The 49,665-nt window shown below is 71.7% G+C and carries 48 protein-coding genes and 1 pseudogene; 21 read left to right on the top strand and 28 right to left on the bottom strand.

The annotated features are described in order from the left end of the window. The 4 genes from F8271_RS06125 to F8271_RS06110 all read right to left on the bottom strand — a co-directional run. The coding region (locus tag F8271_RS06125; protein WP_192580163.1) for an alpha/beta fold hydrolase at positions 1 to 992 on the bottom strand (992 nt) is incomplete at its 3' end. Between the two features lie 76 nt (positions 993 to 1,068). After that, positions 1,069 to 1,965, bottom strand: coding sequence for an acetyltransferase (locus tag F8271_RS06120; RefSeq protein WP_151488671.1), 897 nt, complete (start codon positions 1,963 to 1,965; stop codon positions 1,069 to 1,071). Between the two features lie 159 nt (positions 1,966 to 2,124). Next, a complete protein-coding gene (locus F8271_RS06115) occupies positions 2,125 to 3,315 on the bottom strand; it encodes a low temperature requirement protein A (protein WP_151488670.1) in 1,191 nt (396 codons plus the stop codon). An 89-nt stretch (positions 3,316 to 3,404) separates the two neighbouring features. Next, on the bottom strand, positions 3,405 to 3,812 hold the full coding sequence (locus F8271_RS06110) for a VOC family protein (protein WP_151488669.1): 408 nt from the start codon (positions 3,810 to 3,812) through the stop codon (positions 3,405 to 3,407). Between the two features lie 214 nt (positions 3,813 to 4,026). On the opposite strand from F8271_RS06110, the gene F8271_RS06105 reads away from it, so the two are divergent. Next, entirely contained in the window at positions 4,027 to 5,130 is a 1,104-nt protein-coding gene (locus F8271_RS06105; protein WP_151488668.1) for a glycoside hydrolase family protein, read from the top strand. Between the two features lie 8 nt (positions 5,131 to 5,138). Here F8271_RS06105 and F8271_RS06100 read toward each other — a convergent pair whose 3' ends face one another. From F8271_RS06100 to F8271_RS06090, 3 genes are all read right to left on the bottom strand, one after another. Next, positions 5,139 to 6,032 (bottom strand): NAD(P)-dependent oxidoreductase, encoded by an 894-nt coding sequence (locus F8271_RS06100; protein WP_151488667.1) that lies wholly within the window; start codon positions 6,030 to 6,032, stop codon positions 5,139 to 5,141. Positions 6,033 to 6,099: 67 nt separating this feature from the next. Then, a complete protein-coding gene (locus F8271_RS06095) occupies positions 6,100 to 8,949 on the bottom strand; it encodes a M48 family metalloprotease (protein ID WP_151488666.1) in 2,850 nt (949 codons plus the stop codon). Between the two features lie 7 nt (positions 8,950 to 8,956). Further along, complete coding sequence (locus tag F8271_RS06090; protein WP_151488665.1) at positions 8,957 to 9,493, bottom strand: hypothetical protein; 537 nt, start codon at positions 9,491 to 9,493, stop codon at positions 8,957 to 8,959. Between the two features lie 291 nt (positions 9,494 to 9,784). Here F8271_RS06090 and F8271_RS06085 point away from each other — a divergent pair, with 291 nt between their 5' ends. Both F8271_RS06085 and F8271_RS06080 read left to right on the top strand, forming a co-directional pair. Continuing rightward, positions 9,785 to 10,204: a PPOX class F420-dependent oxidoreductase gene (locus F8271_RS06085; RefSeq protein WP_151488664.1), complete on the top strand. Its 420-nt coding sequence runs from the start codon at positions 9,785 to 9,787 to the stop codon at positions 10,202 to 10,204. Positions 10,205 to 10,371: 167 nt separating this feature from the next. Further along, positions 10,372 to 11,697: a glycoside hydrolase family 18 protein gene (locus tag F8271_RS06080; RefSeq protein WP_151488663.1), complete on the top strand. Its 1,326-nt coding sequence runs from the start codon at positions 10,372 to 10,374 to the stop codon at positions 11,695 to 11,697. Between the two features lie 295 nt (positions 11,698 to 11,992). Here F8271_RS06080 and F8271_RS06075 read toward each other — a convergent pair whose 3' ends face one another. Beyond that, the gene (locus tag F8271_RS06075) at positions 11,993 to 12,409 is read right to left on the bottom strand and encodes a hypothetical protein (protein WP_151488662.1); all 417 of its coding nucleotides are present in this window, start codon (positions 12,407 to 12,409) and stop codon (positions 11,993 to 11,995) included. Positions 12,410 to 12,579: 170 nt separating this feature from the next. On the opposite strand from F8271_RS06075, the gene F8271_RS32955 reads away from it, so the two are divergent. Continuing rightward, positions 12,580 to 12,912 carry a hypothetical protein gene (locus F8271_RS32955; protein WP_225854187.1) on the top strand — a complete coding sequence of 111 codons (333 nt, stop codon included), beginning with the start codon at positions 12,580 to 12,582 and terminating at the stop codon, positions 12,910 to 12,912. 6 nt (positions 12,913 to 12,918) lie between these two features. After that, complete coding sequence (locus tag F8271_RS06070; RefSeq protein ID WP_225854186.1) at positions 12,919 to 15,381, top strand: M14 family zinc carboxypeptidase; 2,463 nt, start codon at positions 12,919 to 12,921, stop codon at positions 15,379 to 15,381. A gap of 66 nt (positions 15,382 to 15,447) precedes the next feature. Here F8271_RS06070 and F8271_RS06065 read toward each other — a convergent pair whose 3' ends face one another. Together F8271_RS06065 and F8271_RS32950 are read right to left on the bottom strand one after the other, a co-directional pair. Continuing rightward, positions 15,448 to 15,639, bottom strand: coding sequence for a DUF397 domain-containing protein (locus tag F8271_RS06065; RefSeq protein WP_151488661.1), 192 nt, complete (start codon positions 15,637 to 15,639; stop codon positions 15,448 to 15,450). After that, a complete protein-coding gene (locus F8271_RS32950) occupies positions 15,630 to 15,785 on the bottom strand; it encodes a hypothetical protein (RefSeq protein ID WP_225854188.1) in 156 nt (51 codons plus the stop codon). Before F8271_RS32950 ends, F8271_RS06065 begins: the two co-directional genes overlap by 10 nt. A gap of 185 nt (positions 15,786 to 15,970) precedes the next feature. Between F8271_RS32950 and F8271_RS06055 the strand changes: the two genes are divergently transcribed. Continuing rightward, complete coding sequence (locus F8271_RS06055; protein WP_151488659.1) at positions 15,971 to 16,945, top strand: endonuclease domain-containing protein; 975 nt, start codon at positions 15,971 to 15,973, stop codon at positions 16,943 to 16,945. A gap of 17 nt (positions 16,946 to 16,962) precedes the next feature. Here F8271_RS06055 and F8271_RS06050 read toward each other — a convergent pair whose 3' ends face one another. Next, complete coding sequence (locus tag F8271_RS06050; protein WP_151488658.1) at positions 16,963 to 17,763, bottom strand: SAM-dependent methyltransferase; 801 nt, start codon at positions 17,761 to 17,763, stop codon at positions 16,963 to 16,965. A 181-nt stretch (positions 17,764 to 17,944) separates the two neighbouring features. On the opposite strand from F8271_RS06050, the gene F8271_RS32210 reads away from it, so the two are divergent. After that, the gene (locus F8271_RS32210) at positions 17,945 to 18,556 is read left to right on the top strand and encodes a hypothetical protein (RefSeq protein ID WP_192580162.1); all 612 of its coding nucleotides are present in this window, start codon (positions 17,945 to 17,947) and stop codon (positions 18,554 to 18,556) included. Beyond that, the gene (locus tag F8271_RS06045; RefSeq protein ID WP_192580161.1) at positions 18,553 to 20,904 is read left to right on the top strand and encodes a VWD domain-containing protein; all 2,352 of its coding nucleotides are present in this window, start codon (positions 18,553 to 18,555) and stop codon (positions 20,902 to 20,904) included. The genes F8271_RS32210 and F8271_RS06045 overlap by 4 nt, the downstream gene beginning before the upstream one ends. Positions 20,905 to 20,945: 41 nt before the next feature. Here the strand turns inward: F8271_RS06045 and F8271_RS06040 are convergent. The 10 genes and pseudogenes from F8271_RS06040 to F8271_RS05995 all read right to left on the bottom strand — a co-directional run. Then, a pseudogene (locus tag F8271_RS06040) lies at positions 20,946 to 21,398 on the bottom strand (cellulose binding domain-containing protein); the annotation flags it as partial. Positions 21,399 to 21,407: 9 nt separating this feature from the next. Next, complete coding sequence (locus F8271_RS06035; protein WP_151488656.1) at positions 21,408 to 22,652, bottom strand: peptidase M50; 1,245 nt, start codon at positions 22,650 to 22,652, stop codon at positions 21,408 to 21,410. Next, positions 22,649 to 23,695 carry a thiopeptide-type bacteriocin biosynthesis protein gene (locus tag F8271_RS06030; protein WP_151488655.1) on the bottom strand — a complete coding sequence of 349 codons (1,047 nt, stop codon included), beginning with the start codon at positions 23,693 to 23,695 and terminating at the stop codon, positions 22,649 to 22,651. The genes F8271_RS06035 and F8271_RS06030 overlap by 4 nt, the downstream gene beginning before the upstream one ends. Beyond that, the gene (locus tag F8271_RS06025) at positions 23,688 to 26,456 is read right to left on the bottom strand and encodes a lantibiotic dehydratase (protein WP_151488654.1); all 2,769 of its coding nucleotides are present in this window, start codon (positions 26,454 to 26,456) and stop codon (positions 23,688 to 23,690) included. The genes F8271_RS06030 and F8271_RS06025 overlap by 8 nt, the downstream gene beginning before the upstream one ends. 37 nt (positions 26,457 to 26,493) lie before the next feature. Further along, positions 26,494 to 28,098, bottom strand: coding sequence for a SagB family peptide dehydrogenase (locus F8271_RS06020; protein ID WP_151488653.1), 1,605 nt, complete (start codon positions 28,096 to 28,098; stop codon positions 26,494 to 26,496). A 10-nt stretch (positions 28,099 to 28,108) separates the two neighbouring features. Next, positions 28,109 to 30,070, bottom strand: a complete 1,962-nt coding sequence (locus F8271_RS06015) for a TOMM precursor leader peptide-binding protein (RefSeq protein WP_151488652.1) — start codon at positions 30,068 to 30,070, stop codon at positions 28,109 to 28,111. A gap of 93 nt (positions 30,071 to 30,163) precedes the next feature. Then, positions 30,164 to 30,349, bottom strand: a complete 186-nt coding sequence (locus tag F8271_RS06010; protein WP_089021435.1) for a thiazolylpeptide-type bacteriocin — start codon at positions 30,347 to 30,349, stop codon at positions 30,164 to 30,166. 76 nt (positions 30,350 to 30,425) lie between these two features. Next, on the bottom strand, positions 30,426 to 30,641 hold the full coding sequence (locus F8271_RS06005; protein WP_225854185.1) for a hypothetical protein: 216 nt from the start codon (positions 30,639 to 30,641) through the stop codon (positions 30,426 to 30,428). Positions 30,642 to 30,834: 193 nt separating this feature from the next. Further along, a complete protein-coding gene (locus F8271_RS06000; protein WP_046564715.1) occupies positions 30,835 to 31,017 on the bottom strand; it encodes a hypothetical protein in 183 nt (60 codons plus the stop codon). Positions 31,018 to 31,071: 54 nt separating this feature from the next. Next, entirely contained in the window at positions 31,072 to 33,210 is a 2,139-nt protein-coding gene (locus tag F8271_RS05995; protein WP_151488651.1) for a TOMM precursor leader peptide-binding protein, read from the bottom strand. 481 nt (positions 33,211 to 33,691) lie between these two features. Here F8271_RS05995 and F8271_RS05990 point away from each other — a divergent pair, with 481 nt between their 5' ends. The 9 genes from F8271_RS05990 to F8271_RS05950 all read left to right on the top strand — a co-directional run bounded on the left by F8271_RS05990 (position 33,692) and on the right by F8271_RS05950 (position 39,581). Then, on the top strand, positions 33,692 to 34,579 hold the full coding sequence (locus F8271_RS05990; RefSeq protein ID WP_225854184.1) for an ABC transporter ATP-binding protein: 888 nt from the start codon (positions 33,692 to 33,694) through the stop codon (positions 34,577 to 34,579). Continuing rightward, on the top strand, positions 34,576 to 35,418 hold the full coding sequence (locus F8271_RS05985) for an ABC transporter permease (RefSeq protein ID WP_151488649.1): 843 nt from the start codon (positions 34,576 to 34,578) through the stop codon (positions 35,416 to 35,418). Before F8271_RS05990 ends, F8271_RS05985 begins: the two co-directional genes overlap by 4 nt. A 17-nt stretch (positions 35,419 to 35,435) precedes the next feature. Further along, positions 35,436 to 35,657 carry a hypothetical protein gene (locus tag F8271_RS05980; protein ID WP_151488648.1) on the top strand — a complete coding sequence of 74 codons (222 nt, stop codon included), beginning with the start codon at positions 35,436 to 35,438 and terminating at the stop codon, positions 35,655 to 35,657. A gap of 315 nt (positions 35,658 to 35,972) precedes the next feature. Next, the gene (locus tag F8271_RS05975; RefSeq protein WP_151488647.1) at positions 35,973 to 36,368 is read left to right on the top strand and encodes a YbaB/EbfC family DNA-binding protein; all 396 of its coding nucleotides are present in this window, start codon (positions 35,973 to 35,975) and stop codon (positions 36,366 to 36,368) included. Beyond that, positions 36,355 to 36,669, top strand: coding sequence for a type VII secretion target (locus F8271_RS05970; RefSeq protein ID WP_151488646.1), 315 nt, complete (start codon positions 36,355 to 36,357; stop codon positions 36,667 to 36,669). Before F8271_RS05975 ends, F8271_RS05970 begins: the two co-directional genes overlap by 14 nt. A 3-nt stretch (positions 36,670 to 36,672) precedes the next feature. Then, entirely contained in the window at positions 36,673 to 37,866 is a 1,194-nt protein-coding gene (locus F8271_RS05965; protein ID WP_151488645.1) for a WXG100 family type VII secretion target, read from the top strand. Continuing rightward, positions 37,866 to 38,204 (top strand): hypothetical protein, encoded by a 339-nt coding sequence (locus tag F8271_RS05960; protein ID WP_151488644.1) that lies wholly within the window; start codon positions 37,866 to 37,868, stop codon positions 38,202 to 38,204. Before F8271_RS05965 ends, F8271_RS05960 begins: the two co-directional genes overlap by 1 nt. Positions 38,205 to 38,274: 70 nt before the next feature. After that, a complete protein-coding gene (locus F8271_RS05955) occupies positions 38,275 to 38,829 on the top strand; it encodes a Uma2 family endonuclease (protein ID WP_225854183.1) in 555 nt (184 codons plus the stop codon). A 44-nt stretch (positions 38,830 to 38,873) separates the two neighbouring features. Continuing rightward, positions 38,874 to 39,581 (top strand): vancomycin high temperature exclusion protein, encoded by a 708-nt coding sequence (locus F8271_RS05950; RefSeq protein ID WP_151488643.1) that lies wholly within the window; start codon positions 38,874 to 38,876, stop codon positions 39,579 to 39,581. A gap of 5 nt (positions 39,582 to 39,586) precedes the next feature. Here F8271_RS05950 and F8271_RS05945 read toward each other — a convergent pair whose 3' ends face one another. The 4 genes from F8271_RS05945 to F8271_RS05930 are packed head-to-tail and all read right to left on the bottom strand — an operon-like array spanning position 39,587 to position 43,802. Next, positions 39,587 to 40,570 carry a LacI family DNA-binding transcriptional regulator gene (locus tag F8271_RS05945; protein ID WP_370461868.1) on the bottom strand — a complete coding sequence of 328 codons (984 nt, stop codon included), beginning with the start codon at positions 40,568 to 40,570 and terminating at the stop codon, positions 39,587 to 39,589. 52 nt (positions 40,571 to 40,622) lie between these two features. Then, positions 40,623 to 41,462 (bottom strand): carbohydrate ABC transporter permease, encoded by an 840-nt coding sequence (locus F8271_RS05940; protein WP_151488641.1) that lies wholly within the window; start codon positions 41,460 to 41,462, stop codon positions 40,623 to 40,625. Next, the gene (locus tag F8271_RS05935; RefSeq protein ID WP_151488640.1) at positions 41,459 to 42,457 is read right to left on the bottom strand and encodes a carbohydrate ABC transporter permease; all 999 of its coding nucleotides are present in this window, start codon (positions 42,455 to 42,457) and stop codon (positions 41,459 to 41,461) included. Before F8271_RS05935 ends, F8271_RS05940 begins: the two co-directional genes overlap by 4 nt. Before the next feature lie 52 nt (positions 42,458 to 42,509). Continuing rightward, positions 42,510 to 43,802 (bottom strand): extracellular solute-binding protein, encoded by a 1,293-nt coding sequence (locus F8271_RS05930; protein ID WP_151488639.1) that lies wholly within the window; start codon positions 43,800 to 43,802, stop codon positions 42,510 to 42,512. Positions 43,803 to 44,053: 251 nt separating this feature from the next. On the opposite strand from F8271_RS05930, the gene F8271_RS05925 reads away from it, so the two are divergent. Continuing rightward, complete coding sequence (locus F8271_RS05925) at positions 44,054 to 45,679, top strand: glycoside hydrolase family 43 protein (RefSeq protein ID WP_151488638.1); 1,626 nt, start codon at positions 44,054 to 44,056, stop codon at positions 45,677 to 45,679. Positions 45,680 to 45,726: 47 nt separating this feature from the next. Here F8271_RS05925 and F8271_RS05920 read toward each other — a convergent pair whose 3' ends face one another. The 3 genes from F8271_RS05920 to F8271_RS05910 all read right to left on the bottom strand — a co-directional run bounded on the left by F8271_RS05920 (position 45,727) and on the right by F8271_RS05910 (position 47,796). Continuing rightward, on the bottom strand, positions 45,727 to 46,347 hold the full coding sequence (locus tag F8271_RS05920; RefSeq protein ID WP_151488637.1) for a hypothetical protein: 621 nt from the start codon (positions 46,345 to 46,347) through the stop codon (positions 45,727 to 45,729). 142 nt (positions 46,348 to 46,489) lie between these two features. Further along, positions 46,490 to 47,194 (bottom strand): hypothetical protein, encoded by a 705-nt coding sequence (locus F8271_RS05915; protein ID WP_151488636.1) that lies wholly within the window; start codon positions 47,192 to 47,194, stop codon positions 46,490 to 46,492. After that, on the bottom strand, positions 47,191 to 47,796 hold the full coding sequence (locus F8271_RS05910) for an RNA polymerase sigma factor (RefSeq protein ID WP_151488635.1): 606 nt from the start codon (positions 47,794 to 47,796) through the stop codon (positions 47,191 to 47,193). Before F8271_RS05910 ends, F8271_RS05915 begins: the two co-directional genes overlap by 4 nt. A 190-nt stretch (positions 47,797 to 47,986) precedes the next feature. Between F8271_RS05910 and F8271_RS05905 the strand changes: the two genes are divergently transcribed. From F8271_RS05905 to F8271_RS05895, 3 genes are all read left to right on the top strand, one after another. Beyond that, positions 47,987 to 48,562, top strand: coding sequence for a ricin-type beta-trefoil lectin domain protein (locus tag F8271_RS05905; RefSeq protein WP_305069467.1), 576 nt, complete (start codon positions 47,987 to 47,989; stop codon positions 48,560 to 48,562). 22 nt (positions 48,563 to 48,584) lie between these two features. Then, positions 48,585 to 49,244 carry a chitosanase gene (locus F8271_RS05900; protein WP_305069466.1) on the top strand — a complete coding sequence of 220 codons (660 nt, stop codon included), beginning with the start codon at positions 48,585 to 48,587 and terminating at the stop codon, positions 49,242 to 49,244. Between the two features lie 144 nt (positions 49,245 to 49,388). Further along, positions 49,389 to 49,665, top strand: a 277-nt coding sequence (locus F8271_RS05895; protein WP_370461866.1) for a DUF222 domain-containing protein, incomplete at its 3' end; no start/stop codon positions are given.

Genomic DNA, 49,665 nt, shown 5'->3' with positions numbered 1-49,665 from the left:
TACCGGCGGGTTGGTGCGTTGTCCGCCGTCGCGGGGCTTGATTCCGGCACCGTCGCGCCCTCGTAGAGCGCGACGTACCGGCGGCGCCACTCGTCGCCGTCGGTGCCGAGGGCGGCGAGGTTGAGGGTGTTGTGTTCGACGCCCAACGCCTCCGGCAGAGTGCACACCCGCAGCGGTATCGCGTTCGCGTCGGCGATCCGGCGCGGCACGGCGACCGCCGCCCTGAGATCCACCACACGGTCGAGCGGGCTGATCGCGACGGCCGCGGTCCGTAGACCGGTCCGCCGGGGCGGCTTCGGCAGCGTGCGTGCGATCGTCAGGTACTGGGTGACGGCGGCGAGGGAGTATCCGCGCGACGTGACGCGGTCGCGGAGGACACGCCGCCCGTACAGCACGATGAGCGGTTTGACCGCGTAGGCCGGCGCCTGTCGCGGATTCGGGCCGAAGAACGGCGACAGCAACAGCAGATGCCGTACGACGGTGCCGGGCACCTGAGCCAGCCAGGCGGCCAGCACCGCGCCGCCGGAGATCCCCACGACGCCGACCTCGTCTCCCAGGGCCGCCGCGACGGCCCACCCCTTCGCGGCGTACGTCGTCAGCTCGCCGGCCTCGACCCGGTGGTGGGCCGTCCGGTCGACGGTTCCGTGCTGGGGGGCCCGGGGAATCCAGACGCTGTACCCACGGTCGAAGAACTCCTCGGCCAGCCCTTCGTACTGCTCGGGCGCGAGGGTGTATCCGTGCAGCAGCAGCACGGCCCTACCGGTACGGGAACCGTGGCTCAGCAGGCGGCTGCGCGACTCCGGCCGGACCTCCGGATCGGCCGCCTCGGCGGCGATGACGGCCATGGCGGCACGGGTGGCCGTGTCGAAGTCGAGAGGTCGGGCCGGCGCGACCCGTCGCCCATGGTGGCCCACCGGCCAGAGATAGAGCCCGGCGACCGCCGCCACGACGAGCACCAACCCGCCGACGACGAGCGCGATGATCTCCGGCATGGGCAGATGCTGACAGGGGCCGCGCCGCGCGCCGGCCGAGGGGGTGCGCCCGGGTGACCGGGCGCACCCGGGTCAGCTATTCCTGCTTTTCCGGCGGCGCGAAGACGACTCTGGAGCGCAACTGCCGAAAGCCGGTCCGCTCCAACTCCGCCAGCACCGCCACCCGGTGGGAGTGCACGTCGGCGATGACCTCCCGGGCACCGTCGGCGGCGAGCATCCGGACCGCCTCGGCCAGCAGCTCGGGCCGGGCCGCCTCGTCGAGGAGGCCGAGATAGCCGAGCAGGGGGTAGCAGGCGTCCCCGAATGTGCCGACCAGCCCGACCGGCTTCCCGGCCTCCAGCGCGATGCGCCATCTCTTGGTGTCGTTGCCCAGCCAGGCCAGCGGGTCGGTGGCGAGGTCGACACCGCCGACCACCCGTGCGATCTCGACGCCGGTCAGCACGTCCGGCTCGGCGATCCTGGCGACCAGGGCGTTGATCTCCGCCACGTCGACGGGCGTACGGAAGTCGTACCGCCCGGAGGACGCCGGCAGGGGTGTGCCCGTCCAGGAGCACCGCAGCCGCTCCCCCCGTTCGACCAGCCCGGCGAGCCGGGCGGCCTCCATGGGCGCCCGCACCACGGCCAGCACCTCGGGTCGCCGCCGCCAGTGTGCCGGCAGCGCGGCGTAGTAGAGGCCGGGACCGCCCAGCGCCTGGTGAGCGGCACGCAGCAGTTCGGCGCCCACCTCCGGGTCGGCGTCCAGATCGAAACGGTCCAGCCACGGGGCACCGACGGCACCCGGGGGCAGGAGCCAGGCGGCCCGGCCCACCAACCGGCCGGCGCGCAGCGCGACCCAGGTGTTCTCGGGCCGGTAGCCGCCGCCGGCGATCCCGTCGGCGTACGCGACCTGGCGCAGTTGGGGCAGCGGATCGGGCATGGAGTCGAACAGGTTTTCCTCGCCCGCGACGAGCGGACGGATGACCAGATCAGTCATGGGGTTGGTCCTCCGGGAAGCGGGCGCCCCGGGTCAGATCCGCGCGGACGCCGGAGCGCGGAGGGGGCGCAGAACATCGGACATTGTTCTGACCTCCTTCCCGCTCGACGGCGTGCCCGACGACCATACGCGCAGTGGTCGCCGGCTCGCAATGGATCGTCACAGCGTCGGGTTGGTCTCCGACCCACGCTTGTGGGCTCGCTGGTCGTACACGGTGATGCCGCCCAGGATCACCGCCGCGACGGCCGTCACCGCGACAGGCGGGAGCAGCACCATCACCGGGGCCGCCACGAGCAGCGCCGCCGCACCGAAGTACAGCGCTCGACAGCGTGGTGCGTTTCGGTTCTCCTGCTCCAGAGTGCTCCGCCCGATCAGGAACAGCACCGGACCGCCGAAGATGATGGCCACCAGCGCCCAGTCGATCGGCGGGTGCGGATCCTCGATGACCTGCCCGAAGCCGACCGCGGTGCAGATGATGCCTCCGACGATCAACAGCAGGCTGTAGCTCGCCCACCGCGACAGTTGGATTCCCTCGCCGCTCGGCGTCGAGGCATGACCGGATCTGACGTGGTAGAAGTAGATCCGCCAGAACGAGACGACCGCCACGAACGAGGCGACGAGGGTGATGGTCCGATCGGTGGAGAAGCCCGGGAAGCTGACCGCGGCGCCGGCTTCGAGCACCACCTCGGCGAGCGCGATCATGAAGAACTGGTTGTACCGCTCGGCGAGATGCACCTGGGAGACGTTCACCGTGCTGGCGAGCGACGCGCGGCCCAGTCGGGGCGTGGCCCAGTTGATGTGCCCGCCGATGAGCTCGATGGCCAGCCCGAGGGACCAGAGGACGCCTCGACCGAGACCTCCGCTGATGCCGCCGCTGATCCAGAACACACCGGACACCGTGTGCCAGGCCAGCACCCGGAGGGCGAACCCATGGCTGGGGTGACCGCGCAGCGCGAGCACCAGGTAGAGCGGTCGGCCGACCTGGATGGCGACGTACGTGCAGGCGAAGATCACGCCGCGCTCGCCGAACGCCTGCGGCAACGAGACCGCCAGCACCAGCGTGCCGAACATCGAGGCCAGCAGCACGGCCTGCAGGTCGGGGCGCCGGGGGTCGTAGGTGCTCGCCAGCAGGGCGTTGAGTGACCAGATCATCCACATCGCGGTGAAGAACAGCAGCGTCTGACCGGCCTCCGACAGCAGGGTGTGCCGGACGATGGTCAGGTCGTCCGCGACCCGCCCGGCGAGGCGGGCGAGGGCGAAGACGTAGACGATGTCGAAGAGCAGTTCCAGGACGGTCGCGGAGCGCGGGCTCCGGCTGTCCCCGAGGCCGAGAGTCCCGGCGCGCGTCATCGCCCCGAGCCTCCTCGCCCCCGTCCTGTTGAGCGATTTTATCCGGACATCATGTGATCCCGGCGGCTATGGCGGGATCACGGGCCGACTCAGGCCCGGCTGGAGATCTGCTGAACCGCCCAGCCGTTGCCGTCCGGGTCGGTGAAGAACACGAAACCCACGTTGTCCAACGGATCCGGCACCGGCCGGGGGTTGCCCCCCATCACCTGGATCTCGCTGACCTCGACACCCCGCTCCACCAGCTCCGCGCGGGCCTTCTGCAGGTCGGGCACCACCAGTTGCAGCCCCTTGAGCGATCCGGGCTCCATGTCGGGCACCACTCCCCGGCCGATCACGACCGAACAGCCCGAGCCGGGCGGGGTCAGCTGCACGATCCGCGCGTCGTCGTTGATGACGGTGTCATGGTCCACGACGAAGCCGAGCCGGTCTGCGTAGAACTCCTTGGCGCGGTCCACGTCCGAGACCGGCACGACCACGACTTCCAACGTCCAGTTCATCCGGGCACTCCCTCACCGTGTGGAATCCGGTTCGCGTTCATCAGGCGGGCGTGGACCACGCCATGGACGCCGACGGTACCGCCGCGGCGCTGCGTCCCGGTGGAAAACCGTTATCCCGTGGTGGTCGGCGAGTCTCCTGAGGGGAGGCGCTGGTAGCGATCAACCACCGCCCCCTCGTCGAGTGACGAGGCGACCACACGAAGGAGTCGAGACGATGCGCACAACCGGCCGGGGTGCAACCGACGCCGCGAAGATGAGCCGGGGCGCCCACGCGGAACCCCGACGCGGTCTGCGCGGTCGCCTCCCGATCGGCGTTCGGCGTCTGCTGTGGCCGCTCGCCGTCGCCGCCGTGGTCGCCGTACTCGTGACCGGGGTGATCGTCGTGGTCCAACCGACCGGGCCGGCGCCCGCACCGGCGGCGACGCAGGCGGCCGATGCGCTGCCGCCCACCGACCCGGCGCTCGGCACACCGGCCGCGACCACGCCCGCCGCCACGGCGAGCCCGACGGCGACGACGCCCCCACCCACCCCGGCGGCGAAGCCGACGACCGGGCGGCCGGTCGCCCCGGCGGTGTCCGCGGTGACCTCGAAGCGCAAGGGCGTCGGCGTGTGGACCTTCGACGGGGTCAGTCAGGCGCTGGCCAGCTCCGGGGCGAGCTGGTACTACACCTGGGACGTCGCCCACCCGGGCGTCACCAGCCCGACGGGCGCCGAGTTCGTCCCGATGATCTGGGGTGCGAAGAGCGTCACCGCCAGCAACCTGCAGCAGGCGAAGCGGAACGGCCGGCAGCTGCTCGGGTTCAATGAGCCGGACATGGGCGGACAGGCGAACATGTCCGTGGAGCAGGCGCTGGAGCTGTGGCCGCAGCTGGAGGCCACCGGGCTTCCGCTGGGCAGCCCGGCGGTGGCCTGGGGTGGGGACCGGCCGGGCGAGTGGCTCGACCGCTTCATGGCCGGCGCGAAGCAGCGCGGCTACCGCGTCGACTTCATCGCCCTGCACTGGTACGGCGGCGACTTCGCCACCGCCAACGCGGTCAACCAGCTGAGGTCGTACCTGCAGGCGGTGCACGACCGCTACCGGCTGCCGGTCTGGCTCACCGAGTTCGCGCTGATCGACTTCTCCAACGGCGTCCGGTTCCCGAGCCAGACACAGCAGGCCGCGTTCCTCACCGCGGCGACGAAGATGCTGGGCGGCCTGTCCTGGCTGCACCGGTACGCGTGGTTCGGCCTGCCCGCCAGCGACAAGGATCAGACCGGCCTGTTCCGTACCGGCAGCACCGCGACCGCCGTCGGTCGCGCCTACCAGGCCGCGCGCTGACCCCGGGACTACGCCTGGTCCACGTGGTCCCGCCACGAGTGGCGCGGTTCGTACCCCAGTACCCGGCGTGCCTTGTCGATGCTGAGCAGCGTCTCGTGCTCGCCGAGCTGCCTGCGGATCTCGACGTTCGGGTAGACCTCGGCCATCAGGCTGGCACTCGACCTGGTCATCACGGTGTCCGCGTTGGCGATGATGAAGACGTCGGCACCGGGCTGGTCGTGGGCGAGCGCCCGCTCGACCGCCTGGGCTCCGTCGCGGGAGTCGATGTACCCCCACAGGTTCCACCGGCGCAGCGACGGGTCGGCGTCGAACGACGGGAACGGCGCGTAGTCCTCGACGTCCATCACGTTGGAGAAGCGCAGACCCACCATGACCAGCTCCGGGTCCCAGCGGCAGAAGTGCCGCGCCATCTCCTCCTCCAGGGCCTTGTTCAGCGAGTACGTCGACTCGGGTCGCGGCGCGTACTCCTCGTCGACCGGCGCGTACGGCGGCGGGGTGTCGAACGGCAACCCGAGGACCGTCTCGCTCGACGCCCACACGACCCGCTTGATCCCGGCCGCCCGAGCGGCGGCGAAGACGTTGTACGTGGCGGCCGAGTTGTTCGCGAACGTGGTCGCGTTCGACATCAGCCCGGGTGCCGGCACCGCCGCCAGGTGCACGACCGCGTCGATCCCACCGGCGTGCTCGTCCGCGCCCCCGGTGATCGCCTCCACCACCTGCCCGTAGTCGGTGAGGTCGACGAGAAGGAACTCGCCGTCGACGTCGCGCGGGTCGCGTCCACCCGCGCGGTCGACCGCGAGCACGTCGACGCCCACGCCGCGCAGGTGGGCGACGACGGCGCGGCCGAGCTTGCCGGTGGCACCGGTGACGACGACGCGGCCGGGCAGTGCGGAACTGGTCATGACCACATCCTCTCCGGCGGCGACCGGAGCCCCGCAGGCGGGTGCGCGCCGCACCCGCGCCCGCGGATCACCGGATCATGTCTCCGGTCACCGCCGGCAGCGCCCGCCCGAACTGCAGCAGTTCCCGCAGTGCCGCGAGGTAGCCCTCGCGGTCCCGATGCCTGATGGCGAGGTCACAGTCGCCGGCCGCCCGCTCCGCACCGGCCAGCAGCGCGTCCCAGGCGGCCTGCTCTCGCGGTTCGGGATAGTCGAAGTAGCGGCGTGCGTCGGCGACCGGGCCGGAGATCGCGACGCAGCGGGGACGCAGTTCGGCATCGATCACCGACCAGTCACTGAACGCCCGGTACGACCCGTCGGCAGTGAGCCGATCGATCCGTTCGAGCAGGGCCAGCACGCCGGTCAAGACCTGGTTGATCCGGTCGGCGCCGCCGAGCGCGAGCCACGCGTCCACCTGCGCCGCCCGTACGGTGGGCGAGGTCGGCTGGTCGGTGAGCACGAAGTTCGTCGAGACGGGGCCGGCATCCGTCGATGAGTCCGACCGGGCGTCGACGGCCATCACGGTGACCAACGTCGCGGTCACCAGACACGGCATGAGCACCGCCGCGCGGCGCAGCGCGAGCCGTCCTCGGCCGGGCCGGTCGGGCAGGTCGGTGCGGGGCCGACGGGTGGCCATGGCGCGGTCGCGGAACCGACGCAGCGGCCGGCGGGCAGGCACGCCCAGGGCAGCGGCCGCGACGGCGAGGAACACGCCCAGACCCAGCGTCGTCGACACCAACAGGGCGGTCACCGTCCAGCCCGCCACGGGATCGAACCGGCATGACGACCCCAGGATCTCCAGCGGGCGGACGCATCCGTCGACCGAGGCCAGCACGGCCAGGGTGGCCAGTCCCGCCAAGCCCGTGGCACCCGACACGATGAGGCTCTGCAGCAACGGAGTGCGGTCGGCCAACGCGGCGGCGAAGCCCGCCGCCACGAACATCGCGGCGACGATGACGACCATGAGCCACGTCAGGTAGCTGACGAGATGGCCCTGCTCTCCACCGGCGACCACCGGTGACCACGCTCTGATGCCCGCCGTCGTGGCCACGACCAGCACGGTGCTGCCGAACGCGCCGATCCCGGCGGCGGGAAGGGTCGGCCACGGTGCGCCGGTGCTGACCCGGCGGGGGAACCAGGCCAGGATCGCGGTGACGCAGAGCAGCCCGGCCAGGCAGAGCAACTCGACCCGCATGCTCAGGAACAGCAGCGGCGGCAGACCGGGCGCGAGGTGCAGGAGCGTGCCTTCGTAACCCTGGCCGTCGGTGACGCTCCGCTCGAACTGAGCGAACAGGTCGGCGGTGAAGGCGTTGAGGCCACCAGCCAGCAAGGTGCCCTCGCTCTCCCACCAGTACCAGGCGAGTGCCATCACGCAACAGCTCACGCCGAGTCCGACCAGCAGCGGCCACCGTTGTGCCGCGCCCGCCGGGCGAGTGGCGGAGACCTGGGCGTACTCCGCCGTCCACCAGGTGGCCGCGAGGCCCGCGAGCACGGGCAGCGCGAGGTACCCGGGCTGATCGGGGAGCAGATCCCACACGCTGCCGGAGCGACCCACCGCCAACTCACCCACGATCAGGCCGGCGCCCAGGGCACAGCCGGCGCGTAGCCCCGACGGCGCCGGGCCGCCGGTGCGGGCCGCATGGGTCACCGCCGGCCAGAGCAGCAGCCCGGTGATCGCGGTGACCAGGACGGCGACCAGCCCCGCGATGATCACGTGTTCCTGGCTGGCGTTGACCTCCACCATGCTCAGCAGAGCGGGCAACCTGGTGGCGGCAATCGCCGCCGTCGCTCCGGTCAGGAAGAACGACAACACCTGCGGCGTCAACATCGTCCCCGAGTTCACCATCGACCCGAGCCGCTGCTGCCAGGTGGGATGGGCTCGCCAGAGCGGGCCCCCGGACGCCCTGGACCACCTGGTCGCGAGCGCGGTCCGCCCGGTGACCTCCTGGGCGGCCGCCCTCTCCCAGAGGCGGACGTTCGCACCCCACCGTCGTGCGGTCAGATCGGCGTGGTGCTCGCGGGTGCGCAGAATGTCGACGCGGGCCAGGTAGGCCAGTACGACGGTGATGACCAGCATCGCCGCGTGGTGCGCCACCCGGGTCTGTTCCCGCGACTGCATGTACGTGCCGGCGGTGCCGGGCAGGCTCACGACCGCGACGTACCCCAGGTCGAGAGGGAGGATCACCCCCAACAGGATGCGCCAGAGAGCGACGGTCGCGTAGGCGATGTCAACGTCACGGTTGTGCAGGTGGGCCAGTTCGTGCAGCACCACCGATCGAAAGTCCTCGGGGTCGCGGTGGCGTCGGGCGACGAGGCCACCGTCCAGACAGACGGTGTAGCGACCGAGACGGCCGAAGACCACCGCACCGGTGCTGGGTACGGCGGGCGCGATGACGAAACGGGGCGGGCGCCTCAGCCCGGCCACGGCGACCAGGTCGGCCAGGACGGTGGAGAGGTCCGCGAGACCGTCGACGTCCTCTACCGGCACCACCCGGCTCCGCCGCCCCTTCCACAGCGGCAGCACCCAGTACAGCGCCACGGCGCAGAGCGACACCAGCAGCAGTGCGCCGGGCTTCCACCACCATGCCTGGTGCGGCACGAAGCGCTCCACGCACTCCTTGAACGCGGATGCCTGGTCGACGGCGCGCACCCGCACGTCGAGGTCACTGAGGCCCGGGTCGCCCCCGCTGGCGAGAGTGCAGCCGACCCCCACGCCGTTCGGGTCGGAGCGCGCGTTGATGACGCTGCCGGTGATGACGGCAGCGACACCCACGAAGAGCACGATCAACAGGAGGAAGCGTGGAAGAGTGCCGGCGTTCGACATGCTGAGGTGTGCCGACGACGGCTCCGTCGGCGTCGTCCGGTCCAGGACCACCGACATCGTGCGCCTAATCCCTTCCGGCCTGGTCGACCTCACCGGGCCCCGACGGGTCGCCGTCGACGGCCAGGACCAGCCGGGCCACCACCCGGTCACCCAGCAGATCCGCCTCCTCCGGGGTCAGGCCGGCGGGAACCCCGAGCTCGACCACCCGGTCCCGGACGGCCTGCAACTGCCGCACGGTCAGCGGGGCCATGGGCTGTGGTGGCGCTTTCCGGCGTAGGCGGGCACGCAGCCAGCCGCCGACGCCCGAGCCCGCACGACTCGCACCAGCACCGACCGACAGTCGGACGGTCTCGTCCAGGGCGATCCAGACCAGCGGGGTGACCAGCGCCGCGGTCTCGGCCAGGCCGAACCCGAGCGGCTCCCGCCCGGGTCGACGCCGCGTCAGGCGACGCACCACGGTGTCGTCGTCGAAGCGGTGCAGTGCGTCGACGAGCACCAGTTCGTCGGGAGCCAGCTCTGCTACGACGTCACGCACCACATCGCGTACCAACTGCGGGGGCCGCACGCCCCGTCCATCTGCCCGTTGAATGTCCGGTTCCATCGAAGCTCCCCGCAGTGTCGCCGCTACCGGAAGGTACCGATTGTATTGACCGTCTCCACATTTCGATGGCCGGTAGCGGCCGAACCCGGTGCACGCGACCGGACCCAGGCCGCGTTGCGTGCTCGTGAACGGGGACTGCTCTGACCGCCGTCACGCTCCGCCGCGGCGCGTCCCACCGTGGTCGGCACGGCTACGACCGGACCCACCGCGCCGACATTCGGGTCCGACCGTGATCGGGACCGGCGGGTGCGTAACGTGCAGGGGTAAACGTTGTCGCGACGAGGAGACTTCATGTCCAAGCCACCGCTTCCCGAGGCCGCGGTCGCCATGCTCCAGAAGCCGAACCCCGCCGTCATCACCACCCTGCGCAACGGTGGCCAGCCGGTATCCGCCGCAACCTGGTACCTGTGGGAGGACGGCCGGATCCTGGTCAACATGGACGAGAGCCGCCGCCGGCTGGAACACGTCCGCAACGACCCCCGGGTGTCCCTCACGGTGCTCGACGAGGCCGGTTGGTACACCCACGTCAGCATCATCGGGCACGTCGCGGAGCTGCGCCCCGACGAGGGTCTCGCGGACATCGACCGGTTGTCGAAGCACTACACGGGCAACGCGTACCCACGGCGGGAACGCGCCCGCGTCAGTGCCCTGATCGAGATCGACCGCTGGCACGGCTGGGGCGCGCAGAAGGACAACAACCAGGTCGGCTGACCGCTGCCAACCACGCTGACGCCCTGGCGGGGCCACCGTCAGGGCGTCAGGGCAGCCCATGCCGCCCTCGGCTGGGCGGCTCTTGACCGCACGGTGTGCTCGGCTTAGCTTCATCAATCAAATAAGTGTCTTTACTGATTGATTGCCGTCCTCGTGGGAGTGTGCCGATGCGACAACTCCGTCACCGCCGTCTCACCGCCGTCGTCACCCTGGCGGCCCTGCTGGTCACCGCCGCGCCACCCACCGCCGCGAGCGCGGGCGACAACGCGAAGCGCCGCGACGGCTACCACCGGGTCGGGTACTTCACCCAGTGGGGCATCTACGGCCGGGCCTTCCCGGTCAAGAAGCTCGACACCTCCGGCGCGGCGAGCCGCCTCACCCACCTCAACTACGCGTTCGGCAACGTCAGCGAGGACGGACGCTGCTATGTGGACGGCGGCCCGGGCGAGGGTGACGCCTGGGCTGACTACCAGCGGCCGGTCCCGGCCGAGGAGAGCGTCGACGGCGTCGCCGACGCCCCCGGCCAGGCGCTCAACGGTAACTTCGGCCAGCTCGCCAAGTTGAAGGCCAAGCACCCCGGCCTGAAGGTGCTGATCTCGCTGGGCGGGTGGAGCTGGTCGACGTACTTCTCCAACGCCGCCCTCACCGACGCCTCCCGCAAGACGTTCGTCGCGTCCTGCATCGACCTGTACCTGAAGGGCAACCTCCCGGGCTCCCCCGGCGCCGCCGCCGGCGTCTTCGATGGCATCGACCTCGACTGGGAGTGGCCGAACTGGGACGGTGAGCCGGGCAACGTCATCCGCCCGCAGGACCGGGAGAACTTCACCAAGCTGCTCGCCGAGTTCCGCCGGCAACTGGACGCGTACGGGCGTACGACCCGCACGCACCACCCGCTGACCGCCTTCCTGCCCGCCAACCCGGCCACCATGGACGCCGGCTACGAGGGCCGCAAGATCTTCACGTACCTGGACTTCGCGACGGTCCAGGGGTATGACTTCCACGGCGGGTGGGAGGCCGTGGCCAACCAGCAGTCGGCGCTGCGCGTGCCGGCGGGTTCGCCGGACAACCCGGACTTCTCCGTCGAGGTGGCCGTCGACGGCTGGATCGCCCGCGGGGCGCCGCGTGCCAAGCTCGTCCTGGGCATCCCCTACTACGGTCGCGGCTGGACCGGCATCACCGGCGGCGGCAACGGCCTCTTCCAGCCGGCCGCGAGCCCCGCGCCGGCGACGTTCGAGGCCGGGTACGAGGACTACAAGTTGCTCAAGACCCTGGCCGGCAACGGTTACACCGTGCACCGCGACCTGCGCGCCGGGCACGCCTGGCTGTTCGACGGTACGACGCTCTGGACGTACGACGATCCGGCGGTCGTGCTGCAGAAGATGCTCTACATCCGGCGTACCGGCCTGGGTGGCGCGATGATCTGGTCGCTCGACGGCGACGACGACAATGCCACGCTGACCAAGACGATCGGCCTCGGCCTGACCACCTGGTAGCCGTACCCCGCTCGCCCGGCCCGTCGCCGGCCGATTCCCCGGTCGGCGGCGGGCCGGTGTCAGGTCAGTAGGTGTACCACCGCTCGCTGTACCGCCAGGCCGGGCTGCCATCCGACCGCGTGGGCAGCCGGTCCTCGTCAGGATCGGATGGGGTGACCCCGTGCAGGGTGCCGCCCGCGAAGTCGGGCCAGTTCGGTTACGTTGGCCCGCACGGCCGGCAGATCCTCCAGCGCCTGTTGGCTGTGCGTGGCGGTGCCGATCAGCAGCGCGGTCGACCTGCTCGGGTCGGGGCGGCTCACCGGTCGTTCGTCTCGACAGACGGTTCGTGATCGGCCAGAGCGCGTACGGCAGCCTCGATGAGCGCGGTGACCTGGTCCATGTCGCGGGCACGGCGGACGTCCAGCTCGGCGGACGATCCGCCGGGAAGGGTCAGCTTCACCGTCACGTCCTCGCGGCGGTGGGTCAGCCAGCCGGCGATCGCCTGCACAAGCACCATCACAGCGCCGCCACTGCCGACGGCCACCAGCAACACGTCCGTTGCACCCGCCGACATCTCGTCGGGCGGCGTCGTCGAGCCGGGAGCGGGCGCGGCGGTCACCTGCCCGCGGAGCACATCCTCGGCGCGAAGCCACGACGCGAGGGAACGTCGAGCATCGGCAGAGGGAAGATCCGGATAGACCGAGAGCGTGATGGTCTCCTGAGACGCGGGCACCGTCTTCTCCTTCCGGCGAAGGCCAACCCCCCTTTGTCATCCTGCCAGGCGGCATCACCTTCGGGCAGCCCCGGAGAGTCACCGAAGTCGATCAGACCTTGACCGCCACATCAGCCGATTCATAGGCTCCGGCCACTGCGAGGCTTTCCCCCAAGAAGGGAACCCGAGACATGGCCCCATCGTCGCGTCCGTTCTGGAAGATCCCCCCGAGGCGGCTGGCGGGAGCCGCCACGATCGCGCTCCTGCTCGGCATGACCCCCCTGCTCAGCGGCACCTCGGCCGCGAGCGCCGCCCGGCCCTCCCCGTGCCGCACCGACCCGACCGCCCGGTTGGACACCGTGCCCAGCCCGGAGGCCGTGTTCGGCTTTCCGCTCGGGGCGGGTCAGGAGCGGGTCGTCACCAACGAGGAGGTCCGGACGTACCTCGGGGCCGTCGACCGCGCCTCCGACCGGGTCGTCACCGGAGTGATGGCCACAAGCGTGCTCGGCCAGCCGCTGCCGTAGGCGGTGGTGTCCAACGAGCGCAACGTCCGGCCGGCGGCCCTGCGCCGGATCGCCGACGACGTACGGGACCTGCGTGATCCCCGCCGGACCAGCGCGCGGACCGCCGCCCGGACGGCGAAGGACAGCCCGGCCATCGTCTGGGTCGCCGCGAACGTGCACGGCGGCGAGAAGAGCGGCACCGACGCGGCACTCAAGACGCTGTACGAGTTGGCGGCCGGCCTGTCCTGCGCGGTCGAGCAGCGCAACGACAACCTCGTCACCATCATCGTTCCCACCCAGAATCCGGACGGCCGCGACGCGACCCGGCGGCAGAACGAGTTCGGGTTCGACATGAACCGGGACTGGTTCGCGCGCACCCAGCAGGAGACCGACGGCAAGCTCGAGCTGCTGCGCCGCTACCCGCCGCAGGTGTTCATCGACGCGCACGAGATGGGCGGCCGGCAGTACTTCTTCCCGCCCAACGCCGACCCGATCCACCACGAGATCGCCGGTGAGGCGGTGGACTGGATCAACCGGATCGGCGAGGCCAACAAGGCGGGCTTCGGCTACAACGGCGCCTGCGACGACACCGTGACCACCGAGTGCTACTTCAACTACGACACGTACGACATGTTCTTCATGGGTTACGGCGACACCGTGCCGACCACCGGCTTCGGCGCGGCCGGCATGACGTACGAGAAGGGCAGCGCCTCGGCGGTGGCCGACCGGGTGCAGCAGCAGTTCCACACCCAGTGGTCGACGCTGGGCTGGGCCGCCGCCAACAAGCGTGAGGTGCTGGACGGCTACTTCGACATCTGGACCGACGCGCTCGCCCAGGGCCGGGCGGGCACGCTGGAGCCGAACGAGGTGGTGCAGCCCACCAACGAGGTCCAGTTCCCGGTGCCGGCCATCACGATCCGCTCGTACTTCCTGCTGCCCGACCGGCAGCTCGCCGACGTCCGCCAGCTCGTCGAGCGGCTGCGCCGGATGGACGTCGAGGTGTACGAGGTGCAGAAGCCGACCCGGGTGCCCACGGCGCGGGTCTTCGGCGGCCGGACCGCCACCAACGTGACAGTGCCGAGGGGCGCGTACTGGATCCCGATGGACCAGCCGCAGAAGCACTGGATCCAGGCGATCATGGGCGAGGACCCGTACGTCCCGTTCCCCTACTTCTACGACGTGTCGTCCTGGAGCAACCCGCTGCTCATGGGCGTCTCCACCATCTACACGGGAGACAACGTCCGCCCGAGGGCCCAGCTCGTCCGCACGGTGTCCGGCGGCCGGTCCGGGCTCGCATGGTCGTGGGGCTCCTACACGTACCCGCTGGACTCGGCGGCCGCCGCGGAGCTCACGTTCGGCCTGCTCGGCCGTGGCGTACCGCTCGTGCGTGACCTGGCGACGAGCCGGGTCGCCATCCCGGCGACCACGGTCAACCGGACGGTCGACGAGCTGGCCGGATCCCTCGGGGTGACGCTCACCCCGGGCGGCCGCCCCACCGGCACTCCCCTGGCCCGGCCCGACGTCGGGCTGTTCCAGGGCACCGGCATCTCCACCACGTCCGGCTCGCACGGCGAGGCCCGCTACGTGCTCGGCAAGCGGTGGGGGCTCGACCTGAAGCCGGTCACCACGGCCGACATCAACGACAACACCGAGGCGTTCACCGGGCGTGCCGTGCTGCTGGTCCCCGACGGTAGCAACGCCACCGGCGGTCTGACCGCCGCCGGGCAGGTCAACCTGCGTAACTGGATCGCCCAGGGCCACACCTACGTGGGGCTGCGCAACGAGGGCACCCGGGTGGCCCGTGCCGCTGGGCTCACCTCCACCACCGAGAAGGCCAAACCGGCCGACTACCTGGTGATCGGCTCACACCTGCGCGTCGACGTCGACACCGACAACCCGGTCGCGTCGGGCCGCCCGGCGGAGGACTTCGAGTTCAACAACAGCGACCCGATCCTCACGCCGAGCACCACAGGCACGAACGTGCTGCGCTACCCGACCGGTGACACGTTCTGGGCCAACGGCTACACAGTGGGCGCGGACGCGCTCAAGGGGACGGCCGCCGTCGTGGACGAGCCGACCGGCGCCGGCAGGGCGGTGCTGTTCGCGTTCAATCCGCTCTTCCGGGCGTACAACGAGAATGGTCTGCACCTGGTGGCCAACGCGCTGCTGTACCCGGCCGGCGCGGCTGACGCCCGACGGACGCCGGGCCTCGACGCGGCGCGCGCCAGCGCCGCCGCCGCGCCTGTCGCTCCGGACCTGGGCGGCGGGTGGCGGCCGATCACCATCGAGGTCGCGGCGACGGACCTGCCGCGCACCCGGGCCATCGTCGAACGCTTCACCGCCGACGCCCGAACGTCCGCGAAGGACGATTCGGTGTACGTCGTGATCCCGAACCCGCAGGGACTCCAGGCCGACGAACACCCGTTCGCGAAGGATCTGGTACGCGCGCTGCGCGACGCGCGAGTGCCACTGCGGTCGGTGGTCGCCTGACAGAGCCCCGCACAGCGAAGCGCCCGTCCCCGATCGGGGGCGGGCGCTTCCGCGTGTTGGAGGTGGTTACGGCCGCCGGGCGACCTCGGCGACGAACGCCCGCCACGACGCCGGCCCGAAGACCAGCGCCGGCCCTTCAGGATCCTTGGAGTCCCGCACGCCCACGATGCCCGGCAGATTGTCCGCAACCTCGACGCAGTTGCCGCCGCCGGAGCCACTGCGGGTGGATCTCCGCCACACAGCGTCGATCAGGTCCATGATGTCTCTACTTCCCTCATCAGAACGAGTGACTGGCGGCGGGGCTGCGCCTCACTGCGGACCATCTCCCACCTCGACATGAGGGTATCCACATCGTCGTCGCGGTCAACGACAACCCCGCCGAGCTGGTTCTCCATCTCGGCCACCCGCCAACCTCGCCGCGCTGAACCCCGCCGCGCCACTGCCCGACCTGACCGAACGCTTCACCGGCTGGGCGTCCGCGCGGTAGCTGGGCCGCGGGGGTAGATCTTGGACAGTTTCCGTTAGCGCGGAACGGAAAGTGTCCAAGATCTGGTGGCGAGAGGCTCGGACGGCGGCGAGACTCCCGGGAATGGTGCCCCCCGACGATGCCGACGCACTCGAATGGCTCGCCTTCGAGCAGGCGGGCGTGCTGACCACCGCGCAGCTCTCCGGGCTGCTGAGTGAGGGCACGGTTCGTGGCCGGATCCGCTCCGGCCGATGGCGGTCGATCTGCCGAGGCGTTCTGCTGACCGGCAACGGTCGCCTCACCCGCGACCAGCAACTCTGGGTCGCGGTGCTCGCCGCCGGGCCGGCCGCGGTGCTCGCCGGTGTCACCGCCGCGGCCGAAGCCGGGGTACGCGGACTACGACGCGAACCGCTGCACGTGCTGGTCCCAGCCACCCGTCGCGCCGCACGGACCACCCTGCGTCGACTGCCGATCGACATGCCTGCCGTCCTCGTTCACCGCACGTCGGTGCTGCCCGAGGCCCATCTCCAACTCGCCCGTCCACCGCGAACGACGACGGCGCGGGCACTGGTCGACGCGGCGGGCTGGGCGGCCGGTGTGGACGAGGCGCAGGCGCTGCTAGCCGCCGGCTGCCAGCAAAGGCGGGTGCTGCCCGAGGAACTGGACGCTGTGCTCGCCGTCCTACGCCGCGCACCCCGCCGGCAACTGATCCAGCAGGCCGTCACCGACATCGCCGGCGGCGCGCAGGCGCTCTCCGAGATCGACTTCCTGCGGCTCTGCCGCCGGCACCGGCTGCCCGCGCCCGACCTGCAGAGACACCGGGTCGATGCAGCGGGCCGAAACCGGTGGCTGGACGCGTACTGGCGGGAGTGGCGGGTGCAGGTGGAGGTCGACGGCGCGCACCACATGGACGCCCGGCAGTGGGCAGCGGACATGCGCCGGCAGAACGACATCTGGACCAGCGGGGACCGGATCCTGCGCTTTCCCGCGTGGCTGGTCCGTGCCCGCCCCGACGAGGTCGCCGAGACCGTCCGCCGTGCCCTCGTCGCCGCAGGCTGGACGGCAACCCCGCCCCTGCGCCGCCCTGGGCAGAAGTGACCGTCCAGCGCCGCCGCTCATGGTTTACGGCCGACGCCGCTGTAACCGGTGCCGGCGACCTCCGGATCGTCGGTTGCCGGCGGCTCGGCGTACGGCCACATGTTGACCAGCCCGGGTGGCTCCAGGACTAAGTTGCCGAAGAACCTCGCGATGTCCGCGTGGCTGCGCGGCACGAACGGGCTGTTGGCACGCTGGTAGATCGCGGAGATGCGGGCCATCAGCTCGGGGTGCGCATCCGTGCCGGCGTGCGACAGCGCCAGGTAGCTGCCGGGCGCGAGGGCGTCGCGGTAGCTCGCCACGATCCGCTGCGGACCCTGCTCGTCGGGCACCAGGTGCAGCACGAACATCATCAGCACCGCGACCGGGCTGCCGAAGTCGATCGCGCCGCCGATCTCCGGGTGGGCGAGGACCTGCTCGGGGTGTCGCAGGTCGGCCTGCAGCACCGACACCGCCTTCGAGTCGGCGAGCAGAGCGCGGCCGTGCGAGCAGACCACCGGGTCGTTGTCGACGTAGACGACACGCACCTCCGGGTCGATGCGGTGAGCGATCTCGTGCACGTTGTCCCGGGTGGGCAGCCCGGAGCCGAGGTCCAGGATCTGCCGGATGCCCTTCTCCTCGACGAGGTGGCGAACCGTGCGGGCGATCAGCTCGCGGCCCTGCCGGGCGGCCTCGGGCATCCACGGCGCGACCTGCAACACCATCTCGGCGGCGGCCCGGTCGGCGGCGAAGTTGTCCTTGCCGCCGAGGTAGTAGTCGAACATCCTGGCCGCGTTCGGCCGGTCCGGTTCCAGGCCGACCTCGGGCTCCGACTGTGTCACGACCGACCACCTCTCCCCCGTCGATCCCGCAGCCTAACGTCCACGGTGGCCGACCGGCTGCCCCTCCGGTCGGCTTGCGGACAACCACCGGGCCGGATCACGACAGCGGTCACGGCACCGCGCGGCGCAGGCTGGCGGCGATCGCCGACGACGGGCGTCGGTCGGAGGAGGCGCGCGGCCCATGGGCGTACCCCGGGCAGGGTCGGTGGGTCGCACGGCGCTCGCCGGTTGCCTCGCCCTGCTGCTGATGTCCACCACCGTCGGGTGCCGCCGGTCGCGTTCCGCGCCTGCACCGGCGGGCGCCGCCGCCACGGTCGGCCTCACCGTCGCGGTGTCCCAGCCGTCCTACCGGTTGGGTGAGCAGATCAGCCTCCGGATGAAGCTGACCAACAACCGGGACGCCGAGTGTCAGCTCAGCCGGGTGCCGGACGGGGCGGTGACCGTGCTGTCGCTGACCCGCGACGGCACGCCTGTCGCGCCCGCCATCGGCGGTGCCGCCTACTACCGGGACTTCACCGCGTACCTGATCGGCAACCTGGTCCGGGTGCCACCGCGCGGGTCGGTGGAGCTGACCCTCGGCAGCGACCCGCAGAGCCCGGTGGGCGCGGCGTTGACGACGTCCGCTCCGGACGGTCGCGGCGGGGCCACCGTCACGTGGTGGCCGGTCGACCAGCCGGGGGCGTACCGGCTGGTGGTGGGCTACCTGCGGGCACCGCTGCGGGGAGTGCCGGCGGACGCCTGCGCCGCGACGGCCGAGCAGGGCACCGTCGCGTTCGAGGTGCGGGGCGGGTGAGCGGCGTGCGCGCGATCCGGGCCGGGTTGATCCTCGCGGGGGTGCTGGTGCTGCTCGCACCATCGGCCGCGGCCGCCGTGGTCACCGTCGAATCCGACCTGCAGACGGAGTACGCGGGCTGCGTCGGACAGATCCGCGGCTCCGGCAACGGGGCCGTGCTCGACGAGTTGGAACGCTCCGGCAAAAAGATCAAGGTCCGTAGGCCCATCTTCGGCTCGGAGAGCAGCACCACGACGTACGTCCCGGGCAGCGACGTGCAGATCAACTGGGTGCCGGAGAACGACGGGCGGAAGCTGGACGACGAGGGCGCAGGCTTCACGGAAGACCAGTGCGCCACCCTGATCCACGAGATGAACCATGCCCTCGACGAGGTGAACGACACCGACCGGGGCCAGTTCTGCACCCAGGGCGGCCAACAGGCGAGCACAGTGGACCCCGCCGAGGTGCACGCGGTGTTGGCGGAGAACGCGTACCGCAAGGCGGTCGGCGTGCCGACGCGCCCGTCGTACGGTGGTATGAAACTGCCGGCCAACGGCAAGGACTGCGACCAGCCCAGGCCCCGACCGCCCGGCGGTGGGGGTTGCTCGATCTCGGTGATCGGCAAGGGTTACCGCTGCGCCAACAGCAACGGCGACCCGCACCTGCTCACCTACGACGGCCAGCGCTACGACTTCCAGGCCGCCGGCGAGTTCGTGCTCAGCCGCTCGACGACTGACGACTTCGAGGTCCAGGTACGCCAGACGATGTTCCCGGCCAGCTCGGTGGTGGCGGTGAACTCGGCGGTCGCGGCCCGGGTGGCCGGCGACCGGGTCGGCGTGTACGCGACACCCGACGGCCCGGCGGTCCGGGTGAACGGCGGCTCGCCCGTGTCCGCGCCTGACGGGGTGAAGCTGCCGCGCGGCGGCACCGTCACGAGCTGGTACGACGGCACGATCACGGTGGACTGGCCGGACGGCACGCAGCTGACCGCGCACCCGATCGGTGTGTGGGGGTTGAGCGTGAGCGTCGGCGCACCGCCCGCACGCGCCGGGACGCTTGAGGGTCTGCTCGGCGACCACGACGGTGATCCGGGTGACGACCTGAGCGTCCGCAACGGGACGAGGGTGGCGTCGCCGCCCACGTTCGAGGCGTTGTATCCGGGCTTCGCCGACAGCTGGCGGGTCGAGGCGCAGCGGTCGTTGTTCGACTACGAGCCGGGCCAGTCCACCGCCACGTTCACCGACCGGCGCTTCCCCGAGCGGCAGCTCACCGTCGACGACCTGCCCAACCGGGCCACCGCGGAACTCGTCTGCCGGCGGGCCGGCGTGACCGATCCGCGTGCCCTCGCCGAGTGTGTGCTCGACGTCGGCCTCACCGGGCAGGTGGCGTTCGCGACCGACGCCGCACGGGCCCAGCGCGCCACACCCGGTGCCGGTGACGTCAGCCTGGAGGTGACGCGGCCCGGTGCCACCGCCGCCCTGAAGGTGCCCGGCCGGGCCGGTCAGAAGATCTTCGTCGAGGTGCCGGCGGCCACCACACCGGACCGGTGCGGCATCCTGCTGCTGCTCGACCCGCAGGGCCGCCAACTGGCGACCGGCTGCGTGATCTCGGGAGTCGGCTTCATCGACACCACCACCCTCGCTGTCACCGGCGACCACCAGGTGGTGCTCGACCCGTGGGACGCCGACCTCGGCCGGGCGACGGTGCGGTTCGTCACCGTGACCGACGAGGACAAGACGCTCACCCTCGACGGGCCGGCGGTGCGGGCGACGCTCGCCCAGCCGGGGGCGGTGAGCCGCCTGGCGTTCGACGGTCGCGCCGGCCAGAAGGTGTTCCTCCAGGTCACCGGCGCCACCCTGCCCGACCGCTGCGGGCTGCTCCTGCTGCGCGACCCGGCCGGCGAACAGGTGACCAGCGGCTGTGTCATCGGCGGCACGGGGTACGTCGACGGCGTCGTCCTGCCGGTCACCGGCGGGTACGTCCTGGAGGTCGACGGGACCTCCACCGACACCGGCTCAGCGGACGTGCGGCTGCGCGACGCCCACGACGAGCAGGCCGACACCGTCGCCGACGGCCGTGCCGTGACGCTCACCGTCAGCCGACCCGGCGCCGTGAGCCGGCTGCGGTTCCCCGCCGACGCGGGTCGCCGCGTCGCCGTCGAGGTGACCGCGGCGAGCCTGCCCGACCGGTGCGGGATCCTGCTGCTCACCGGGCCGGACGGCGACACGGTGGCCAGCGGCTGCGTCATCGGCGGGACTGGACGGTTCGAGACGGACCCGTTGCCCAAGCGCGGCACGTACACGCTGCTGCTGGACCCGGGGGCCGACGAGACCGGCACGGCGACGCTCACCGTCCGCCAGGTCGGCTGACCGTGGTCCGGCCGGCCCGACGGGCCGGCCGGACCACAGCGTCAGCCCGTCGCGCAGACGGTGCCGTTGAGACGGAACGCGGTGGGCAGCACGTTCGGTCCGCTGTACGCGCCGACGAAACCGGCGCTCACGCTGGCGCCGGCGGCGATCTGCCGGTTGTCGTCGGTCGGGGTGACCCGCACGGCGGTGCCGACCTGCTCCCAGGTGGCGCTCCACCCGCTGCTCACCTGCTGCCAGCCGGTCGGCCAGGTCCAGGTGAGCGTCCACCCGTTGATCGGCTTCGTACCGTTGTTGGTGATCTCCACTCCGCCGATGTAGCCGTTGCCCCAGTCGTTGTCGGCGGTGAAGCGGACGGTGCACGTGCTGGTGGCCGGGCCGCCGGTGGCGAACGTGAGCGGCGGCGACGACCAGGACACCCGACCGGCGGTGTCGCGGGCCAGCACGTTGACGGTGTACCTGCTGCCCGGCACCAGGTTGCCGACCGTGAACGCGGTCCGACCAGCTCAAGCGGGGACGCTCCCGCCGTCGGCGGTCGGGGCGCGGCGACGGCGGCGGGCGACGTACCCGGCCAGCGCCAGCAGCACGACGGCCTCGACCACCAGCACGGTGACCGCCCAGCCGGGCCCGATCCAGCGGGCCAGCGAGTCGTACCAGAAACGGACGAGCAGGATCAGCACGGTCACCGCGAAGACAGCCGACGCCACCCCGTACCCCGTGTAGATCAGCCGTTCGCGGCGGCGGTAGCCGGCGGTCGCGCGCCGACCGCCGCGCAGCAGCCGCCCCCAGAATCGGTACGTGTCGGCGCGCAGGTCGGCGAGGTTGAGGGCGTGGCTGAGCATGTGGTAGCCGTCCAGCCGCAGGAACGGCACAAGGTTGAGCGTGGCGGTCGCGGTGCCGAACAGCAGCATGGTGCCGGCCAGGTCCCGCAGCGCGCCGGGCCCGGCCCAGGCGCGGATGGCGGCGAACGGCACCAGCGCCAGCATGCTGACGAACACGCCGGCGAACGCGGTGGCGACCCGCCGCCGGGGGGTGAACAGCACGATGTCGTCGACCTTGCAGTACGGGGCCAGCAGCGGGAACCGCCACATCACCCCGATCTCACTGACCCGCCCGCCGAAGTGTCGGCAGGTCAGGCCGTGCGCGCACTCGTGCAGGAAGACGATCAGCCAGGTGATCACCACGGCGGCCACGATCGCGGCGAGCGGACGGTGCCCACCGCCCACCCCGGTCAGCAGATCCGGCAGGTGCGCCACGACGTACCCGGTCACGACGAGCACGGCCAGCAGGGCGGGCAGCACGAACCACCAACTGAACAGCGGGCCGAGCCGGGGCAGCAGTCGGGTGAAGAGGGCGTCCGGGTCGAACAGCGGCCAGCGGGCCGACAGCGGCCCACGCCGGGCCTTCGCGGCGCCCTCGGCGGCGGACGCGGTCAGGCGGGCGATCTCCCCCGGATCGGTGGCGCCGTCGAGCAGTTGCCGGCGGTGCAGCATGCCGAAGAGCTGCTGCCAGTTCTCCGGCCCGAGCCGACGCTTGAACGTCGCGGCGTACTCGGCGGCGATGTCGTCGAGGGTGCGGGTGCCGTCCATCCGGGAGAGCAGGAAGTGCTCGCGTGGGCCGACCCGGTAGAACCAGCCGGTCTCGGCGTCCCGGACGTGGTGCACGAGCTTCTCGCCGCGCCACTGTCCGGGGCCGAGCGCCACCCCGTCGCGCAGTCGGGGGCGGGTCCAGGTCGCGTCGACGGTGGTCATCGCGTGCCGGCCGGCGCCTCGTCGAGCAGCGCGGCGCGCAGCAGATACGACAGGTAGATCTCGTCCAGGATGCTCACCCCGAGCCGGTTGTTGGTCATGTGCACGTACGAGCTGAGCAGGATGGGCAGCGCGGCGTCGAGGTCGGTGACCGGTGTCGGGTCCGCCCCGCCGCGCTGGAACAGCAGGTCGCCGCCCTCGGCGAGGGCCACCACCCGGTCCCGCAGCGCGGCGCAGTGCGCCAGCCAGCGGCCCTCGACGCCACCGAGGCGCGCCGCCGACCGGTCCCGGGCCGCCGCGCGGATGTCGGCGAGCCGGCCGCGCAGGGCGGTGTCCATCCGCCGGTAGCTGGTGTCGAAGCTGGCGTGGTAGTCGTCGCTGGGCTCCGAGTAGGAGACCTCCCAGAACGTCCGGTACTCATCGAGGAAGCCGGCGATCCGCGTGTCGTCGTCGAGGAAGACGGCACACATCATCATCGTGAGCTGGGCGGAGAGGCCGAGCAGCACCGGCCGGACGTGCACGTTGGTGGTGGCCAGCAGGTCGAGCACCACGTCGCTGGAGTGCTCGAAGTGCCACTCGGCCAGCTCGATCCCGGCGGGCCCGCCGTAGCGGCCGTACTCCCGCTCGTACGGGATGTGGTGGTGGCTGTTGTTGGCCCGGATGGGCATCACGCCGTCCGGGCCGTACTCCTCGTCCCACCGCTGCTGGCCGTACTCGGCGAGGAACATCTGCCGGTACAGGTCACCGAGGCCGGCGCTGTCCACCTCGTACAGGGCGGGCCGGCGGCGCAGGAACGCCTCGATGGCCGCGTCCACCCGGGCGCGGACCACCGCTGGGTCGACGCCGGGGGCGGGCAGCACCCGCAGGCGTACGTGTGGCCCCTCCATCCAGTACTTGATGAAGAAGTACCTGCTGATCAGCCCTTCGGCCCGCAGCTCGTCCACCAGCGGCCGGACGCCCTCGACGAGCATCGGGTTGGCGTTGCTGGCATAGAAGACGTGCACGCTGAGCCAGCCGTGGTCGACAGGCGAAGGGTAGTCAGTCATCGTTCACTCCGTCTCGGACACCGTTGAGTTCGACGGTCAGCTCGGTGACGTGCGTGCCGGCGTCGCCGCGCACCATCTGCTCGTCGCGGCCCGGCAGCATCTCGGTCAGCACGAGTCGACTGCCGGCGCCACGCGCCGTCGTGTCGAGCAGGTGCAGCGAGAAGTGGCTGTCGAAGTCCACGTAGAGCGGCTTGTGGTCCGGCCGGGTCGCGGCCTGGGCGCCGTCGTCGCCGGCCGCCGGGGTGAGCCGGGTGCCCTCCGGGGTGGCGAAGACCCGCCTCGGCAGCCCGTTGTCGCGCCGCCACCGCTGCCACGCCAGGAACCACTGTGCGTCGCTCTGCTCGGGCGTACGGGTCGGCAGGTGGTCGGGGTGCAGCTTCCACATCCGCCGTTGCAGCACCACGTCGCCGTGCACGATGCGCGGGTAGCCGGCGATGCCCCGGCCGGGCAGCGGCACGGTCGTGCCGGCCCACAGGTCGGGCTGGGCCATACCCAGGTAGGCGAAGGTGAGCAGCACCTGCTGCACCTCCGGCAGCGCCATCGGCAGCAGGAACCCCAGGTAGACCGGGATCACCTCGGCGTCGAGGCGCCGCGAGCGCAGCAGCAGCCGGTCGCCCACCGGATCGTGCTCGACGCTGAGGTCGTCCATGTCGATCTGCTCGGCCGCCGGTCGGTGGCTGATCTCCCCCGGGCACACCAGCTCGTACGGGGTGACCACCGGGTGCAGGTTGAGGTTGGTGGCGTCGTACCCGCCCTTGAGTTCGGCGAGCACCGCGCCGGGCGGCTGGAGACGCAGCAGCTCGGCGCGCAGCGCCCCGGCGAGGTCCTGCTCGGCGAAGAGGTGCGCGAAGCGGGAGAAGAGCAGCGTCATCCCGGAGTAGACCCGGTTGACCACCACCCGGTGCCGGCCGCCCTGGTCGGCGAGCTGGAGGAAGAACGACCGGGGGTCGAGCGTGCCGAGCGTCTCGGGCACCATGGCGGCGACGTCGGCCATGAACGCGTCGTCGAGGGTCAGCTCCTCGGCGTCGGCGGGCAGCCGGTCGTACGCGTCGTTCATCCGCCGGGCCACCTCCAGGCGGGCATCGTCCAGTGCGGTGATCTCGTCCTGCCGGAACCAGTTCTCCTGCCGGACGTAGCGGTTGTCCTCGTCGAACGCGCGGCGGCGCATCATCCGACCGCTGTAGTGCTCGAAGAAGTCCTGCTGGAACTCGTGGGCGAAGGTGAGCAGGTCGTCGCAGCGCCCGCCGTCGCCGTACCGGGCGCGGAAGAAGCCCTTGGTGGCCAGCCGGCGAGGCAGGTTGATGTCGAACACCGGCATGATCCGGGCCAGCGCCCGCAGGCCGGGCAGGATCTCCCGCTCCCAGCGGGCGCGGTCGGCGGTGACCGGGGCGTCGGTGTGCCGGGTGGCGTCCTCATAGACGAGGGTGCGCGGGGCCGGAACGTCGGGGCGTCCGAGGTCGGCGTGCGCGGCGACCAGCTCGTCGCGGATCCCGTCCAGCGCGCGGCGGCGGCCCGGCACGTCCTGCTCCGGAAACGCGGTGGCCAGCCGGTTGGCCCTGGCCACCCGCTCGGCGAGGCGGCGGGACCAGTCCCTGTCGATCTGCCGCAGCGCGCCGCGGTAGCCCTCGACCGGGTCGTCGGCGTGGATGTCCAGTTGCAGGTTCGGCACCACGAGCAGGCCGACGCGCAGCAGGTGGTGCAGGTACTGGGCGACCTCGTCGGCGGGCCGTCCGTCGGTGGTCAGCTCGGTGACCAGGTCGGCCATCCGCCGTACCCGGCCGCCGTCGAGGGCGGCCAGGATGTCGTGCAGCACCCGGCCGGTGGGGAGCACGAACAGCGACTCGTGGATCGACTCCAGGGTGATCGCGGCCTCGCCGTCCTCCGAGCTGGTCCGCCGCCGGCGCAGGTAGCGCAGCCGGCCGTGGGCGATGCGCCACCCGGTGGTCAGGGTCACCGGCAGGTCGGAGCGCAGCGTCTCGTCGGCGAGCACGATGGCCGAGAGCCGGCCCAGCGCGGCGAGGTTGAGCCGGGCGCTGCCGCGCGTCGCCGCGACCGTGTCGGCGGTGCTCGGAACGACGTGCAGCAGCTCGCCGGTGCCGCTCGCGAAGGTGCCGACGTTCACCGTGGTCAGCCGGCTGAACGGGCTGGTCTTGGCGGCGGTGCGGTAGGCGTACTCCAGCAGGGACCGCTCGATGCGACGGGCCCGCTTGCCCAGCGGGCCGGTCCCGGTGGCGTAGCCGGACAGGTAGCGGTCCAGCGACGGGGAGGCGAGCAGGATGCCGCCGCGCAGGTCCGGGTCGTCGGCGAGGGCCCGCAGCAGCGTGCGCCGGCTCGCCAGCTCGTCGTCGAGCACCGCCGGGCCGGCGGCCAGCTCCGTCCGGTACGCCGCGAAGGTCTCCAGCCAGTGGGTCAGCTGCCGGTGGGTGTCCGCGCCGACGGCATCGACCGGCCAGGCGGCCGGGTCGGCCGGGCGGGGCGCGCGGAGGTTGAACACGTCACGGCGCAACCGGATGAGGCGCTGCCGCAGCCCGTCGTCGCTCAGGTTGCGCCCCACCGCGCTCTGCAACGCGTCGGCCAGGTCCCGTCCGGTGGCGCGCAGCCGGTCCTCCAGGTCGAGCACCCGGCGTGCCCATTCGGCGCTGCGGTCGACGGCGAGCCGGTCGGCGACCTCGATCGGCAGTCCGGCGGTGCGCAGCATGAACACCCCAGGCATCCGCCAGGAGATCGGGGTCGCCGGTCGTGCGGGCAGGGACACCGTCACGGGTCTCTCCTTCGTCGGGTCGGCGCGGGTCGGGGCGTCACAGCCGGTACGCCATGTCGGCGGTGGCCTGCGGGTGTCGCCCGAGCAGCAGGAAGAGCACCGTGCGTTCGTCGGTGCCGTCCAGCCCGAGGGCGGTGTTCATGGCGACGTTGTCGAAGCCGAGGACGGCGCCGCAGCCGAGGTCCTGCGCGGTGGCCGCGCAGTAGACCCGCTGGGCGACGGTGCCGACCTCGGCGTTCAGGAGCCGGTAGCCGCGCGGCCCGAACACGTCGAGGACCGCGTCGGGACGCCCGGAGATGGCCAGCACCGCGCCGACCTGACCCATCGTGTAGTTGGTGAGGAAGTACTGCTGTTGCAGGAAGGCGGCCATCCCACCCTCGGGCTCGGGGGCGGCCGGCAGCAGGGCGTGTCGCCGCTCGCAGTAGGCGTAGCCGCCGCCCGGCAGCCCGTCGACGTGGTTGGCGAACACCCACAGCCGGGTCAGCTCGGGCCCGCCGTCGGGCCGTTTGACGTCCGCCAGGTAGCGGCGGCCGGCGGCGGCGAACGCGAGGGTGGTGCCGAGTTCGGCGGCGGTCAGGTCGGGTGGGCGACGGAACCGGCCGAAGCTGCTGGACCGACCGGCCAGAACCGTCGACAGTGGACGGGCCAGCCGGTCGAGCTGCGCGGCGGGCAGCTCGACCGGCGCACCGGGCAGCTCCCGGGGCGCGGCGGTGTCGACGGTGTCCGGAGCGGGCGCGGCGGGTGCCGCCGCCGCCCGGTGCACGGCGGTGACCGCCGCGAAGTCCCGGACGCGCCGGGACCGCTCAAAGGCCGGATAGCGGGTCCGCACGTCCGCGGGCACCGGCGTCGCCGCCGGGCCCGCGCCGCTGTCACCCCAGTCCAGGGGTACGACCGCGAAGACGCTCTCCGCGTCGCCGTCCAGGTCGAGCAGCCGCTCCAGGAGCGCCGGGTCGAAGCAGAGCAACCGCCGCAGGGGTACGCCCAGCGCGGGCGCCAGCAGGTCCCACGAGCCGAGCAGCGCACCGAGGTCCTGGGTGACCACGTGGTAGCAGAAGCTGTTGTACTTGAACGAGTTCTTCCAGAACCGGATGCCGGCCAGCAGGTAACTGTCGCCCGGGGGCGCGTCCACGCCGAGCGCGGCGCGTACGGTGCCGGTGACGTCGCCGATCAGCAACCGTTCCAGCATGTGCGAACCGGTGTGGTAGTGGTAGACGCCGGGCAGCAGCGGTCCCCCGGCCCCCGCCACCAGATACAGCTCCACCGGATACATGCCACCGCCGGACGCGGTGCCGCGCCCCCACACCGCGTGCTCGAAGTGCGCCCGCTTGGCGGCGTCCTGGTTCCAGTTGATCCCCAACCGCCGGTCCAGCACCCCGTACGACAGACGCAGCAGGGCGGCCAGTCGGGCCAGCGACCAGCCGGTGACCGGCGGCAGGTGCTCGCCGGTGTGCAGGTCGCGCAGGGTCGGCAGGTCGGGCGGCGTGGCCGGTAGCGGCAGCCGGGGCGCGTCCGGATAGCTCTTGTGCCGCGACGGCTGGTCGGCCCAGTCCACCTCGAAGTTGAGCGGCTCCATGGGCGTGCGGGCCCGCCGGAACACCGCCTCGGTGTACTCCCGGACGACCTCGATGGCCTGCTGCTGCATGGCGCTGCTCCTACGGGAAGGGATGCGGGTGGGGGTTGCGGCCGGTGGCGCCCAGCCCGTCCGGGCCGTGCCGCCCCCGGTCCACGTACCGGTCGAGGCGGTCGCTGAAGAGCACCCGTTGCCGCTGCCAGCCGAAGTCGATCGGGACCAGCGAGGGGGCCACCACGGCCATCGTGTGCACCCCGGCGACCTGCTGTTCGGGGCAGGTCTGGTCGACCGCGACGACGTCGCCGCCGAGGCCGGCGATCAGACCGGCGAGGTACGACATGTCGGCACGCAGGTCGTCGTGTGCGGGTCGGGCGGCGAGCCAGTCGCCGTACAGCTCGGACATGGACCGCAGCGGCGGGTCCTCGAAGAGGAACGCCGCGTGCCGCGCCATCTCCGGCAGTCCGTAGAGCAGGGCGTGGTGGCTCAGCTCGGTGACCCGGGTGTAGTCGCGGATCATCTCCCGCAGCTCGGGTTCGCTGGCGGCGACCCGCTCGTCGAAGCCGGGCACGTAGGAGGCGGTCTCGCACAGCGCCGCGCGGACCGCGTCGTCCGGGTCGAGGCTGGCCCCGGCGGCGAAGCAGAGCTGGCCGAGGCCGTCGCCGCGCTTGACGGCCACCGCCGTGACCACCGGGATCGGCAGGTCCGCGCGGGTGTCGAAGAGCCGGACGTCGTAACCCAGCAGGTCGACCCGGTCGAGCATGAAGTGCACCCGCTCGTCCCGGCAGGTCGCCGGGTCGATCTCGGCCAGCCGCGCCCGGCCGTACCAGGCGAGCAGGAACGCGTCGCGCTCGACCAGTTCGAGCATGCCGTGCAGCAACGCCTCCTCCGGGCAGCTGCCGCTGGCGCAGCCGTTGGAGCACTCCTGGACGAACTTGCGCTGGTCGGTGCGGCGGTCCAGGTAGTAGACGAGCTGCTCGGGGACGAGACGGGGCTCCCCGTCGCGCACCGAGAACCCCCACACCCAGTGCATCGGCTCGTCCGGCGAGTACGGCGCGTAGTAGAGCCCGTGGCCCTGGTAGAACGCCGGGTGGTAACCCAGGCCGGACGGGTCGAGCGCCGCCGGGGCGAGGTTGGCGTAGCTGTCGAACACCTCGGTACGCCTGGTCCGCGGGAACTGGCCGGCGTACCGCTCCAGGCCCTCCAGCAGCGCGTACGTCTCGCTGCCGCCGTAGCTGTTGGCGTGCCCGCTCCACCACATCTCGTGCAGGTCGTAGCGGCTGCGGACCCGGAAGTAGCCGGTGACCGGGGCGGTGGCCGTCACGTTGTACGCCCGCAGCGCGTTGCCGCCCAGCGCGCCGACGACGGGGTTGGCCAACGCGCCGACCGGCAGGTCCAGCTCGTCGGCCGCACGCAGCCGGTACGACGTCGGGTCGGGCTTCGGTCGACGGGTCAGGGTGGGAACGGCCGCCTCGGCGGTGTCCGGTCGGGTGGTGGCGCAGGCCGGGCACTCCGAGTCGGCAAGCACCTCCACCAGGGTCGTCTCCAGGGTGTCCATCCGCAGCTGGTGCAGCCGGGCGACACCAGGACGGTCGTCGGAGGTGCGGCAGGCCCGCCGGAACAGCTGCCAGAGCGCGTCGACGGCGAAAGGGGTGAGGTGCGGCAGTGACGCCACCACACCTACCGGAGACTCGTGCTCCAGGGCGTGCCGCTCCTCGCGGAGCCGGATGGCCTGCCAGCGACGTTGCACGCACAGCGGGCACGGGCCGGGCAGCGACCCCGGCTCGGCGGCACCGGTCCAGCGGGGGCCGACCAGCGCCGTCGCGCCGTGCAGCCAGATCGGCACCACGTCGCTGGTGAGCCCCTCACCGGCGTCGGCGTACGCGTCGGTGAGGCCGAGGGCGGCGATGCGTACGGTGATCCCGGCGGGCGGTCCGTCCTGGGCAGGCTGGTCAGCCCGGTCCTGGAGCCGCTCGTGGAACGCCTCGCCGAGCTGCTTGAGGCTGCTGTCCCACCCGGTGGAGGTGGTCCGGACGTCGACGATCATGCGGTTCACCTGTCTGCGGTCGCTGCGGTCTGGGGGTCGGGACCCGGGGTCCCCGCCGGCGTGGCTCGCCGGCGGGGACGGTTGCGGCGGTGGCTATCCGCCGCCGCATCCGGTGCTGGTGCTGCTGCTGCAGCAACTGGACGTGCTGCAACTGCAGCAGCTGGAGCAGGAACAGCTGGAGCTGGACCAGTCCATGACCATCGCGTCGATCGCGTCGACGTCCTCGATCTCGAACGTCTCGGTCTCCAACGCGCGGAGTTCCTCAGTCAGATCCGGCATTCCCTCTACCTCCCCTCGGGCGTACGCGGGCCTCGACGCCGTCCGGCCGTCCGGACCGGCCGGGTGGTGCCGAGGCTCAGCTGGTGCTGCTGCAACTCGACGAGGTGCAGCTACAACAACTGGACGTGCTGCAGCTGGAGCAGCTCGACGTGCTGGTGCTGCTGCTGCAGATGTCCATGTGGTCGGCGGACAGATCCGCGATGTCCTCGACCTCGAACGTCTCGGTCTGCAGGTCGCGCAGCTCGCCGCGGACCGAGTCGGACAGTGCGGCGGATGCCAGGGGTTGGGTCACGGGCCTCTCCTTGTGCCGAGGTCAGCGCCAGTCGTGGGTGGGTCTGCGTCCGCACCACCACGATGGAGCCAGCGGAGGCACGCAGGGGCTACTCGCCGGTGTCGGCCGGCGGCGGTTGGTGCGATCGGATGCGACGTCCCACCGGGTGACTGGATTGCGTCAGCGTTCGGGGGTCAACCCCCGGTTACCCCGGTCAGCCGCAGCTGGAGGTGCTGGTGCTGGTGCTGCAGCAGCTCGACGTGCTGCAACTGCAGCAGCTCGAGCAGGAGCAACTGGAGCTGGTAGCGGCGAGCGCCTCGCCGCCGTCCTCCACCTCCTCGATTTCGAAGGTCTCGGTCTCCAGCTCGCGGAGCTCGTCGTTCAGGGTGATCGGCATGTTTCCACCTCCTTCCACGGTGCGTGCCTCGCTCGGACCACTGGTGTGGTGGTTTCAGTCGGCCGTCCGGCCGTGGTGGCGCAGCAGGACCACACCGCTGCGGAACGCCCCGCTGGCGCGTACGTCGCGGGTGGTGGTCTCGACCAGCAGCGCGCTGATTCCCCGCTCGGCGAGGGTGGCCAGCACCGCGGCCCGGTCGGTGCCGCCGCCCACGGTGGCCCCGCTGTTGGCGCTCGCGGTGATGGTGGCCGGGTCGAAGTCGGCGAGCACCGGGTCGCCGAGGTCGGCGTCGGTCCCCTCGAAGTGCCGCACCTGGATCCGGCCCACCAGGTCGCGTACCGCGGCGAGCCGCGTGGCGACCGGGTCGAAGCCGCCGGCGAGCCGCCAGTCGCGGCCGCCCGACGTCTCGGTGACCGCGAGCACGGCGTGCGCCGGCGCCGCGCCGGGAAGGGCGAAGACCGCGAGTTGGCGGCCGAAGCGGTGGGCCGCCTTGACCACGAACGCGGTGTCGTCGTCGGCCACCAGCTCCTCCTCGCCGACCACGGTGAGGCCGCCGGCGCCGCGCATGGCCGCGGTCAGCGCGTGGTACGCCAGCGCGTCGGCGAGCCCCTGGTCGACGACACGGTCGATGCTGTCGGCGGCCGCCGCTCCGGCGACCGTCCGCTCCCCGAAGCCCTCGCCGTTCGCGGCCGACGTGGGCAGCGCCAGCGCGGCGGGCACCCACACGGTGTCGGTGCCGTCCAGCACGGTCGCCGGCAGCCAGCGGACCGACCGGCGCGGGTCCTCGGGGACGGCCCCGCTTGTGGTGCCCAGTTCGGTCCACGGCACGGGGTGCTCGCCCCGGTCGCGGAGCTGTTCGGCCGTGGCGAGCACACCGGCGTGCGGGTCGGCGTAGCGGGCGGCGTGGTCGCGCACCGCCACCCGGTACGCGGCCAGCCGGGCGCTCATCACCGTGTGCACGTCGAACGCGGTCACCTCGCGCGGGCCGCGTCGGCCGGGCAGTCGCAGCCGGGCGGTCTTCAGCGGCGCCTGCTCCAGCGGGTCGTCCACGAACCGGGTGAACACCCCGGCGTTCGGCGACACCAACGCCTGGGCCCGCTGGTAGGTCTCGTCGTCGGAGCCGCCGGGCTGCGCCGGCCCGGGTACGTCCACGTCACGGCACACCGGGCAGGCCGGGTGTGGCAGCACCTTCTCCCGGATGGACTCCAGGGTGGACCGGTCCAGCAGCAGCACCCCGTCGGCGGTGTCCGGCGCCAGCGCGCCGGTGAGCACGCGGAACACCTCGAACGCGGCGGCGTTGCCGAGCATGCGCGCGGTCACCTCCGGCAGCGGCGCGGGCACGTCGGGGCCGGCGCCGAGGGCGAGGTGCCGCCAGAAGTCGGCGGCGTCGGTGGCGTCGGCGCCGGCGGTGAGCCGCAGTTGCGCGCAGAGCCAGCAGGGCGCACGCCCGGCCTCGACGGTCGGGCCGACCACCGCCCGCTCGTCGTCGGTGAGCACCGGGACCAGCAGCGGGCCGCCGCGGTGGCAGGCGCGGGCCAGCTCGGCCAGGCGGGGCAGGCCCGTCCGGTCGGTGCAGTGGACCACCGCGTCGGCGCCCGTGAGCTCGACCGGCCCGTCGTGCACCCGGACCTCGGCCGCCAGCCCGTCCGCGCGCAGCGTCGCCACCTCCGGCCGCAACGCCTCCGCGTAGCGCGACGGGTCGTCGTCCGGATACAGGTCGAGCCGGAGGCACCCGTTGCGCAGCAGGCTGCTCGCCGCGGCCAACACTGTCGCTCCCCCACCGGCGAGCACCACCCGGGCGGTGTGGAAACGCAGGAAACGCCCGGTGGGGTCGTCGGCGAAGTGGTCGACGAACTCGATCTGCGGGGCGAACCGTCGGGCCACCGGCTCGGCCAGCTCGGTGCGGTCGCCGGCGTCCTTGGCGAAGCCGCGGGCCAGCAACGCACGCACCAGGGTGAGCACGGTCTGCCGCTGCGCCTCGTCGAGTGCGGCGGTGAGCTGAGCGAGGGTGTGCTCCCCGGTGAGGTAGGGGCTCAACGAGGTCAGCCAGCGGAACGCGGACCTGCCCTTGATCAGGAAGGCGGTGTCCGGGCCGCGCAGGTACGCACCGGCCGGCGCATCCAGAAAGACCACGTCGTGTCGCAGCTTAGGTCGGACTTCGAGGGTCTGGGCACTGTCCAGCGGCAGACTCATCCGGGCTCCTATGCCAACGATCACCATCGACTCGAAAGTGTCTACATGCTGCCCAAGGGCAATACGTTCGTCAACAGAATGTTTCGTGTCGGGTAGCGGCTGGCGTGAATTGAAGGCCACTGAGCTGCGACGGGGAGAAATTTTCTCGGGCCCCTCGGTCGCGGACCTACCGGTCCCGATCAACCTCCGCTAGTCTGTGGGCGCTGTCAAGCCATTGCGCAGGTCAGGAGCTTTTCCATCGTTCCAGACGTGAGGTGGCCGAACGGCGCGATCCTGCATGGTGGACGGTCGGACCGCCACCCCGACCGCCTTAACGATCAGTTAATTGACTGCGCGCAATCAACCAGGCGTTGCGGTCGGGAATGAGTAAGGACCGCTCATATGAAGGCGACGCAAAAACCCGGCGGTGAAACCCGCCACGTCATCGGACGATTGCGCCAGTCCGTTGGGGAATGACCGATTCGCCATTGAAGTCCACGAGGTGACCAAGCGTTATCCCGGCGGTGTCACCGCGGTCGACGGGCTGACCCTGCGGGTGCCCGAGGGGACGGTCTTCGGCTTCCTGGGGCCCAACGGCGCCGGCAAGACCACGACCATGCGGATGCTGGTCGGGCTCGTCCGACCCACGTCCGGCCGGATCCGGGTGCTGGGCCAACCACCGGGCACCCCGAACGAGCTGGGCCGGGTGGGCGCGCTCATCGAGTCGCCGGCCTTCTACCCCCATCTGTCCGGTGTGGACAACCTTCGGCTGGCCGCCCGTTACTCGGGAGTGCCCGACAGCGCCGCCGACCGGGTGCTGGCCGAGGTGGGCCTCAGCGGCCGCGCGCGCTCCGCGTTCCGGACGTACTCCCTGGGCATGAAACAGCGACTCGGTGTCGCCGCGGCGCTCCTCAAGGAGCCCAGCCTGCTGATCCTCGACGAGCCCACCAACGGCCTCGACCCGGCCGGAGTGTCGGAGATCCGGGAGCTGCTCCGCTCGCTCGGCCAGCAGGGACGCACCGTGCTGCTCTCCAGCCACGTCCTCGGCGAGGTCGAGCAGGTCTGCGACCGGATCGCCGTCATCAACCGGGGCCGGCTGGTCGCCGACGGCACGTCCGACGAGCTGCGCGCGGCGCTCGGCGGCGGGGAACTGCTCATCGCCGCCGACCCCGTCGACAAGGCCCTCGCCTGCCTGCGCGACCACCGGGGCGTCCGCGCCGCCGAGGCCGTCGACGGTACGGTGCGGGTCAACGCCGACCCGGCGCTCGCCGCGGAACTCAACCGGACGCTTGTCGAGGCCGGCGTCGAGGTACGCGAACTGCGCACGCTACGCCACTCGCTGGAGGAGGCGTTTCTGGAACTGACGAGCACGACAGGGAGCAGCCGATGATCGCCTCGGTACGCGCGGCCTGGTTCGCGGACCGCAAACGGCCGGCGGTGTGGACGGTCACCCTCACCTGGATCGCGTTGGCGCTCGCCTTCGGCGTCGGCGTCCCGTACCTCGTGCACCTGGCCCTCGCCGGCGACCCGAAACAGGCCGACGACGCGGCGTCGCTGCTCGACGCCGTGCTGCCCGGCCAACTCGTGCCCACCGGGATCGCGCTGTTCCCCCTGTTCGGCGGGGCGATCGTGGTGATCCTCGGCGCCGTCGTCGTCGGCAACGAGTACCGCTGGGGGACGCTCAACCTGATCTTCACGCAGCGCCCCCGACGGGCGCAGGTGCTCGCCGGGCACGCCGTCGCGCTCTGCGCGCTGACCCTGGTGCTCGTCGCGCTCACCTTCGCCGCGATGGCCGCCGTCACCGCGCTGCTCGCAGTGCTCGAAGGTCGCGTCCTGGACTGGCCGCCGGCCGGCGACCTGGCCGGAGCCGTGGCGGCGGCCTGGCTGATCTGCAGCGCGCACGCCAGCCTCGGCTACTTCCTCGCCATCGCGTTCCGCAGCACCGCCACCGCCATCGCCGTGGGCCTGGTGTGGACGCTCGTGCTGGAGAACGCGATAAGCGGTCTCGCCCTCGTGCTCAGCCCGCTCGAGGTCGTCCAGAAGCTCCTGCTCGCCCCCAGCTCCGGTGCCCTCGCCGGCGCGCTCGGCGCGCGGTCCCAGTTCGAGGGCGGCACCCCCGGGGTGATCGAATCGGCCGGCGCCGGATTGCCCGTCACCGTCCTGCTCGGATACGTCGTGCTCATGTTCGGGCTGGGCACCTGGCTCGCCGTCCGCCGGGACGTCGGCTGACCGGAAAGGATGTCGAGATGGACTTCCTCCTCGCCTTCGCACTGACCGGGCTCGTCGCGTCCAGTGGCTGGATCGTCTGGGGTCTGTCTCGTGGCTGGGCGCGCACACGCGACCGACGGCACCAGGTGCGGCTCGCCCGTGCGCGGTCCGCGGCCGAGCTGCGCCAGGCCGAGGTCCGCAAGATCGAGCTGGACAACGAGACCTACCAGGACTTCGTCCGCCGCCACCCGGAGTCCTGACCCGCTCGCGCCGCCCGGCTCGGCGGACCGGGTGGCGACGCACGACGGGTTCCGGCTCCCGCATCGCCCTGGGTGTCGGTGGCCGGCCGTGCCGTGGCTACGCGGCGCGGTGTCTGTGGCCGGCCATGCCGTGCCCGCGCGGCGCGCGGGTCGCCCGGTGGTGGTCCCGGGGCGCCCGCCGACGCCGAGCCCGGCCACACACGTGCGTCGGCGACGGCGCACCGACCCGATCGCGGGGCACCACGCAGCGCCACCGGTTGGTAACGTGGCGGCGGTCTCGGCGGTGATGATGGCCAATGTTTCCCGGGGGTCGGCGTGTGGGCGGATGATGCCGCGTTGGACGCGGCGGGGCGCCGCCTCGACGAGTGGGAAGCGTCCCTGGCCGACCGGGCGGCCCGCGCGACGGCGCTGTCCACGCGGGTGCGGGCGCTCACCGGCACCGCCACCAGTCCCGACCGGTCGATCGTGGTGACCGTCGACTCGAACGGCCTACTGACCGACCTGCGCCTCGAACGGATCCGCGAGCGGTCCGCGACCCGCATCGCCCGACAGATCGTGGAGACCACCCGGGCCGCCCACGCCGACCTGCTGAGCCAGCTCACCACCGCCACCGTCGAGACTCTCGGCGACGACGTGAGCGCCCGGGCGATCGTCGACTCCTACCGGAGCCGCCTGCACCCCGGCCCAGGTGCGCACGATGCCCAGCGGTGACGGCATCCAGGTCGACCCGGACGGCCTCACCTCCCACGCCGGTCGCCTCGACCGCATCGCCGACCGCCTCGACACCGCCCGACAGGCCGGTCAGCACGTCCAGGTGGGCGCCGACGCGTACGGGCAGCTCTGCGCGATCATGCCCACCCTGCTGGACGGCCTCGGGCGCACCCTGATCAACGGCATCGGCGCCGCCGCCGCATCGGTGCACGACACCTCCGACAGACTGCGCGTCAGTGCGGACCGCTACCGCGCCTCCGACGCCCGCGCCGAACGGCTGCTGCGCCAGACACGGAACTGACCGGTGCCGGCCAACCCGCTCATCGCCACGGCCTCCGGCCCGTCGCCCAGCGCCTGGGCCGGCATCTGGATCTGCGAGGACATCGAACTCATCACCCAGGGCATCCGAAACGGCAGCTGGATCGACGGCAGCCTCGGCGTGGTCAGTGCCGGCCTCGACGCCCTCGCCCTCGTGTCCGACCCGGTCGGCGCACTCCTCCAGTACGGCATCGCCTGGCTCATCGAACACGTCAAACCGCTCAGCGAAGCCCTCGACTGGCTCGCCGGCAACCCCGCCGAGATCACCGCCCACGCCCAGACCTGGCGGAACGTCGCCACCTCACTACGCGAGGAGGCCACCGGGCTGGCCGCCGCCGTCCGCGCCGACGTGGGAACCTGGGGCGGCACCGCCGGCCCCGCCTACCGCGGCTGGGCCGACGAGCAGCAACAGGCCATCGCCGGGCTCGCCCAGGGCGCCGACACCCTCGCCGCGATCACCGAAGGTGCCGCCGGCCTCGTCGCCGCCGTCCGACTCCTGGTCCGCGACGCCATCGCCACCTGCGTCTCCCGCCTCATCGTGTACGCCGGCGAACTCGTCGCCACCGGCGGGCTCGCCGCTCCACTGGTCGTGGAGCAGGTCACGACACTGGTGGCCTCCTGGGGCGCGCGGATCGCGCGACTGCTCCGCGGACTACTGGCCAGCCTCCGACGACTTGTCCCCGTGATCCGCCGACTCGGCGGCCTCATCGACAAGCTCCAGCAGATTCTCCGACGGCTCCAGAAGGGCGAGTCCCCACCGACCCGAAACACCCCGGAGCCTGAGTCGCCTCGCGGAACTCCTACCTCTCCGCGGACGGAACAGCAACGGATTCACGACCTCGGCATGGATCCGGCGACCGGGACGTTCCGGCCCGGCGAAGCCGAGACAGCGGTCCGCCTGGAGCAGGAACTGGGCGTGACGCTGACTCGCGCTCCGGTGGAGTCCAGCGCCGACTGGGTCGACGAGGCGGAGCGGACCTACGATGCAGTGGGCAACTTCCCGGCGCAGTTCTTTGACCGCCAATGGCCCCAACTGCAGTATCAGATCGTGCGGCACTTGGATAAGGCGGACCTGGTGCCGGTGGACGTCTCGAAGTTCACCTCGGAACAGGTCGCCCGGCTCGAACAGTTCATCACGGACCGAGGCCTCGGTCCTCGAGTGTTCGTCGTGGGGAAATGATGGCTGGCCTCATCGTCCTGAAACCCGGTGTCGACTGGACCGCGACAGGAGGATTGTTCGACTGGACGCTGGAGTTCCTGATTTCTCGCCTCTCCGACAGACAGGCCGCCAACCACCTGCAGGAGATCGTCGACAACAATCTCGGTTCACTCTGGGTCGATGATCTACCGGCCGCCGCACAGCGGGAGATCGTCAGCCTGTGGCGGGACGGCTTGGTAGCGGCCGGCGAGGAACACCTCCCGGAGACCGAGCACAAGGCCGACGTCGTCCGCCACCTTCAGGATCTGGTGGACGCGACCTACTCGGCGGGGATCCTGGGAACGAGTGATCCTGGGTAGTGGCGGAATCTCTCGGCGGTCAGGCTCCCACCTCCGTCGGAGCCCGACGACGAGCCGCTACGATGCGCCAATGAGCTCCGAGGCGGTTGGCAGGTACATGCCCCCTGTCGTGACGCTCGATGACCTCACCGCGATGATGGCTGCGGACCAGAACCATCGGTATGAGATCAGCCCCGAGGGAGTCGTCTCGATCATGCCGCCGCCGGGGTACGTCCACGCCATCATCGCGACCCGGCTCATGATGTGGATCGCCCAGGGTGGTGTGCCGGCGGACCGTGTCGCCCAGGCTGTGGGATTACGCATCCCAGGTCGTGACGGTGGTGTAGGCGGACGTATCCCCGACCTGGTCGTGTGGAGCAAGGCCCAGGCTGACGGAGTCTGGCTGCCGGTTGCCGACGTGCTCCTCGTGGTCGAGATTGTCTCGCCTGGCTCCGAGGGCGTCGACACGGTGACCAAGCGCAGCGAATACGCTGCCGCTGGCATCCCCCAATACTGGGTAGTCGACCAGGACACGGCGCAAACTGTCGCCATGTACCGCCTGGAAGGCAGCCGCTACGTTGTCCGCGCGACCATGCCGCTCGCCTGGCTCCTCAACACCGGTCTCGAGGAGCACGACCTCGGCTGAGGCGGTTGACCCGACCCAGGCCCGGCCGGATTAGTCTCGCGGGCATGCGGGGACGATTCGGTGCGGCCAGGCGGTGGTACGGGGAGCACCGGCGGTTGGCCCGTCGTACGCTCCTCGCGTTCGTGGTGGGTGCGGTGGTCCTGACCGGTGGCACGGTCGCCAGCGTCAAGTGGATCCGCGACACCGCGGACGGTCACCTCTACAGCGAGGCCGACGTGCCGGGCGCGCCGGTCGCCCTGGTCCTGGGCACCAAGGTGGAGGCGGACGGCACGCCGTCACCCGTTCTCGCGGCTCGGTTGGAGATCGCGCGGCGGTTGTTCGACGCGGGCAAGGTGCGGGCGATCCTGGTGTCCGGCGACAACATGAACGCCGACTACAACGAGCCCGCCGCGATGCGGAGTTGGCTGGTCGAGAGGGGCGTGCCGGCGCACAAGGTGGTGCTGGACCACGCCGGTTTCGACACGTACGACTCGTGTGCGCGGGCGGAGCAGATCTTCGGGGTACGACGGGCGACGGTCGTGACCCAGTCCTTTCACCTTCCGCGTGCCGTGGCGCTGTGCCGGCGCCTCGGTATCGACGCCAACGGTGTGGGTGACGACAGCGCCGAGCGGTACGCCCAGACGTGGTGGTTCAGTTCGACCCGCGAGAAGGGCGCCTGCGTGAAGGCGGCGCTGGATCTGCTGTCCGGCCGCGAGCCGGCTCACCTCGGTCGCCGGGAGACCGGCGTCGACGACGCGTTGCGCGACGTCTGACGGGGTCAGGCTCGGGGCGGTGCGGCGCTGTCGCGTTCGACGAGTTCGGTGGCGAGTTCGACCCGTGGGCTCTCGACCTTCTCTCCCCCGGCGAGCCGCAGGATGGTCCGCGCGGCCATCATGCCCATCTCGGCCAGGGGCTGACGGACCGTGGTCAGCGGCGGCGAGCACCAGCGGACCTCGGGCAGGTCGTCGAAGCCGACCACGCTGATGTCGTCGGGCACCCGCAGGCCACGTTTGCGGACCGCCTCGTAGACGCCGAGTGCCATCTGGTCGCTGGCGGCGAAGATGGCGGTGGGCGGGTCGGGCAGGGCCAGCAACTGCGTACCGGCGGTGTAGCCGGCCTCGTGGTAGAAGTTGCCGGGCCGGATGAGGGCGTCGTCGACGGCGATGCCGGCGGCGCCGAGGGCGGCCCGGTAGCCGTCGAGTCGGGCCCTGCTGCACATCAGGTGCGGTGGCCCGGCGATGAAGCCGATGCGACGGTGACCGAGGCCGATCAGGTACTGGTTGGCGCTGAGGCTGCCCGCCCAGTTGGTGGCGCCGATGGTGGGTGACTCCTGCGGGTCGACGCCGGCGGGGTCGATGATGACCACCGGGAGGTGCAGCCGGCGCAGTTCGGCCTGCAACGGTGGGTTCACCATCGAGGTCACGAAGATGACGCCCTCGGTGGATCGGGTACGCAGGTTGTCGAGCCATTGGTTGGCCGAGGAGATGCGCCAGTGGATGGCCGAGACGACGGTGCCGACACCGCTGCTCCGCGCGACGTCCTCCACCCCACGGATGATCTCCACGGCCCACGGGCTGTCGAGGTCGTTGAAGACCAGGTCGATCAGTGCGGCGTCGTCCCTTCGTGCCGGTGGCCGGCGGCGGTAGCCGTGGTGGTTGAGCAGGGCCTCGACGCGTTCCCGGGTGTCGGGGGCGACGTCGGAGCGGCCGTTGACGACCCGGGAGACCGTGGGCACGGAGACACCGGCCAGCCGTGCGATCATGGCGATGGTGACGTTTCGGCCGTTGTCGGAGCCCACGGTCCGCCCTTCGTTCTCAGCCCTTGACGCTGCCGGTCAGGCCGCCGATGAGCTGCCGTTCGGCGACGGCATAGAAGCCGAGTGCCGGGAGCATGGACAGCACGACGTAGGCGAGCACCCGCGCGGTGTCGTCGGCGTACTGGCCCTGGAACGCCTGGACTCCGACGGGCAGGGTCCACCAGCTCTGGTCGCTGAAGACGACCAGCGGGAGCATGAAATTGTTCCAACTGGTCACGACGGCGAGCACCGAGACGGTGGCGAGCGCGGGACGCGCCATCGGCAGCAGGATCCGCCAGAAGAAGCCGAACGAGCTGCAGCCGTCGAGGACGGCGGCCTCCTCTACCTCGGCGGGAATGGTACGGAAGAACTGCCGCAGGATGATGATGGTGATCGGCAGCCCGAAGGCGGCCTGGGGCAGGATCACGCCGAGCGGGTTGTCCAGCAGGCCCATGCCGCGCAGCAGAACGAACAGCGGCAGGATGGCCACCGCGAACGGGAACATCAGGCCGATCGCGAACAGGGTGACCAGGAACTCGCGGCCCCGGAAGGCGTAGCGCGCGAAGACGAACGCGGCCATCGCCGCCGCGGCGACGACGACGAACGTGCTGCTGACGGCGATGAGCAGGCTGTTGCCGAGCTGACGCCAGAACACCCCGGAGGCGAAGAGGTCGGTGTAGTTCTGCGGCACCCACGGGTCGGGCAGGCCCAGCGGGTTGGTCGACAACTGGCCGTTGTCCTTGAATCCGCCGATCACGCCGAACCACACCGGCACGACGATGAGCGCGCCGACGGCGATGCAGACGAGGTGCAGCACGAGGCTGCGGGTCCGCTGGGCGCGATTCACCGTGCGGGTCATCGCTGGCCTCCCTGGTTGGTGATCGCGCCCGCGGTGTCCCGACGCAGGACGATGCGCTGGTAGAACAGGGCGAAGACGAGGCTCAGCAGGAACATGATGATGCTGATCGCGCTGGCGTAGCCCACCTCGAAGCGGCGGAAGCCGTACTGGTACATCGTGACGGCCATGGTCTCCGAGGAGTGGATCGGGCCGCCGCCGGTGAGCACCCAGACCATGTCGAACAGTTGGATGGTGCCGATGACCGACAGGAACACGCTGATCCGGATCGTCGGGCCGAGCAGGGGCAGGGTGACGTGCCGGAACGCCTGCCAGGCGCTGGCGCCGTCGGTGACCGCGGCCTCGGACAGCTCCTTGGGGATGCCCTGCCGCGCCGCCAGGAACAGCATCATGTAGAGGCCGAAGTACTTCCAGGACACCACCAGGAAGACGGCGAACAGCACGGTGTCCGGGTCGGCGAAGACCGCTCCGGCGTCGGCGCCCAACCACTGGGAGACCGACTCGCCCAACCCTCGGTTCGGTGAGAACACCAGCGTGAACAGGACGGCCGTGGTGACCTCGGAGAGCACGTACGGCGCGAAGAAGATCAGCCGGTAGGCGGCCCGGCCGCGCAGCGGCTGGTTGAGGAGCATGGCCAGGGCCAGTGCGGCGGGCAGCTGCACGGCCAGGGACAGCAGCACGAGCACGAGGCCACGCCACAGGTCGCCGCGGAAGGTCGGGTCGCCGAACGCGCGGGTGTAGTTGTCCAGCCCGACGAAGTTCTCCGGCAGTCCGAAGCCGTTCCACTTGTAGAGACTGGCGTAGCTGGCCACCACGATGGGGGCGACGACCAGCAGCAGGAACAGCGCCAGGGCAGGCGCCAGGAACACGGCGAGGACGCCGCCCCGGCCCGGCCGGGGCTGGCGGCCGCGCTGTCGCGCGGTGCCCGGCCCCGGTGCCGGCGGATCGGTCGCCGTGTCGCCGCGCCTCGTGTCGGACACGGTCGATGGCCTGGTCATGCCTGCTCCACTCGGGTTCTACGGCCGGCTACGGATGAGGGAAGGGCCACGGTCAGACGGTCTTCGCCACCTGCGTGATGTCCTTGAGGATCGCCGCGGGCTGCTTCTTGCCGGCGATGATCTCGGCGACGCTGTCGTTGATCTGCTGCCCGAGTGCCGGCGCGTACGCCTGGTCGAGGTACAGCTGGAAGCCCGTGTTCTTGGCCAGGGTCTCCGCGACGACCTTGTTGTTGGGGTCGGTGATGGCGTCGGTGGCGTCCTTCACCGTGGGCAGCACCGCGCCGGTCTTCGCGGACCGACGCTGGTTGTCGGCGCTGAGCAGGAACTTCAGGAAATCGATGGTGGCAGCCGGAGCGTCCTTGCCGACGGCGAAGCCGTTGCCACCGCCGAAGACCTCGGTGGCGGAGCCCTTGCCGCCGTCCACGGCGGGGAACGGGAAGAAGCCGAGCTTGTCGCCGATGCCCTTCTTGCTGGTGGAGCTGGACGCCTGCACCGCCGGCGCCCACTGGCCCATCAGCTCCATGGCCGCGCCGCCGTTGCCCATCGTGGCGGCCTGCCCGTCGGGCGACCCGTACTCCGCGCCGAGGAAGCCCTTCTGGAACGGCTGCAGGTCGACGAGTTCCTTGAGTCGCTCGCCGGCGGCCGCGAGGTCGGGGGTGTCGAAGTTCTTGTCGTCGACGGCCTTCTGCAGCGCGCCCACCCCACCGATGCGCATCGCCAGGTAGGACCAGTAGAAGTGGGCGGGCCACTTGTCCTTGCCGGCCAGGGCGATCGGGGTGGTGCCGGCGGTCTTGAGCTTGCGGACGGCGTCGAGCACGCCGGTCCAGGTGGTGGGGGTCTCGGTGATGCCGGCGCGGGCGAAGAGGTCCTTGTTGTACCAGAAACCGACCATGCCGATGTCGAACGGGATGCCGTAGATCTTGCCGTCGATCGTGTACGGCTGCATGGCGGCCGGCAGGATGCCGTCGGCCAGCGACTTCAGGTCGTCGGTGAGGTCCTTGACCAGGCCGGCGTCCACCTGCTGCTTGAGTACGCCGCCACCCCACGACTGGAAGAGGTCCGGCGGGTCGCCGGCCTGCGTGGCGGTGGTGAGCTTGGCCTTGAACGCCTCGTTCTCCAGCGGCTGGATGGTGATGGTGACGTTGCTGTGCGCGGTCTTGTACTCGTTGGCCATCGCCGCCCAGACCGGCAGCATCGGTTCGGTGTTCTGGATGTGCCACCAGTTGATGGTCTGCGGGGCGTTCGGGTCGGCCGACTCGCCGTCGCTGCAGGCGCTGAGCAGGTAGGCGCCGGCACCGGCGCCGGCGAGGCCGAGCAGCGTTCGGCGGGAAAGGTGCGTGGTCATGATCCATCCCTTCGGGGATTCACGGGGTGCTCGGTCGCCGGTCGAGCCGGCAGGGTGCGCGAACATGGATCTCCGGAACTTTCATTGCTTCGCCGGTATTACCGGTCGATGGCGGGCACGCTACGAGCTGTTTCCACACCGGTCAAGACCCCTGTCCTATTGCGATAAGACCGGCTAGCGTAGGCAGGACTTCCAGCGACCCTGGACCGCAAGTTTCCGGAAGTTCCAGAGAGCCACCCAGAGGAGCCCCCGTGTCGACCGACACCGCTGACGTGGCGACCGCTGCCCGGTCGATCCGCAATCCCGTCCTTGCCGGGTTCCACCCGGATCCGTCGATCCTGCGCGTCGGCGACGACTACTACCTGGCCACCTCGACCTTCGAGTGGTATCCGGGGGTACGGATACACCACTCCCGTGACCTCGTGAACTGGCGCACCCTCGGTGGCGTCATCACCGATCGCCGCCTGCTCGACCTGCGCGGCTGCGGCGACTCGAACGGGGTGTGGGCACCGGACCTGACCTACCACGACGGCGAGTTCCATCTCGTCTACAGCGACGTGGCCAGCTTCGCCAGCGGTTACTGGGATCCACAGAACTTCCTGGTCACCGCCCCCGACATCGCCGGCCCCTGGTCGGACCCGGTGAAGCTGCACGGGCGGGGGTTCGACGCCGCGCTGTTTCACGACGACGACGGCACCAGCTGGCTGTTGAGCATGAGCGCGGACTGGCGTCCCGGCCGGGACCGCTTCGGCGGCATCGAGATCCAGCAGTACGACCGGGCCACGCGCCGACTCGTCGGACGGCCCCGCATCCTGTTCACCGGCACCCCGGTCGGGGTGACCGAGGGGCCGCACCTGTACCGCCACGACGGCTGGTACTGGCTGATCACCGCCGAGGGTGGCACCAGCTGGGAGCACCAGGTCACCGTGGCACGGTCGCGGGAGCTGTTCGGGCCGTACGAGGTGGACCCGGACGGGCCGCTGCTGACCTCGGTCGGCCGACCGGACCTGCGATTGCAGAAGGCCGGGCACGGCAGCCTCGTCCGCACCCAGGACGACGAGTGGTATCTGGCCCACCTGGTCGGCCGCCCCTACTCCCCGCTGGGCAGCTGTGTGCTGGGCAGGGAGACCGCGATCCAGCGGGTGGAGTGGCCGTCCGGCGGCTGGCCCCGGATCCCCGGCGGGGTGCCGGCCGACGAGGTCGTCGCGCCCGACCTGCCCGAGCACCCGTGGCCGGCGGAACCGGCCACCGACCACTTCGACGACGCCGAGCTGGGCGCCTCCTGGTCGACGCTGCGCCGCCCGGCCACCACGGACTGGGTCGACCTGCGGGCGCGCCCGTCTCACCTGCGGGTCCACGGTGGGCAGTCGCCGGTCGGCCGGCAGTCGCCCAGCCTGGTCGCCCGGCGCGTCGGAGCGACGCGCTGTTCGTTGGAGACCGTTGTCGAGTTCGACCCGGTCGACCACCGCCAGCTCGCCGGGATCACCGCCTACTACAACACCCTCAACTGGCACCACCTCTACCTGACCAGGGCCGACGACGGGCGGACGGTGCTGGAGCTGCTCAGCTCCGACAACGGGCGGCGCACCCCGTACCCCGATCTGACCGTCGACGCGAGCGGCGTCACCCGGGTCGGTCTGCGGGCGGTGTTCGACGGGCCGGTGGTGCGGTTCGACTACGACCTCGGCGCCGGCTGGCAGCGGCTGCCCGTCGACCTGGACGCGACGATCCTGTCCGACGAGCACGCCGCGCTGATCATCGACGGCGAGCCGGCGGCGTGGGGCTTCACGGGGGCGTTCCTCGGCCTCTGGGTGCAGGACCTCGGCGGCGACGGCGTGTACGCCGACTTCGACCTGGCCACCTACCGGGAACACTGAGTTCGTGGACGGCACCCGGCGGTTCGGGTGCCGTCCACGTCCCGGCCCTACCGGCCGACCTGGGCGGCGGCGGTACGCAACTGGCCGAGGGTGGTGCGGAAGCCTCGGCCGGACGCGGCCGGGTCCTCGGCGAGCAGGCCGGTGACCGCCATGGCCTGCGAGCGGGTCGACGCGACGGCGTCGTCACCACCGCCGGTCACGTCGAACACGCCGAAGTCGCCGCTGAGCGTCCGGTACGTCGGGGCAGCCGGGTCCTTCGCCAGGTACAGCACCACGACCTGGCCCGCGTCGAGCTTCGACATGTGGGCCATGTCGGCCACACCGGAGTCGAGGCTGGCGAGGGTGATCCGGGCACCGGGCCGCACGTCGGATCCGCCGCCGGCGCGCAGCACCTCGTCGACCCGGAACCCGGCCGCCTCGACCTCGCCGCGTACGACGAGATCGGCGGTCTCACTGAGCTGCCGAACGGTGCCGTACCCGCGCAGCTTGCCCTTGACCGGCGGGGGCGGCGCGTCCGTTGGCGTGGCCGCACTGGCCGTGCTCGGCGCCGTCGGCGCGGCGGCCGGGGCGGCGTCGTCGGCGCTGCCGCAGGCGGACAGCGCCGCCGCGGCGAGCACGGCGGCGGCCGCGACCCACAGGGGCCGGGTACGGCGGAGGTCGACTGCCATGGGAACGCTCCTCGCGTCTCGGTGCCGTCCCGGGTCGTCTCGCCCGGGTCGCGGCACTGCTTACGCCCTCTATCTGTGCGGCCCGGGCACCGAGTTCCACGATTCTTCGGCGCGCCGGCTCCGCTCGGTCGCGACCTGGGCCTCAGCCTCGCTCGGCCGCGACCTGGCGCAGCTCGGGCAGCGTCGTGACGAACGCGCGTCCCGCCGTGGTGGCGTGCTCGGCGCGCAGCCCGGTCACCGATCTGGTCGCCGAGCGGCTGGTGACCGTGTCCCCGGTGACGTCGAAGATCCCGACGTCACCGCCGAGCGGCGTGTAGGCGGGTGTCAGTGGGTCGCTGAGCGCCAGGTAGAGCACGGTCGCCCGGCCGGTCGCCTCCGGTGCCAGCACCGTGATCTTTGCGGACACCGGGGCGTGCGACGCGCGGTAGAGCACCTCGGCCACCCGGTAGACGACCCGACCGTCCGCCGCCGACTGCGCCTCGCCACGGACCACCAAATCGGCGGTGGCGGTGAGGTGCCGCACCGTGCCGTACCCCTGGATCTTCGCGGTCCCGCCCGGTGGCGCGGGCCGGGCGGCCGGGCGGCTCGCGACCGGCGCCGGGAGGGCCGCCGGCGGGTCGTCACCGGCGGTGGCGGCGAGCCCGGCGCCGACGCCCGCGACCAGGACCAGCGCGGCCGCCGCCAGGGCGGGCCGCCGCCACGTGCGGGCGACCCCGGGGGTACGCGTCTCCTGCGCGATCGCCGCCAGCAGGCGGTCGCGGTGCAGCTCGTGGCGACCCGGTGGCAGGTCACGCGCACCGGGGTGCGGGGCGATTCCGGTCCACTCGGACGGGTCGGGCGCGCTCACTGGCTTACCTCCCGCACGAGCGAGACCGGGTCGTCCAGGACCGGCTGCCGGGAGGCGCGTGGCGGGGCGTCGACGAGGGTACGCAGCCGGGCGCGAGCCCGCGACAACCGGGACCGGACGGTGCCGACCGGCACCCCCAGCGCCTGGGCTGCGGCCTCGTAGTCCAGGCCCTCCCACAGGCACAACGTCAGCACCTCGCGCTCGGGTCGACGCAGCCGGGTGAGCGCCTCGATCGCGGCGGCGATCCGCCGGGTGTCGTCGAGCCGGCCGGCGACCTCGTCGGCGTGGTCGGGCTGGGTGCGGTCGCCGGCGAGCAGCGCGGCAGCCACCCGGCGGTAGCGGCGGTTGCTGCGAATGTGGTTGCGGGCCTCGTTCGTGGCGATGCCCAGCAGCCACGGCCGCAGCGAGCCGCCGTCCTCGGTGACCCGGTCGCGGGAACGCCACGCCTGCAGGTAGGTGGCGGCCATGACGTCCTCCGCCGTGGCCCAGTCGGCGGTGAGCCGGAACGCGTGGTTGTACACCGAGCGCGCGTGCTGGTCGAAGAGCTCGGCGAACGCGCCGGGATCACCGGCTCGCACCCGGGCACGCAGACTCGACTCCATGACCATTCTCTGTCCGTCGGGCGGCGCTGGGTTCCGCTGATCCGTGTGCCGGCCGAGGATAGCCAGCGGCGCACAGGCCGTTGCAACAGAGGTGAACAGCCGATGCCACCAACGACTTCCTCGGTTGATCCCGCACCGTCACCGTTTGACAGTTGATCGACGCACTGCTATCTGTTAATACAGTTTCCTGATGCTCGCGGTGCCCGCCGGGGCCGATCGCCGCGCCGGGCCACCGACCGGCCGGCGGCACGCCGCCCCTTCCCCGAGGAACACCATGGTGCGCAAGAGAACAGCCGCCTCCGCCGTGGGCGCCCTGCTGGCCGCCGTCGCGGCGCTCGGCTACGGTCTCCCGTCGGCCAGCGCCGCGACCGCCGGCCCGATCACCGGCCTCGCCGGCAAGTGCGTCGACGTCGCCGGGGCGAACCCGGCCAACGGCACAGCGGTGCAGCTCTACGACTGCAACGGCAGCGCCGCCCAGACGTGGACGGTCGGCAACACCGACAACTCCGTCCGGGCACTCGGCAAATGCCTCGACGTCACCGCCGCGTCCACCGCCAACGGCGCGAAGGTGCAGCTGTACGACTGCAACGGCACCGGCGCGCAGAAGTGGACCGCCAGCAGCGGCGCGCTCGTCAACACCGGCTCCGGCAAGTGCCTCGACGTCACCGACCGGAGCACGGCCAACGGCGCCCGGCTGCAGATCTGGACCTGCGGCGGCACCTCCAACCAGCAGTGGACCCTACCCGGCGGGCACCAACCTCGATGACCCGGCGAAGAAGGACGTCGCCATGCAGCTCGTCTCGGCGGCGGAGAACTCGTCGCTCGACTGGCGCGCGCAGTTCTCCTACATCGAGGACATCGGCGACGGGCGCGGCTACACCGCCGGCATCATCGGCTTCTGCTCCGGCACCGGCGACATGCTGGAACTGGTCGAGGCGTACACCCGGACCAAGCCGGGCAACGTGCTGGCCGGCTACCTGCCGGCGCTGCGCGCCGTCAACGGCACCGCCTCGCACGCCGGCCTCGACCCCAACTTCCCCCGCGACTGGCGGACCGCCGCCAACGACTCGGTGTTCCGGGCCGCGCAGGAGGCCGAACGTGACCGGGTGTACTTCAACCCGTCGGTACGCGACGGCAAGAACGACCGGGTCCGGGCACTCGGCCAGTTCGCCTACTACGACGCGGCGGTGATGCACGGGTACGAGGGCATGCGCCAGATCCGCAGCCGCGCCCTCGCCCGCGCGAAGCCCCCGGCCCAGGGCGGCGACGAGCGGACCTGGCTCAACGCGTTCCTCGACGAGCGGGTCGTCGAGATGAAGAAGGAGGAGGCCCACTCGGACACGTCCCGCGTCGACACGGCCCAGCGGGTGTTCCTCACCAACGGAAACTTCAACCTGACCACGCCCCTGGTGTTCGCCGTCTACGGCGACCAGGACCGCATCGGTTAGGGCTTCGATGGTGCGGCGGGGCGAATTCGGTCGCCCCGCCGCACGCCGAGGTCGGGTGCGCTCGCACCTCCGATGCCTTCAGATCGATCATGGTCGCTGAAATTTGTCGTACACCTGTTCTAGTGTCGGGTCATGGTCGGGGAGTTGACGCAGGCAGAGGACGCTATCGCGGCCTGCGCCGACACGGCCGCCAGGGCGCTGCCCGAGCAGGAGCTGATCGCCGCGCTGGACGCCGCGCACCGCCTGGAGCAGCGCCTCGCCGCCGTGAAGCTGGCCCTGATCCGTGAGGTCGACGGTCGGGGCACCGCCCGCGCGCAGGGCGCCTCCTCCACCACGGTGTGGCTGCGGGAACGACTGCACCTCACCATCGCGGCCGCCCGCCGACTGGTCGACCTCGCCACCGCGCTGGACACCGGCAACC

This window comes from Micromonospora sp. ALFpr18c (genome assembly GCF_008868155.1).
Classification (GTDB): Bacteria; Actinomycetota; Actinomycetes; order Mycobacteriales; family Micromonosporaceae; genus Micromonospora.
Note: the sequence above shows the minus strand (reverse complement) of the source record. Positions and strands in the feature narration are given on the sequence as shown.

Bases quoted from the DNA above. Each gene is read 5' to 3' on its own strand.
- F8271_RS06120 (WP_151488671.1), bottom strand. From the start codon at position 1,965: ATGACTGATCTGGTCATCCGTCCGCTCGTCGCGGGCGAGGAAAACCTG.
- F8271_RS06115 (WP_151488670.1), bottom strand. From the start codon at position 3,315: ATGACGCGCGCCGGGACTCTCGGCCTCGGGGACAGCCGGAGCCCGCGC.
- F8271_RS06110 (WP_151488669.1), bottom strand. From the start codon at position 3,812: ATGAACTGGACGTTGGAAGTCGTGGTCGTGCCGGTCTCGGACGTGGAC.
- F8271_RS06105 (WP_151488668.1), top strand. From the start codon at position 4,027: ATGCGCACAACCGGCCGGGGTGCAACCGACGCCGCGAAGATGAGCCGG.
- F8271_RS06100 (WP_151488667.1), bottom strand. From the start codon at position 6,032: ATGACCAGTTCCGCACTGCCCGGCCGCGTCGTCGTCACCGGTGCCACC.
- F8271_RS06095 (WP_151488666.1), bottom strand. From the start codon at position 8,949: ATGTCGGTGGTCCTGGACCGGACGACGCCGACGGAGCCGTCGTCGGCA.
- F8271_RS06090 (WP_151488665.1), bottom strand. From the start codon at position 9,493: ATGGAACCGGACATTCAACGGGCAGATGGACGGGGCGTGCGGCCCCCG.
- F8271_RS06085 (WP_151488664.1), top strand. From the start codon at position 9,785: ATGTCCAAGCCACCGCTTCCCGAGGCCGCGGTCGCCATGCTCCAGAAG.
- F8271_RS06080 (WP_151488663.1), top strand. From the start codon at position 10,372: ATGCGACAACTCCGTCACCGCCGTCTCACCGCCGTCGTCACCCTGGCG.
- F8271_RS32955 (WP_225854187.1), top strand. From the start codon at position 12,580: ATGGCCCCATCGTCGCGTCCGTTCTGGAAGATCCCCCCGAGGCGGCTG.
- F8271_RS06065 (WP_151488661.1), bottom strand. From the start codon at position 15,639: ATGGACCTGATCGACGCTGTGTGGCGGAGATCCACCCGCAGTGGCTCC.
- F8271_RS06055 (WP_151488659.1), top strand. From the start codon at position 15,971: ATGGTGCCCCCCGACGATGCCGACGCACTCGAATGGCTCGCCTTCGAG.
- F8271_RS32210 (WP_192580162.1), top strand. From the start codon at position 17,945: ATGGGCGTACCCCGGGCAGGGTCGGTGGGTCGCACGGCGCTCGCCGGT.
- F8271_RS06035 (WP_151488656.1), bottom strand. From the start codon at position 22,652: ATGACCACCGTCGACGCGACCTGGACCCGCCCCCGACTGCGCGACGGG.
- F8271_RS06030 (WP_151488655.1), bottom strand. From the start codon at position 23,695: ATGACTGACTACCCTTCGCCTGTCGACCACGGCTGGCTCAGCGTGCAC.
- F8271_RS06020 (WP_151488653.1), bottom strand. From the start codon at position 28,098: ATGCAGCAGCAGGCCATCGAGGTCGTCCGGGAGTACACCGAGGCGGTG.
- F8271_RS06015 (WP_151488652.1), bottom strand. From the start codon at position 30,070: ATGATCGTCGACGTCCGGACCACCTCCACCGGGTGGGACAGCAGCCTC.
- F8271_RS06010 (WP_089021435.1), bottom strand. From the start codon at position 30,349: ATGCCGGATCTGACTGAGGAACTCCGCGCGTTGGAGACCGAGACGTTC.
- F8271_RS06000 (WP_046564715.1), bottom strand. From the start codon at position 31,017: ATGCCGATCACCCTGAACGACGAGCTCCGCGAGCTGGAGACCGAGACC.
- F8271_RS05995 (WP_151488651.1), bottom strand. From the start codon at position 33,210: ATGAGTCTGCCGCTGGACAGTGCCCAGACCCTCGAAGTCCGACCTAAG.
- F8271_RS05985 (WP_151488649.1), top strand. From the start codon at position 34,576: ATGATCGCCTCGGTACGCGCGGCCTGGTTCGCGGACCGCAAACGGCCG.
- F8271_RS05980 (WP_151488648.1), top strand. From the start codon at position 35,436: ATGGACTTCCTCCTCGCCTTCGCACTGACCGGGCTCGTCGCGTCCAGT.
- F8271_RS05970 (WP_151488646.1), top strand. From the start codon at position 36,355: ATGCCCAGCGGTGACGGCATCCAGGTCGACCCGGACGGCCTCACCTCC.
- F8271_RS05960 (WP_151488644.1), top strand. From the start codon at position 37,866: ATGGCTGGCCTCATCGTCCTGAAACCCGGTGTCGACTGGACCGCGACA.
- F8271_RS05955 (WP_225854183.1), top strand. From the start codon at position 38,275: ATGAGCTCCGAGGCGGTTGGCAGGTACATGCCCCCTGTCGTGACGCTC.
- F8271_RS05950 (WP_151488643.1), top strand. From the start codon at position 38,874: ATGCGGGGACGATTCGGTGCGGCCAGGCGGTGGTACGGGGAGCACCGG.
- F8271_RS05945 (WP_370461868.1), bottom strand. From the start codon at position 40,570: ATGATCGCACGGCTGGCCGGTGTCTCCGTGCCCACGGTCTCCCGGGTC.
- F8271_RS05940 (WP_151488641.1), bottom strand. From the start codon at position 41,462: ATGACCCGCACGGTGAATCGCGCCCAGCGGACCCGCAGCCTCGTGCTG.
- F8271_RS05935 (WP_151488640.1), bottom strand. From the start codon at position 42,457: ATGACCAGGCCATCGACCGTGTCCGACACGAGGCGCGGCGACACGGCG.
- F8271_RS05930 (WP_151488639.1), bottom strand. From the start codon at position 43,802: ATGACCACGCACCTTTCCCGCCGAACGCTGCTCGGCCTCGCCGGCGCC.
- F8271_RS05920 (WP_151488637.1), bottom strand. From the start codon at position 46,347: ATGGCAGTCGACCTCCGCCGTACCCGGCCCCTGTGGGTCGCGGCCGCC.
- F8271_RS05910 (WP_151488635.1), bottom strand. From the start codon at position 47,796: ATGGAGTCGAGTCTGCGTGCCCGGGTGCGAGCCGGTGATCCCGGCGCG.
- F8271_RS05905 (WP_305069467.1), top strand. From the start codon at position 47,987: ATGCTCGCGGTGCCCGCCGGGGCCGATCGCCGCGCCGGGCCACCGACC.
- F8271_RS05900 (WP_305069466.1), top strand. From the start codon at position 48,585: ATGCAGCTCGTCTCGGCGGCGGAGAACTCGTCGCTCGACTGGCGCGCG.